General features: G+C 70.2%; 62 protein-coding genes (2 of these 62 only partly in view). 28 read left to right on the top strand and 34 right to left on the bottom strand.

What is annotated here, in order from left to right; translation table 11 throughout:
* The 6 genes in view from fabG to ACOCEP_RS29890 are tightly spaced (at most 54 nt apart) and all read right to left on the bottom strand, a layout consistent with a single transcriptional unit that may run on beyond the window.
* Positions 1-262, bottom strand: the beginning of a protein-coding gene (fabG, locus tag ACOCEP_RS29915) for a 3-oxoacyl-ACP reductase FabG (protein ID WP_482332426.1). 524 nt of this gene lie to the left of the window's left edge; the window shows 262 of its 786 coding nt (coding positions 1-262); its start codon is at positions 260-262; its stop codon lies beyond the left edge, outside the window.
* Between the two features lie 34 nt (positions 263-296).
* Positions 297-557: an acyl carrier protein gene (locus ACOCEP_RS29910; RefSeq protein WP_482332424.1), complete on the bottom strand. Its 261-nt coding sequence runs from the start codon at positions 555-557 to the stop codon at positions 297-299.
* A 54-nt stretch (positions 558-611) separates the two neighbouring features.
* A complete protein-coding gene (locus tag ACOCEP_RS29905; protein WP_482339846.1) occupies positions 612-1820 on the bottom strand; it encodes a ketosynthase chain-length factor in 1209 nt (402 codons plus the stop codon).
* 2 nt (positions 1821-1822) lie between these two features.
* On the bottom strand, positions 1823-3094 hold the full coding sequence (locus ACOCEP_RS29900) for a beta-ketoacyl-[acyl-carrier-protein] synthase family protein (RefSeq protein WP_482332423.1): 1272 nt from the start codon (positions 3092-3094) through the stop codon (positions 1823-1825).
* The gene (locus ACOCEP_RS29895; protein ID WP_482332422.1) at positions 3091-3414 is read right to left on the bottom strand and encodes a TcmI family type II polyketide cyclase; all 324 of its coding nucleotides are present in this window, start codon (positions 3412-3414) and stop codon (positions 3091-3093) included. Before ACOCEP_RS29895 ends, ACOCEP_RS29900 begins: the two co-directional genes overlap by 4 nt.
* 28 nt (positions 3415-3442) lie before the next feature.
* Positions 3443-4915, bottom strand: coding sequence for an FAD-dependent monooxygenase (locus ACOCEP_RS29890; RefSeq protein ID WP_482332421.1), 1473 nt, complete (start codon positions 4913-4915; stop codon positions 3443-3445).
* A gap of 382 nt (positions 4916-5297) precedes the next feature.
* Here ACOCEP_RS29890 and ACOCEP_RS29885 point away from each other — a divergent pair, with 382 nt between their 5' ends.
* Genes ACOCEP_RS29885 through ACOCEP_RS29855 form a run of 7 tightly spaced genes read left to right on the top strand, consistent with a single transcriptional unit; the run spans position 5298 to position 11466 of the window.
* Positions 5298-6080 carry an SDR family NAD(P)-dependent oxidoreductase gene (locus ACOCEP_RS29885; RefSeq protein ID WP_482332420.1) on the top strand — a complete coding sequence of 261 codons (783 nt, stop codon included), beginning with the start codon at positions 5298-5300 and terminating at the stop codon, positions 6078-6080.
* A 41-nt stretch (positions 6081-6121) separates the two neighbouring features.
* Positions 6122-7318: an MFS transporter gene (locus ACOCEP_RS29880; RefSeq protein WP_482332418.1), complete on the top strand. Its 1197-nt coding sequence runs from the start codon at positions 6122-6124 to the stop codon at positions 7316-7318.
* 37 nt (positions 7319-7355) lie between these two features.
* On the top strand, positions 7356-7946 hold the full coding sequence (locus tag ACOCEP_RS29875) for an NADPH-dependent FMN reductase (protein ID WP_482332417.1): 591 nt from the start codon (positions 7356-7358) through the stop codon (positions 7944-7946).
* 34 nt (positions 7947-7980) lie between these two features.
* On the top strand, positions 7981-8391 hold the full coding sequence (locus ACOCEP_RS29870; RefSeq protein ID WP_482332416.1) for an antibiotic biosynthesis monooxygenase family protein: 411 nt from the start codon (positions 7981-7983) through the stop codon (positions 8389-8391).
* A complete protein-coding gene (locus ACOCEP_RS29865; RefSeq protein ID WP_482332414.1) occupies positions 8388-8999 on the top strand; it encodes a hypothetical protein in 612 nt (203 codons plus the stop codon). Before ACOCEP_RS29870 ends, ACOCEP_RS29865 begins: the two co-directional genes overlap by 4 nt.
* Positions 9000-9045: 46 nt before the next feature.
* Complete coding sequence (locus ACOCEP_RS29860) at positions 9046-10236, top strand: cytochrome P450 (RefSeq protein WP_482332413.1); 1191 nt, start codon at positions 9046-9048, stop codon at positions 10234-10236.
* A gap of 36 nt (positions 10237-10272) precedes the next feature.
* Complete coding sequence (locus ACOCEP_RS29855; RefSeq protein WP_482332412.1) at positions 10273-11466, top strand: cytochrome P450; 1194 nt, start codon at positions 10273-10275, stop codon at positions 11464-11466.
* Between the two features lie 50 nt (positions 11467-11516).
* Here the strand turns inward: ACOCEP_RS29855 and ACOCEP_RS29850 are convergent, their stop codons facing one another.
* Positions 11517-12302, bottom strand: a complete 786-nt coding sequence (locus tag ACOCEP_RS29850; RefSeq protein WP_482332411.1) for an oxidoreductase — start codon at positions 12300-12302, stop codon at positions 11517-11519.
* Positions 12303-12412: 110 nt separating this feature from the next.
* Positions 12413-12877: a MarR family winged helix-turn-helix transcriptional regulator gene (locus ACOCEP_RS29845; RefSeq protein ID WP_482332409.1), complete on the bottom strand. Its 465-nt coding sequence runs from the start codon at positions 12875-12877 to the stop codon at positions 12413-12415.
* Between the two features lie 121 nt (positions 12878-12998).
* Between ACOCEP_RS29845 and ACOCEP_RS29840 the strand changes: the two genes are divergently transcribed.
* The 3 genes from ACOCEP_RS29840 (at position 12999) to ACOCEP_RS29830 (ending at position 16405) form a co-directional block, all read left to right on the top strand.
* Entirely contained in the window at positions 12999-13640 is a 642-nt protein-coding gene (locus tag ACOCEP_RS29840; RefSeq protein ID WP_482332408.1) for a DsbA family oxidoreductase, read from the top strand.
* Positions 13641-13707: 67 nt separating this feature from the next.
* On the top strand, positions 13708-15312 hold the full coding sequence (locus ACOCEP_RS29835; RefSeq protein WP_482332407.1) for an FAD-binding oxidoreductase: 1605 nt from the start codon (positions 13708-13710) through the stop codon (positions 15310-15312).
* A gap of 115 nt (positions 15313-15427) precedes the next feature.
* Positions 15428-16405: a hypothetical protein gene (locus tag ACOCEP_RS29830; RefSeq protein WP_482332406.1), complete on the top strand. Its 978-nt coding sequence runs from the start codon at positions 15428-15430 to the stop codon at positions 16403-16405.
* A 56-nt stretch (positions 16406-16461) separates the two neighbouring features.
* Here the strand turns inward: ACOCEP_RS29830 and ACOCEP_RS29825 are convergent, their stop codons facing one another.
* From ACOCEP_RS29825 to ACOCEP_RS29810, 4 genes are all read right to left on the bottom strand, one after another.
* On the bottom strand, positions 16462-17283 hold the full coding sequence (locus tag ACOCEP_RS29825; RefSeq protein ID WP_482332405.1) for a S1 family peptidase: 822 nt from the start codon (positions 17281-17283) through the stop codon (positions 16462-16464).
* A gap of 148 nt (positions 17284-17431) precedes the next feature.
* A complete protein-coding gene (locus tag ACOCEP_RS29820; protein WP_482332404.1) occupies positions 17432-18580 on the bottom strand; it encodes a family 43 glycosylhydrolase in 1149 nt (382 codons plus the stop codon).
* Positions 18577-19380: an endonuclease/exonuclease/phosphatase family protein gene (locus ACOCEP_RS29815; protein WP_482332402.1), complete on the bottom strand. Its 804-nt coding sequence runs from the start codon at positions 19378-19380 to the stop codon at positions 18577-18579. The genes ACOCEP_RS29820 and ACOCEP_RS29815 overlap by 4 nt, the downstream gene beginning before the upstream one ends.
* Before the next feature lie 95 nt (positions 19381-19475).
* Complete coding sequence (locus tag ACOCEP_RS29810; RefSeq protein ID WP_482332401.1) at positions 19476-19829, bottom strand: VOC family protein; 354 nt, start codon at positions 19827-19829, stop codon at positions 19476-19478.
* Positions 19830-19921: 92 nt separating this feature from the next.
* Here ACOCEP_RS29810 and ACOCEP_RS29805 point away from each other — a divergent pair, with 92 nt between their 5' ends.
* Genes ACOCEP_RS29805 through ACOCEP_RS29795 form a run of 3 tightly spaced genes read left to right on the top strand, consistent with a single transcriptional unit; the run spans position 19922 to position 21602 of the window.
* Positions 19922-20314, top strand: a complete 393-nt coding sequence (locus tag ACOCEP_RS29805; RefSeq protein WP_482332400.1) for a hypothetical protein — start codon at positions 19922-19924, stop codon at positions 20312-20314.
* 56 nt (positions 20315-20370) lie between these two features.
* Positions 20371-21039: a DsbA family protein gene (locus ACOCEP_RS29800; RefSeq protein WP_482332399.1), complete on the top strand. Its 669-nt coding sequence runs from the start codon at positions 20371-20373 to the stop codon at positions 21037-21039.
* Complete coding sequence (locus tag ACOCEP_RS29795) at positions 21036-21602, top strand: vitamin K epoxide reductase family protein (protein WP_482332398.1); 567 nt, start codon at positions 21036-21038, stop codon at positions 21600-21602. The genes ACOCEP_RS29800 and ACOCEP_RS29795 overlap by 4 nt, the downstream gene beginning before the upstream one ends.
* Here the strand turns inward: ACOCEP_RS29795 and ACOCEP_RS29790 are convergent.
* Together ACOCEP_RS29790 and ACOCEP_RS29785 are read right to left on the bottom strand one after the other, a co-directional pair.
* Complete coding sequence (locus ACOCEP_RS29790; RefSeq protein WP_482339845.1) at positions 21581-22813, bottom strand: MDR family MFS transporter; 1233 nt, start codon at positions 22811-22813, stop codon at positions 21581-21583. The two genes, ACOCEP_RS29795 and ACOCEP_RS29790, sit on opposite strands and share 22 nt — an antisense overlap.
* Positions 22810-23859, bottom strand: a complete 1050-nt coding sequence (locus ACOCEP_RS29785; RefSeq protein ID WP_482332397.1) for a PLP-dependent cysteine synthase family protein — start codon at positions 23857-23859, stop codon at positions 22810-22812. The genes ACOCEP_RS29790 and ACOCEP_RS29785 overlap by 4 nt, the downstream gene beginning before the upstream one ends.
* A 526-nt stretch (positions 23860-24385) precedes the next feature.
* On the opposite strand from ACOCEP_RS29785, the gene ACOCEP_RS29780 reads away from it, so the two are divergent.
* The 4 genes from ACOCEP_RS29780 (at position 24386) to ACOCEP_RS29765 (ending at position 28150) form a co-directional block, all read left to right on the top strand.
* Positions 24386-25432 carry a C40 family peptidase gene (locus tag ACOCEP_RS29780; RefSeq protein ID WP_482332395.1) on the top strand — a complete coding sequence of 349 codons (1047 nt, stop codon included), beginning with the start codon at positions 24386-24388 and terminating at the stop codon, positions 25430-25432.
* A gap of 37 nt (positions 25433-25469) precedes the next feature.
* Positions 25470-25832, top strand: coding sequence for a BlaI/MecI/CopY family transcriptional regulator (locus ACOCEP_RS29775; protein WP_465422089.1), 363 nt, complete (start codon positions 25470-25472; stop codon positions 25830-25832).
* Entirely contained in the window at positions 25829-26737 is a 909-nt protein-coding gene (locus ACOCEP_RS29770) for a M56 family metallopeptidase (RefSeq protein WP_482332394.1), read from the top strand. The genes ACOCEP_RS29775 and ACOCEP_RS29770 overlap by 4 nt, the downstream gene beginning before the upstream one ends.
* Before the next feature lie 318 nt (positions 26738-27055).
* Positions 27056-28150: a S1 family peptidase gene (locus ACOCEP_RS29765; RefSeq protein ID WP_482332393.1), complete on the top strand. Its 1095-nt coding sequence runs from the start codon at positions 27056-27058 to the stop codon at positions 28148-28150.
* Here ACOCEP_RS29765 and ACOCEP_RS29760 read toward each other — a convergent pair.
* The 5 genes from ACOCEP_RS29760 to ACOCEP_RS29740 form a co-directional block, all read right to left on the bottom strand.
* Positions 28123-28551: a hypothetical protein gene (locus ACOCEP_RS29760; RefSeq protein ID WP_482332392.1), complete on the bottom strand. Its 429-nt coding sequence runs from the start codon at positions 28549-28551 to the stop codon at positions 28123-28125. The genes ACOCEP_RS29765 and ACOCEP_RS29760 overlap by 28 nt on opposite strands.
* 255 nt (positions 28552-28806) lie before the next feature.
* A complete protein-coding gene (locus tag ACOCEP_RS29755; protein WP_482332391.1) occupies positions 28807-29913 on the bottom strand; it encodes a VanZ family protein in 1107 nt (368 codons plus the stop codon).
* On the bottom strand, positions 29906-30211 hold the full coding sequence (locus ACOCEP_RS29750) for a hypothetical protein (RefSeq protein ID WP_482332389.1): 306 nt from the start codon (positions 30209-30211) through the stop codon (positions 29906-29908). Before ACOCEP_RS29750 ends, ACOCEP_RS29755 begins: the two co-directional genes overlap by 8 nt.
* Before the next feature lie 95 nt (positions 30212-30306).
* Positions 30307-30471: a hypothetical protein gene (locus ACOCEP_RS29745; RefSeq protein WP_482332388.1), complete on the bottom strand. Its 165-nt coding sequence runs from the start codon at positions 30469-30471 to the stop codon at positions 30307-30309.
* Between the two features lie 80 nt (positions 30472-30551).
* Positions 30552-31478: a MurR/RpiR family transcriptional regulator gene (locus ACOCEP_RS29740; protein WP_482332387.1), complete on the bottom strand. Its 927-nt coding sequence runs from the start codon at positions 31476-31478 to the stop codon at positions 30552-30554.
* 144 nt (positions 31479-31622) lie between these two features.
* Between ACOCEP_RS29740 and ACOCEP_RS29735 the strand changes: the two genes are divergently transcribed.
* Genes ACOCEP_RS29735 through ACOCEP_RS29725 form a run of 3 tightly spaced genes read left to right on the top strand, consistent with a single transcriptional unit; the run spans position 31623 to position 34662 of the window.
* Entirely contained in the window at positions 31623-33014 is a 1392-nt protein-coding gene (locus tag ACOCEP_RS29735) for an MFS transporter (RefSeq protein ID WP_482332386.1), read from the top strand.
* Positions 33011-33451 carry a GAF domain-containing protein gene (locus ACOCEP_RS29730; RefSeq protein WP_482332384.1) on the top strand — a complete coding sequence of 147 codons (441 nt, stop codon included), beginning with the start codon at positions 33011-33013 and terminating at the stop codon, positions 33449-33451. Before ACOCEP_RS29735 ends, ACOCEP_RS29730 begins: the two co-directional genes overlap by 4 nt.
* Positions 33448-34662 (top strand): metal-dependent hydrolase family protein, encoded by a 1215-nt coding sequence (locus ACOCEP_RS29725; RefSeq protein ID WP_482332383.1) that lies wholly within the window; start codon positions 33448-33450, stop codon positions 34660-34662. Before ACOCEP_RS29730 ends, ACOCEP_RS29725 begins: the two co-directional genes overlap by 4 nt.
* 66 nt (positions 34663-34728) lie before the next feature.
* Here ACOCEP_RS29725 and ACOCEP_RS29720 read toward each other — a convergent pair whose 3' ends face one another.
* The 7 genes from ACOCEP_RS29720 to ACOCEP_RS29690 all read right to left on the bottom strand — a co-directional run bounded on the left by ACOCEP_RS29720 (position 34729) and on the right by ACOCEP_RS29690 (position 41525).
* A complete protein-coding gene (locus ACOCEP_RS29720; protein WP_482332382.1) occupies positions 34729-36099 on the bottom strand; it encodes an aldehyde dehydrogenase (NADP(+)) in 1371 nt (456 codons plus the stop codon).
* Positions 36100-36110: 11 nt separating this feature from the next.
* The gene (locus ACOCEP_RS29715) at positions 36111-37112 is read right to left on the bottom strand and encodes a proline racemase family protein (protein WP_482332381.1); all 1002 of its coding nucleotides are present in this window, start codon (positions 37110-37112) and stop codon (positions 36111-36113) included.
* Entirely contained in the window at positions 37113-38024 is a 912-nt protein-coding gene (locus ACOCEP_RS29710; protein ID WP_482332380.1) for a dihydrodipicolinate synthase family protein, read from the bottom strand.
* Positions 38021-39382, bottom strand: coding sequence for an FAD/NAD(P)-dependent oxidoreductase (locus ACOCEP_RS29705; RefSeq protein WP_482332378.1), 1362 nt, complete (start codon positions 39380-39382; stop codon positions 38021-38023). Before ACOCEP_RS29705 ends, ACOCEP_RS29710 begins: the two co-directional genes overlap by 4 nt.
* Entirely contained in the window at positions 39379-39687 is a 309-nt protein-coding gene (locus tag ACOCEP_RS29700) for a (2Fe-2S)-binding protein (RefSeq protein WP_482332377.1), read from the bottom strand. Before ACOCEP_RS29700 ends, ACOCEP_RS29705 begins: the two co-directional genes overlap by 4 nt.
* Positions 39684-40847 carry an NAD(P)/FAD-dependent oxidoreductase gene (locus tag ACOCEP_RS29695; protein ID WP_482332376.1) on the bottom strand — a complete coding sequence of 388 codons (1164 nt, stop codon included), beginning with the start codon at positions 40845-40847 and terminating at the stop codon, positions 39684-39686. Before ACOCEP_RS29695 ends, ACOCEP_RS29700 begins: the two co-directional genes overlap by 4 nt.
* Positions 40848-40925: 78 nt before the next feature.
* Positions 40926-41525: a helix-turn-helix domain-containing protein gene (locus ACOCEP_RS29690; protein WP_482332375.1), complete on the bottom strand. Its 600-nt coding sequence runs from the start codon at positions 41523-41525 to the stop codon at positions 40926-40928.
* Positions 41526-41750: 225 nt separating this feature from the next.
* Between ACOCEP_RS29690 and ACOCEP_RS29685 the strand changes: the two genes are divergently transcribed.
* Entirely contained in the window at positions 41751-42881 is a 1131-nt protein-coding gene (locus ACOCEP_RS29685; RefSeq protein ID WP_482332374.1) for a metalloprotease, read from the top strand.
* Between the two features lie 196 nt (positions 42882-43077).
* On the opposite strand, the gene ACOCEP_RS29680 is transcribed toward ACOCEP_RS29685, so the two are convergent.
* Positions 43078-44493: an aminopeptidase P family protein gene (locus ACOCEP_RS29680; RefSeq protein ID WP_482332373.1), complete on the bottom strand. Its 1416-nt coding sequence runs from the start codon at positions 44491-44493 to the stop codon at positions 43078-43080.
* A 90-nt stretch (positions 44494-44583) separates the two neighbouring features.
* Between ACOCEP_RS29680 and ACOCEP_RS29675 the strand changes: the two genes are divergently transcribed.
* Both ACOCEP_RS29675 and ACOCEP_RS29670 read left to right on the top strand, forming a co-directional pair.
* The gene (locus ACOCEP_RS29675; protein WP_482332372.1) at positions 44584-45570 is read left to right on the top strand and encodes a LysR family transcriptional regulator; all 987 of its coding nucleotides are present in this window, start codon (positions 44584-44586) and stop codon (positions 45568-45570) included.
* Between the two features lie 81 nt (positions 45571-45651).
* Positions 45652-45861: a hypothetical protein gene (locus ACOCEP_RS29670; RefSeq protein ID WP_482332371.1), complete on the top strand. Its 210-nt coding sequence runs from the start codon at positions 45652-45654 to the stop codon at positions 45859-45861.
* A gap of 212 nt (positions 45862-46073) precedes the next feature.
* On the opposite strand, the gene ACOCEP_RS29665 is transcribed toward ACOCEP_RS29670, so the two are convergent.
* Positions 46074-46415, bottom strand: a complete 342-nt coding sequence (locus ACOCEP_RS29665) for a carboxymuconolactone decarboxylase family protein (protein ID WP_482332370.1) — start codon at positions 46413-46415, stop codon at positions 46074-46076.
* 70 nt (positions 46416-46485) lie between these two features.
* On the opposite strand from ACOCEP_RS29665, the gene ACOCEP_RS29660 reads away from it, so the two are divergent.
* A complete protein-coding gene (locus ACOCEP_RS29660) occupies positions 46486-46824 on the top strand; it encodes a winged helix-turn-helix transcriptional regulator (protein ID WP_126732163.1) in 339 nt (112 codons plus the stop codon).
* 230 nt (positions 46825-47054) lie between these two features.
* Positions 47055-47495 carry an STAS domain-containing protein gene (locus tag ACOCEP_RS29655; protein WP_482332369.1) on the top strand — a complete coding sequence of 147 codons (441 nt, stop codon included), beginning with the start codon at positions 47055-47057 and terminating at the stop codon, positions 47493-47495.
* Between the two features lie 12 nt (positions 47496-47507).
* On the opposite strand, the gene ACOCEP_RS29650 is transcribed toward ACOCEP_RS29655, so the two are convergent.
* A complete protein-coding gene (locus ACOCEP_RS29650) occupies positions 47508-47858 on the bottom strand; it encodes an STAS domain-containing protein (protein WP_482332368.1) in 351 nt (116 codons plus the stop codon).
* Positions 47859-48012: 154 nt separating this feature from the next.
* Here ACOCEP_RS29650 and ACOCEP_RS29645 point away from each other — a divergent pair, with 154 nt between their 5' ends.
* Positions 48013-48426, top strand: a complete 414-nt coding sequence (locus tag ACOCEP_RS29645) for an ATP-binding protein (protein ID WP_482332367.1) — start codon at positions 48013-48015, stop codon at positions 48424-48426.
* 6 nt (positions 48427-48432) lie between these two features.
* Here the strand turns inward: ACOCEP_RS29645 and ACOCEP_RS29640 are convergent, their stop codons facing one another.
* The 5 genes from ACOCEP_RS29640 to ACOCEP_RS29620 all read right to left on the bottom strand — a co-directional run bounded on the left by ACOCEP_RS29640 (position 48433) and on the right by ACOCEP_RS29620 (position 52527).
* Positions 48433-48954, bottom strand: coding sequence for a DUF4232 domain-containing protein (locus ACOCEP_RS29640; protein WP_482332366.1), 522 nt, complete (start codon positions 48952-48954; stop codon positions 48433-48435).
* Between the two features lie 95 nt (positions 48955-49049).
* On the bottom strand, positions 49050-49880 hold the full coding sequence (locus ACOCEP_RS29635; protein WP_482332365.1) for an ABC transporter ATP-binding protein: 831 nt from the start codon (positions 49878-49880) through the stop codon (positions 49050-49052).
* A gap of 39 nt (positions 49881-49919) precedes the next feature.
* A complete protein-coding gene (locus tag ACOCEP_RS29630; protein WP_482332364.1) occupies positions 49920-50495 on the bottom strand; it encodes a dihydrofolate reductase family protein in 576 nt (191 codons plus the stop codon).
* A gap of 181 nt (positions 50496-50676) precedes the next feature.
* Entirely contained in the window at positions 50677-51348 is a 672-nt protein-coding gene (locus ACOCEP_RS29625) for a response regulator (RefSeq protein ID WP_482332363.1), read from the bottom strand.
* Positions 51349-52527, bottom strand: coding sequence for a sensor histidine kinase (locus tag ACOCEP_RS29620; RefSeq protein WP_482332362.1), 1179 nt, complete (start codon positions 52525-52527; stop codon positions 51349-51351).
* Positions 52528-52684: 157 nt separating this feature from the next.
* Here ACOCEP_RS29620 and ACOCEP_RS29615 point away from each other — a divergent pair, with 157 nt between their 5' ends.
* Together ACOCEP_RS29615 and ACOCEP_RS29610 are read left to right on the top strand one after the other, a co-directional pair.
* Positions 52685-52918, top strand: a complete 234-nt coding sequence (locus ACOCEP_RS29615) for a hypothetical protein (RefSeq protein ID WP_482332361.1) — start codon at positions 52685-52687, stop codon at positions 52916-52918.
* 88 nt (positions 52919-53006) lie between these two features.
* On the top strand, positions 53007-54341 hold the 5' portion of the coding sequence (locus ACOCEP_RS29610) for an ATP-binding protein (RefSeq protein ID WP_482332360.1). The gene runs 978 nt beyond the window's last position; the window shows 1335 of its 2313 coding nt (coding positions 1-1335); the start codon lies at positions 53007-53009; its stop codon lies off the right edge, out of view.

The raw sequence follows: 54341 nt of genomic DNA, 5'->3' as shown, positions 1-54341 counted from the left end.
CCAGGACGTCGACGGTCCCGTACCGGCCGACGGCCGCCTGGACGAAGCTCTCGACGTCCGTGCGCGAACGGACGTCGAGCGTGGTGCCGTCGACGTCGTATCCCTCTTCCTGCAAGGACTTCACCGTGGCCGTCACGTTCTCCGCGGTCCTGGCACCGAGGAACACCCGGTGCCCCTGCTCCCCGAGCCGCCGCGCGACGGCGAGTCCGATCCCGCTGGTGGCCCCGGTGACCAGGGCTGTCGGGCTGTCCGGTTGCGTCATCGTTCCTCCGTGGGTGGTTTCGGTCCGCGTCCGGTCAACCGGTCTTCGCGGCGAGCAGGCGATCGTTGACGGTCTTGATCAGTTCCCGCGGGGTGCCGACATCGGTCAGCACCGAGTCGTCGAGATCGACCCCGAACTGCTGTCCGATGAGGACGGTGGCTTCGAGCAGGGCGAGCGATTCGAGGCCGAGTTCGTCGAACGACATGTCCACAGTGGATTCATCGAGGCCGCCGTCCTCGCCCGCCCCCTCACGGAGGATGCGGGCCAGATCATCGACGGTGAAGGCTTGAGTCATGGCTTTCCCTTTCCGGTGGCGTCGTCGGGCGGTGCTTTGCTCGGAACGGTTCGCTCACCCGGCGCTGATCACGACCGCGGCGTTGAAACCGCCGTATCCCCGGCCGAGCACCACGGTGTGCCGGATCCGCGCCGGGCGGGGCTGCCCGACGACCAGATCGAGGTCGTATTCGGGAGCGCAGCGCACGTTGACGGTGGGTGGGACGACACCGTCCCGGATGGACAGCAACGCGGCGGCGACGTCCAGCGAGGCGGCGCCGGCGTTGAGCCGTCCGGTCATCGTTTTCGGCGCCGTCACGGGGATCTGGCCGGCACCGAAGACGTCTCCGATCGCTTCGGCCTCGATCCGGTCGAGTTCCGAGACCCCGGCGGCGTCGGCGAAGACCACGTCCACCTCGGTCGGCGAAACCCCCGCGTCGTCCAGCGCCAGCTCGATCGCCTTGCGCAGTCCCGGTTCCCGCCCGGATCCCGGCTTCGGATCCATGGCCGCCCCGTAGCCGGAGAACACGCCGTAGACCCGCGCCCCGCGTTCCCTGGCCACTTTCTCCTCTTCGAGGACCAGCAGCGCGCCGCCCTCGCCGGAGACGTGGCCGGTCGCGTCCGCGTCGAAGGGCAGGTATGCCCGGTCCACCGTGTCGGAACCGCTCATCCGGCCCGCGGTCATCTGCGCGACCCAGCCCCACGGGCAGACCGCGCCGTCGACGCCGCCGGCGAGGATCAGCCTGCTGCCCCGCCGGATCTGCCGTCGCGCCTGTGCGAGCGCGTCGAGGCCGCCCGCCTGGTCGCTGACCACCACCCCGGTGAACCCGCGCATCCCGTTCCTGATCGAGATCTGCCCGGTGTTCACCGCGTAGAACCAGGCGTAGGACTGGTACGCGCTGACGGCCTTGCTTCCGCGGCTCCACAGGTTCTCCAGCTCCCGCTGCCCGAACTCGAACCCACCGCCCGAACTGGCCGTGACGACGCCGGCGCTGAAGTCCGGGAGTTCCGCCGGACGGACCTCGGCGTCGGCGAAGGCCCAGTCCGCGGCCACGAGGGCCAGCTGCGTCATGTGGTCGGTCTGCGGCAGCAGCCGTCTCGGCAAGTGCTCGGCCGCGTCGAAACCCGACACCTCGCCGGCCAGCCGGACCGGATAGCCCGACGGATCGAACCGGGTGATCGGGCCGATCCCGCTCGCACCGGCCAAAGTGGACGCCCAGTAGTCGTCGACACCCATGCCGTTCGGCGCGATGACCCCGATCCCGGTCACCACCGTGTTCGTCACGCTCACGCCACCGCCCTTCCCGGCGCGGTCAGCACGATGGCGCTCTGGAACCCGCCGAATCCGCTGCCGACGCTGAGCACGACGTCCGTCTTCTGCTCACGGGCGACGAGCGGGACGTAGTCGAGGTCGAGCTCGGGGTCCTGGTCGTGCAGGTTCGCCGTCGGCGGCACCACGTCGTGCTCGATGGCGAGCGCCGAAGCCGCGATCTCGATCGAGCCGATCGCGCCGAGCGAATGACCGATCATCGACTTGATCGAGCTGACCGGCACCCGATGGGCGTGGTCGCCGAGGCTGCGCTTGAACGCCGCCGTCTCGTGCCGGTCGTTCTGTTTCGTGCCGGAGCCGTGCGCGTTCACGTAGTCGACGTCCGTCGGCGCGAGCCTGCCCTCGTCGAGCGCGATCTTGATCGCCTCGGCCATCTCCTCGCCGTCCGGGCGCAGACCGGTCATGTGGTAGGCGTTGGATCGCGACGCGTAGCCGACGATCTCGGCGTAGATGTGCGCGCCGCGCCGCCGGGCGTTCCCGTACTCCTCCAGCACGAGGCCGGCCGCGCCCTCGCCCAGCACGAACCCGTTGCGGGACCGGTCGTACGGCCGCGACGCGTGCTCGGGGTCGTCGTTGTGCACGGTGGTCGCCTTGATCGCGTCGAAGCAGGCCACGGTGATCGGGGAGATCGGCGCGTCGGTCGCCCCGGTGATCACCACGTCCGCCGTTCCTTCGCGGATGAGCTCGACGGCGTGGCCGACCGAGTCGATCCCCGAGGTGCACCCGGTGGACACCACGGTGCCCGGCCCCTGCGCCCCGGTCCGCCAGGCCACCTCGGTCGCGAACGAGCTGGGGACGAAGTAGTTGTAGAGCTGGCGCGGCGCGTAGCTGTGGTCCACCAGGTTCAATCTCCCGTCGTCGCTGACGACGCGGTACTCGTTCTCCAGCCCGATGGTCGACCCGACCGCGCTGCCGATGGTGACGGCGATCCGGTACGGATCCAGTTCGTCCAGGTCCAGTCCGCTGTCGGCGACCGCCTCAGCGGTGCTCACCACCGCGAACTGCGCGGCCCGGTCCATGCGGCGGATCTCCGCGGCCCGCAGCCCGTGCAGTTCGGGATGGAAGTCGGCCTCGGCCGCGACCCGCGACCGGAACGCCGAAGCGTCGAAGAGGGACAGCGTTCTCGTCGCGGTGCGCCCTTCGCTGATCAGGTTCCAGAACTCCTTGGTCCCGACCCCGCCCGGAGCCACCACTCCGATGCCGGTGATGACGACCCGTCGCCGTGTCATGCGCGCTCCCACGTGTAGAACCGGGTGGCCATCGCGTCGGACGGCGAACGCCAGTCCGGCGCGTACGGCTCGATGTAGGGCTTCAGATCCGCGCTGATCTGCTGGAAGAGGGGTTCGCTCTTCGCTTCTTCGATGTGCTCGCCGCTGTTCTCCCCGGCGAAGTCCTGAAGGTGGAAGTACAGGCCGCGGTAGCTGAACAGCTGGCGGCGCAGGGTGCCCATGCGGTGCGGCATGTCGGTGGTGTCGAACTCGGCGAACAGTTTCGCCACGTCCTCGCCCGACTCCGGCCGCATCCGGGCGACGATCAGATTGCTGTGCATGTTCCGCACTCCTCTTTCCTCGGGAAGCTCAGTGGGACCGTGGGCCGCCGAACCATCGGGTGAGCGCCGACGGGAGATCGTGGTGGGTGCCGGGAGCGGCCCACGCCACGTGGCCGTCCGGCCGGACGAGGACCGCGGCCGTACCCTCGGCGGCACGGACCGTGTCCCCCACCGGCGTGCCGGTGACGATGTCGATCCGATCGGACCAGTGCGCCGCGCGGGCGCGGAGGACCGGGTTGTCCCGGAGATCGAGCAGCACGCCACGGGCGTGGTGCAGCAGCGACGCCGTGTCGGTCCGGCCGTTCGCGGTCGACAGCACCCAGTGCGGGAGCCGCCTGCCCAGCAGCGGATGGCCGCCGCCACCGACGTCGTAGCGGATCTCCAGACCGCTCACCATCGCCGCGAGGTGCCGTCGCGCCTGCGGGAGTTCGGTGAGCTCGGCGAGGACCGCGCGCAGCGGCGCGGTTTCGGCGCCGGACAGGATCAGATGTCCCTGCGCCTGGGTGTTGAGCAGAACACGCTCGCCGACGGGATGCCGTTCGTCGTGGTAGGAGTCGAGCAATTCCCCGGTACCGGTGCCCCGGAGGACGGCGGCGAGCTTCCAGCCGAGGTTCACCGCGTCCTGGATACTGGTGTTCATCCCCTGCCCACCGGCGGCGAGGTGGACGTGGGCCGCGTCGCCCGCGAGCAGGATCCGGCCTTGCCGGTACCGGGTGACCTGCCTCGCCGCATTGCCGAAGGCGCTCGTCCACACGGGTTCGCCTCGCGAGACGTCGTCGCCGGTGAGCCGTCGCCAGGTGTCGGCGACTTCGGCGAAACCGAGCGGTTCGGATCGGGCGCGCGGCGGCTTCCCGTGCTCGCTCATGATGAGCCGCGTGTTCCCGTCGGGCATCCGGGCCGCCATCACCATGCCGCCGGGTACCTGCTCCCCGATCATGCGCGGGCGCACGTCGATCCCCGCGACGTCCGCCATGAGCAGCTCTCGCGTCGACGACGTGCCGGGGAAGTCGAAGCCGGCGAGCTTGCGCACGGTGCTCCTGCCGCCGTCACAACCGACCAGGTACCGGCTCCTCAGCCGCCGTGTCCCGCCGTCGCCGCGCGTGAGGACCTCGACGTGGTCGTCCCGCTGCCGCAGGCCGACGACCTCCGTTCCGCGGCGCACGTCCGCGCCGAGGTCGAAGGCCCACTTCTCGAGCACGTTCTCGGTCTGTGCCTGCGGCACGGTCTTCGCGGACTCGTGCACGCTGTCCAGCACGCCGAAGTCCAGGAACAGTCCCGCGAAATGCCCGAAGTTCCCGGTTTCCAGCGGACCGAACCTCGGCAGCAGCCCCCGCTGGTCGAACACCTCCATCGTCCGGATCGCGAGCCCCAGCCCTCGCGATTCGCCGCTGGGCTCGTCGAGCCGTTCGAGCACGGTCACCCCGATGCCCGCCAGCCGCAGTTCACCGGCGAGCATGAGACCCGCCGGGCCGGCGCCGACCACGATCACCTCAGCATCCACTGCAGTCTCCTTACGCGGACGTCAACGCCATGGAAACGCGAAACGCCGGAAACGGCGCACGCGATTGATCCCCAGAACACGAAAAGCAGAGAACGTCGGCCCGTTCCCGCCGAACGATGTCACCATCTGACCGGGAGATCGGCGCCCCGGTCAACCCGCCGAGTCGTTTACTGCGGACCGACCACTACGGGCGGCCGAACTCACCTGCGGACCGACCACTATCACCGAGTGAGCCGGATCACAGAGGATTGAGTGATTCTCACGCAGCCTGGATAAAGGAACCTGTCGTCAATATCCCGGCCGGTCTCGCCGGGAAATCGAGGGCGGCCGGCCGGTCGCCGCCGCACGGATCCTCTCCTGCCACCGCTGTCACCCAACACAGATGGGAACCGCACAAATGGGCAACCTCACGGGCAAGGTCGCGCTCGTCACCGGATCGAGCCGAGGCATCGGGCGCGCCATCGCGGTGCGACTCGGACAGGCCGGGGCATTGGTCGCCGTCCATTTCGGTGAAAACGAGGCGGCCGCCAAGGAAACAGTGGACGCCATCGAATCCGATGGCGGTAAAGCGTTCAGTGTCCGCGCCGTTCTCGGTGTTCCCGGAGACGCGCACGAACTCATTCAGGCATTCGAAAGCGGGGCCAAAGAACGGACCGGGGAAAACGGTCTCGACATTCTCGTCAACAATGCGGGAGCGACCACGCTCGGAACGCCGCCGGAGGAGATCACCCCCGAGGAGTTCGACCGGGTCGTCGCGGTCAACGCGCGTGCGCCGTTCTTCATCGTGCAGCGCGCACTTCCCTTGTTCCGTACCGGCGGGCGGATCATCAACATCTCGTCCGGTCTCACCCGGTTCGCGAACCCCGATCAGATCGCCTACGCGATGACGAAGGGCGCCATCGAACAGCTCTCGCTCCATTTCGCCCGGTATCTCGCGCCGCGGGGTATCACGGTCAACAGTGTCGCCCCCGGCATCACCCGCAACGGGCAGCCGATCTTCGACGTTCCGGAGGCCGTCGAGCAGATGGCACAGCTGTCCGCCTTCAAGCAGGTCGGTGAAGCGGAGGACGTCGCGAGCGTGGTGGCGTTCCTGGCCTCCGAAGACGCCCGCTGGGTCACCGGGGCGTTCCTCGACGCCACCGGCGGCACCCTGCTCGGCGGCTGACGGCCCGGTACCCGGCGATCGAACGGTGGTGAAAGGCATCCATGGCCACGCTGTCCTCGCCCGCGCGCGTTCGCCGGTGGGCACTGCTGTCGGTGCTCGCCGGGACGATGCTGGTCGACTCGCTCGAAATCGTCCTGATGGGCGTCGCGCTGCCGTCGCTCCGCCAGGAACTGGGACTTTCCGCATGGGGTGCCTGTGCGATCCTCGCGGGCTTCCCGCTCGGGTTCGGCTCGGCGCTGGCCCCGGGAAGGTTCCTGACGTGGCGGTTCGGGCGGCGTCCGGTCTATCTCGGCGCGCTGGCCGTTTTCGGTCTCGCCGCCGGCGTCGGCGGGATCGCGACCGAACCGGTGGTCCTGGCCTGTGCCGAGATCGTCAAGGGCTGGTGTGCCGCGCTGACGGCTCCCGTCGGGATCGCCGTCATCGCCACGACCTTCACCCAGGGGCCCGCCCAGCGGCGCGCGATGCTGGTGTATTCCCTGTTCGGCACCACCGGGGCGACCGCGGGAATGCTGATCTCCGGCGCGCTCAGCGCGGCGAGCTGGCGTTGGGCGCTCCTGGTACCGCTTCCGGTGATCGTCGTACTGATCACGTTGGGGCTCCGGCACCTTCCGCCGGAACCCGCCGGAGCGCCCCGTCCGCTTCGGCTCACCCGCGCGCTGCTCGGAACCGGCGGGATACGACGGTCCGCCCTCGGCGCCGCCTGCCTCAACGGCACGTCGGTCGGGCTCTTCGTGATCGTGAACCTCCAGCTGCAGAACGACTTCGGCTGGTCCGCCTGGCACGCGGCCCTCGTCTGCACCCCCCTCTACCTGACCTTGCTGCTCTCGGCGCTGCTGGCGGGCCGCCTGATCCCCCGCTGGGGCACCGCGAAGCCGGTGGCCGCCGGCGCGGTCCTCGCCGCCGCGGGCTGCGCCCTGTACCTGGCCGATCCCTTCCCCGGCCCGCACGGCGGCGGTGTGCTCGTCACCACCGGACTGTTCGGGCTCGCCTACCTGTGCTCGTTCGCCGCGCTCAACGCCGGAGCGTCGGCGGGGCTGGCACCGGACGACCGTCCCTTGGCGGGAACGGTCCTTCAGACGTCCGTGCAACTGGGTGCCGTGCTCACCGTGCTGCCCGCAGGTCTCCTGCTGACCGCGTACGGCGATGTCCGGACCGCGCTCGTCCCGGTGGCCGTCGCCGCCGCGGCCGGGCTCGCGGTCGCGCTCACCGGGCTCCGCCGCCGAGAACCCGCTCCCTGATCGCCCTGTCCGAGAACCACCGCAGAAGAGGAGTTCCATGACCGACCGCGCCATCCGCGTCGCCCTGATCATCGGGAGCGCGCGCAAGAGCCGCTTCACCACGACCGTCGCGACCTGGTTCGGCGCCCGGCTGCGCGAACGCCAGGACATCGAAGTCGACGTCGTCGATCTCGCCGACGTCTCACTCAGCGCCGGCGGCCCGAGCCACCAGCCCGACGAGGCGGACGTCGCCGCACTCGCCGAGACCGCGCCGCGGATCGCCGCGGCCGACGCGTTCGTCGTGGTGACCCCGGAGTACAACCACAGCTTTCCCGCTGTGCTGAAGAACTTCGTCGACTGGCATCTGACCGAGTGGAGCGCGAAACCGGTCGGTTTCGTCTCCCACGGGGGAATGTCGGGCGGGCTGCGCGCGGTCGAGCACCTGCGCCAGGTCTTCGCCGAACTGCACGCCGTCAGTGTCCGCGAGACCGTCAGCTTCCACGGTGGTCAGGCCACTTTCGGGCCCGGCGGCGAACCGGTGGACGCCGAAGGTGCCACCGGCGCGGCCAAGCTGCTGGTCGATCAGCTGCTGTGGTGGGCGCTGGCGCTCCGTGACGCGAAAACCGTCCGCCCCTACCGCGCGGGATGACTCCGCGACACACGGCCCAGAACGAGGAGAGCTCATGAGCGAAACCGTCCGGCTGACCCGCACCACCGTCGGCGAGCGGGCCGAGGAGGCCGTCGGACTGACCGACGCGATCGTCACCGACGCGGTCACGATGATCAACGCGTTCACCGTCCCGGCGGGCGAGGCGGAGCTGTTCCTGACCCGCTGGAAGGACAACGTCACCGTGATGGCCGCCCAGCCCGGGTTCGTCCAGGCGAAGATGTACCGGGCGCTGGACGAGAACGCGGACCTCGGCTTCGTCAACGTCGTCCACTGGGACAGCGGCGAAGCACTCGCCAAGGCGCGGACGAATCCCGCGTGGCGGGCCGCGGTCCAGCGCATGATGGACGACGACGGGCTGCACATCACCGCCCGGCCGATGGTCTACGGGACCGCCTTGGTGGTCGGCCCGGGAGACCGGCCGTGACCCCGTCCCGCCCGCCGTCGATGGACAGGCCGGAGGCGGCCTGGTCGCTGCTCGAAATCAGTCCGGTCGGCGAAGGAGGCTCCCCGGACGAACTGGCCGAGAAGATCCTGGCCCGATGGAGCGCGGAGCGGTCCGTCGATCTGCTGTCCGTCGCGTGTTTCACGAGTCTGGACGGAGAAGTCGTCACCACGATCAGCCAATGGCGCTCGGAGGGTGACTGGGAAGCGATCGGCCCGGTGTCCCCCGATGGTCCGGCACGGCTGGGTTTCCGGCTGTACCGGAGCGCCCCGGCCGACCCGGGCCGGACCGCCGGCTGTTTCAACATCGTGCTCCGGCCGAGTACGGGATCCGAGCGGGCCAAGGAGTTCGTCGACTCCCTGCTGGCTCGATCGTCCTCGCTCGCGGAGCTGAACCAGCCGATCACCGGCAGCTTCCACATCGGACTCGACGGGCGGTCCACGCTCCTCTACTCCGAGTGGGAGACGAAGGAAGAGCACGACGCCCATATGAACACCATGCGGCACACCATGGCCGACCTGTACGCGGGCCTGCCCGCTCCGCTGAGCGTCCACCAGTACCGGCACCACCGGAGCCTGCACCTCGCCTGACGCTCGCCCGTCCCCGCGCCGCTCACAGTGAGGAGTCCGCCAGGCCATGACCACTACGGCCCCCCAACCCATCACCTTCCCGTTCGGCGAGGAAGAGGGTCTCGCGCTGAGCGAGGCCTACGCCGCCGCCAGGGACACCCCCGGCCTCGTCCGGGTCCAGATGCCCTACGGACGGCCCGCGTGGCTGGTGACCCGGTACGCCGACGCCCGGTTCGTCCTCGGCGACCCGCGATTCGTACCGGCCACGGCGAACGTCGAGGACGAGCCGCGGATGGCCGAGTACCACCGCAGCGGCGGCATTCTGATGACCTCGCCCGCCGATCACGCGCGGCTGCGCACCCTGGTGGCGAAGGCGTTCACCATGCGCCGCGTCGAAAAACTCCGGCCAAGGGTGGCCGAGCTCTCCACCGGGCTGATCGCCGCGATGAAACGGGCCGCCGCGCCGGCGGACCTGGTCGCCGACTACGCGATGCCCATCCCGGTCGCGGTGATCTGCGAGTTCCTCGGTGTCCCCGTCGAAGACCGGGAACGGTTCCGCGCGTGGACCGAGGCGATCACGGCACTCGGCGGACTCACCACCGAAGAGTACGAACGCAACTTCGCCGAGTTGCGCGCGTACATGGCGAGCCTCATCGAGGACCACCGCGCGGCACCGCGTGACGACCTGATGACCGCGCTCATCGAAGCCCGCGACGTCGGGGACAAACTGAACGAACACGAGCTCGTCGAACTCTGTATCAGCATCCTGGTCGCCGGGCACGACACCAGCGTCAGCCAGATCGCCAACTTCGTCTACGTGCTGCTGACCCGGCCCGGCGCGTGGACCCGGCTGCGCGAGAACCCGGACCTGCTCCCCGCCGCCGTCGAGGAGCTGATGCGGTTCGTTCCGCTCATCGCCACCGCGAGCTTCCCGCGATATCCGACCGAGGACGTCGCGATCGGCGACGTCCTGGTGCGGGCGTGGGAACCGGTCCTCGTGGCGGTGGGTGCGGCGAACCGGGACGGACTGCGGTTCGCCGACCCCGACGACCTCGTCCTCGACCGGGTGGGCAACAGCCACCTCGGTTTCGGCCACGGAGCGCACCACTGTCTCGGCGCGGCGCTGGCCAGGCTCGAGTTGCAAGAGGCACTCGGCGCGCTGGTGCGCGAGATGCCGGGGCTCCATCTGGCGGGTGACGTCCGATGGAAGTCCGAGATGTTGATCCGTGGCCCGGACACCCTGCCGATCGGCTGGTGACCCGTGAGCTTTCCAAGTGGCGAAGGAGAAAACACCGTGAGCGCTGACCGCGCCGAGCAGACCACCGCCTATCCGTTCAACCATTCCTGCGGGCTGGCGCTGGACGATGGCTACCGGGAGGCGCAGCGCGCGTCCGGGCTGACCAAGGTCCGGATGCCGTTCGGCGATTCCGCCTGGCTCATCACCCGGTACGCCGACGCTCGTGCCGTCCTGGCCGACCCGCGCTTCTCCCGCGCGATGTCGCTCGACCGGGACGTTCCGCGGATGGCCGAGGGCCGGAACTTCACCGGCATCCTGACCACCGATCCCCCGGACCACACGCGGCTGCGGACCCTGGTCGCGAAGGCGTTCACCATGCGGCGCGTGGAGGCGCTCCGCACCCGGGTACGGACGCTGGCCGAACGGCTCATCGACGAGATGGTGGCCACGGGCGCCCCCGGCGACCTGATGCGGAACTACGCGCTGGCGATCCCCGAAGAAGTGATCTACGAGTTGCTGGGCGTCCCGCTCGCCGACCGCGACCAGTTCCGCGTCTGGAGCGACAAGGTGCTGGCGGGCAACGAGCTTTCGGTCGAGGAAGCCGCACGCACGCTCAAGGAACTGCGCGAGTACATGCTCGCCCTGATCGCCGAACTGCGCGTCGCGCCCCGCGACGACCTCCTCAGTGCCTTGGTCGAGGCCCGTGACGCCGAAGACCGGCTCGACGAGGACGAACTGGTCGACCTGTGTGTCGCGATCCTCATCGCCGGACACGAGACCACCGCCAACCAGATCGCCAACTTCGCCTACGTGCTGCTCGGCATGCCGGAACAGTGGGCCCGGCTGAAGGACGACCTCGATCTTCTTCCGAAGGCCGTCGAGGAACTGGTGCGCTACGTCCCGCTCGGGTTGACCGCGCTCTTCGCGCACTACGCCAGTGAGGACGTCGAGGTCAGCGGGACGCTGGTGCGGGCGGGCGAACCCGTGCTCGTGTCGCACGGTGCGGCCAACCGCGATCAGCGGGAGTTCGACGCCCCCGACGAGCTGCGGCTGGACCGCGAGATCAAGTCGCACCTCGGGTTCGGCCACGGTATCCACCGCTGTCTGGGTGCCCCGCTGGCGCGTTTGCAGCTCCAGGAGGCGCTGCGCGCGCTGGTGCTGAAACTGCCCGGCCTGCACCTCGCCGGGGAACCCGAATGGAAGAAGCACAGCCTCCTGCGAGCCCCGGAAGCGATGCCGGTCGGCTGGTGAAGCCGGTGCCCGGTGCGGTCCGCGACGTGGCGGGCCGCACCGGGCACCACTCACAGCGCGTCCAGCCTTCCGCCGTCGACCACGAACACCCCGCCGGTGATCCACGAGGTGCGCTCGGAGACGAGGAACGCGACCATTTCGGCGACGTCCTCCGGCTTGCCCGGCGCACCCAGCGGGGTGGGCCCGCCCAAGCCGGCGTACGTGGTGTCGAAGTCCGTTCCGTTCTCACGCGCGACGATCCGGGCCAGTTTGCGGGCGGCCGGGGTGTCGATGAAGCCGGGCAGGATGGTGTTGACCCGCACCCCCTGCGGCCCGACAGCGTGCGAAAGCCCCTTCGCGTAAGCCGACAGCGCGGCCTTCGACGCGGCGAAATCGAGCATCACCGGCTGCGGCGCCCGGACCGCGAGCGCGGATATCTCGACGATCGAACCGCGCGCCTCGGTCAGCGCCGGAAGCAATGCCCGATCCATCCGGACCGCGGAAAGGAAATTGACATCGAGGCACCGCACCCATTCCTCGTCCGGAATGCTCAGCGGCCCGTCCGGATAGATACTGGACTCACCGACATTGTTCACCAGGATATCGGCGCCGCCCAGCAGATCGAGTGCCGCGGTGGCGAGCTCGGCGACGCCTTCGCGGGTTCCGACGTCGGCCATGACCAGGTGAACCCCTTGGGGCATATCGGATGCCTCGGCACGCGCCGAGGTGACGACCTTGGCGCCCGCCCCAGCGAGACGGCTGACTATGGCGGCACCGATACCCCGGGTACCACCCGTGACGACGGCTCGTTTTCCGGCGAATTCATCGGACAGGGGAACAGGAGGATTATTCGACATACCACCGATGATTCAGCCGCACCGGCGACCGTGTCAAGAAATTCCGCGCACCGACGGAAACAATGCCGAAAGATATCTCAGGCGCGGTTTCGTCACCTGAAATTCACCGTTCAGCCGTCATTTTCCGCCGCGTCGGCGGCCAGCAGATTGTGCGCGACCACCGTGCGCAGCATCTCCCGGAACCGCTCCTGGTCCTCCGGAGCGAGCGGGGCCAGCACCGCGGCCTCCGCCGCCATGATCGCGGCACGGGTCTCCTCCAGCCGGACACGGCCGGCCTCGGTGCCACGGATCAGCTTGTTCCGCCGGTCGGCCGGATCGACCTCGCGTTCCACCAGGCCCGCCGCCACCAGGTCGTCGATCAGGTACACCATCACCGTGCGGTCGATGTCCAGCTGCCTGCCCAGCTGTGCCTGGTTCCTGGCACTCTCGTGCACCGCGCCGCACAACGCCTGGAAGCCGCGAAGCCCGTGTGGGATACCCGAAACAGCTCGCTCCAGCACGGATCCGTGCGCCCGGCACACCTGCGCGAGCAGCCAGCCGAGGTTGTCTTCCAGCCCCACCGGGAGCGTACTCATCGTCGAACCTGTCACCCGGCCATACTAGCGCACCGCCGGGATCGTCAGATAATCTAGAACGAAGACAATCTCGTTAACAGATCAATGCGAGAGTTTCGTTCTCGCGGCCGGGAGGCCCAGCGTGCGCGTCGAAGTATGGTCCGATGTCGGTTGTCCTTGGTGCTACCTGGGCAAACGCCGGCTGGACAAAGCGATCGACCGGTTCGAGCACGGCGACGAGGTCGAGGTCGTGTGGCGCAGTTTCCAGCTCGCCCCGCACTACCCCCGAGGTGCCGCCAGACCGCTCTACGAAGCCCTCATGGAGCAGACCGGCGGCTCGCTGTCCGACGTGCGATCCATGGTCGGCAGGGTCGACGCCCCCGCGGCGACCGAGGGCCTGAAGTACGACTTCGAGAGCGCCTTCATGTGCAACACCTTCGACGCCCACCGTGTCGCCCAGTTCGCCGGAGAGCGTGGTCTCGGCGGCCGCGCACACGAGCGGCTGCTCCACGCCCTGCTCGTGGACGGTGAGGTACTCGACGACATCGAGACGCTCGTCCGCCTCGCCACCGAGATCGGCCTGCCCGCCGAGGAGACCCGCCGGGTGCTCGCCGGGGACGACTACGCGGAGGCGGTACGGGAGGACGCCCGCGAGGCACGGCGGCTGGGCGCGGGAGGCGCGCCGTTCTTCGTCTTCGACCGCGCTCTGGGCGTCTCGGGCGCGGAGTCCGTCGACGTCTTCGTCAGCGTTCTCCGCGAGGCTCGCGAGCGGTCGACGACGTAGGGGCCGTCACTCCCGGCTGCCGGAGTGACCGAAACCGCATCAGAACATTTCTGGGGAGGATGGACGGATGTCAGGATCGAGTCGGAGGACGATACTGCGGAGAGCCGGGTTGGCGGCGGCCGGATTGGCCACCGCCCAAGGGATCGCCGCACCCTCGGCGGTGGCGGCCGAATCCGGGGGTGACTGTGTACCCCCGCTGGGACCGGTGGTGGTCGGCCCGGACGATCCGCGTTACCAGGATCTGGTCCAGCGCGGCCACAAACGCCATGTCGCGAGCCCGGACCATGTCTGCGTGGTGGGCTCGACCGCCCAGGTCGAAAAGGCACTCCGGGACGCGGTCCGGGCGGGAAAGCAGGTGGCGGTGCGCGGTGGCGGGCACTGCCTGTCGGATTTCGTGGACAATCCCGGGGTCCGCGTGATCATCGATCTGTCCGGGATGCGCCAGGTCTATTTCGACCGCCACCGCGGCGCCTTCGCGGTCGAGGGCGGAGCGCTGCTCGGCGAGGACGTGTACCGGCGGCTGTTCCTCGGCTGGGGCGTGACCCTCCCCGCCGGCTGGTGTCCCCGGGTCGGTGTCGGCGGGCACATCTGCGGCGGGGGCTACGGCGTGCTTTCCCGCATCCACGGGCTCACCGTCGACCACCTCGACGCGGTCGAGGTGGTGGTCGTCGACAGGTCCGGCGAGGTCCGCACCGTGGTCGCGACCCGCGACGAGAACGACCCCCACCACGACCTGTGGTGGGCACACACCGGCGGCGGCGGTGGCAACTTCGGCATCGTCACCAAGTACTGGCTGAAGACACCGGGAGCCGTCGGCCAGGATCCCACCCGGCTGCTGCCGAAGGCCCCGGAGTCCACATTGGACTTCAGCTGCGAGTGGCCGTGGGAGGGCATGGACGAGCGGGCGTTCCTCCGACTTGCGGACAATCACAGCCGATGGGTCGAGGCGAACAGCGCACCCGGCGCCCCGGGCACCCAGCTGTACTGCGAGCTGATCCTGCACACCCGCGCCAACGGACGGCACCTCACCATGGGCCAGGCCTTCGGCCCGAACGCCGAGCGGCTTCTCGACGGCTACCTCGCCCAGCTCAGTGAAGGCGTCGGCACGCCGACGAATCTCGTCAGGGCGCGCAAGCCGTACCTGGCGACGGCACTGGCCGGGTCCCCGGACTCGAAACCGTTCCGCCTTCGCGCCAAGTCCGGCTATCTGCGCGCCGGGTTCACCGCGGACCAGCTGCGGGCGATCCACCGCCTGCTCAGCGCGCCACACGACGACAGCCTGCTCAACGGTTCGGTCGGCCTGGCGAGCTACGGCGGCAGGATCAACGCGGTCGCCCCGGCCGCCACCGCTTTCGCCACCAGGGACGCGGTGATCAAGCTGACCTACATCGCGGCCTGGCACGATCCGGCGAAGGACGCGGTCCACGACGCGTGGGTCCGGCATTTCTACCGGACCGTGTACGAGGCGACAGGCGGGGTTCCCGACCCGAAGGACGGGGCCTACATCAACTATCCGGACAACGACCTGGCCGACCCGGCCTTCAACACCTCCGGGATCCCGTGGTCCACCTTGTACTACAAGGGAAACTACCCCCGGCTTCAGCGGGTCAAAGCGCGCTGGGATCCCCGCGACGTGTTCAACCACGCGCTGGCGATCCGGCCGCCGTCGTGACGGAAGGGCGCCCCCTGGTCAGCCCGAAACCGGAAGTGGTCGTCGCCCCGGAACCGGTGTCGCTTCCGGTGAGTCCCAGTTGAGAACTGGACGCACAACGACTACAAGGGGATGAATGAAGACCCTACTCAAGAAGGCGACGATCACTGCCGCGGCGAGCATGGTGATGTTCGGGCTCACCACGGTGGGCACCGCCTCCGCCGAGGCGGCGGCCATCACCTGCGACTCGAAGTCCAGCGGCAAGGACGGCCCCTTCTACCATGGGGAATCGGCCTCCTACGCCTACGACGACCGGTTCGGCAAGAGTCACCCCGTCCCCGCGCTGGCGACCAACATCCCCCAGGGCACGGCGACCTGGTCGAACTGGGACGGCTCGAACGACCTGATCCTGGTCACCTCGTACGAGTCGGGCCACCGCAGCGCGATCATCATCGGGATCGACGCCAAGACCGGCAAGCAGGTCGGGCAGGCGCTGCTCGCGTACTCGCACGTCGGCGGGATCGCCGTCTTCGAGAAGCAGGGCTGGGCGTTCGTGTCCGGCAAGGGTGACACGATCCGCAAGTACTCGCTGGCGAAGCTCAAGAACGCGATCAAGAAGTCGCTTCCCATCGAGCAGGAAGGAAAGGCGCAGACCGTCTACGCCTCGTCGTTCCTCACCAGCCACGGCCCGAGCGACACGCTGTGGGCGGGCAAGTTCGAAGACGCCAAGCGCGGATCGATGCACTCGTACACCGTCGGCGCGGACGGCAAGCTGGGCTACCGGCCGGGCTCGTGGGAGGTGCCGACGAAGACGCAGGGCCTCATCGTCACCAAGGATCTGTTCATCTACAGCACTTCCCACGGCAGGAACAACCGCAGCAACATCTACGTGGTCCGGCGCGGCGCCGGCGACAAGGACCTGGACACGGCCAAGAAGCACTGCTTCCGCGCGCCGAGCATGTCCGAGGGGCTGACGGTGTACGGCAGCAACGTCTACCTGGCGTACGAGTCCGGCGCGCACTACTACAGCAAGGCCGCGGACAAGCCGAGGAACATCATCTCGAACCTGCACAAGGCGTCACTGTCCTCTTTGGAGGCACTCGCACCACGATGAGACGCCGGTGACGGGCGAGGGTAGCCGCCCTCGCCCGTCACCGGAGCACTGGAGCGTCAGCGGTTCCGGTGGATGGTGCGGTGAATCCAGTCGTCGTAAGCGGGCACGCTGGTGTAGAGGCCTGGCCCGTTGGCGCACGGCACGTCGTCGTCACCCGGGCCGGAGGTGACGCCGATCAGCTCCCACTTGCCCCCTCTTCCGCGCTGGATCTGCGGCCCGCCCGAATCCCCCATGCACGCCATCGCACCCTGTTTGGGGCTCACCGTGCAGAGCCGGGTCCGGTCCGCGTAGCCGGGTGAGCACTCCGACACCGCCGCGCGGCGGGTGTCGAGCTGCTGGAGCCGTTCGGGGAACACCACTTTGGTGATGTCGGCGGTGTCGACCGTGGTGCCGAAGCCCAGCAAGCGGGTCGGCGTGCCGGGGCGGCCGGGACGCTCGGCGATGCGGATGGGCCGTTCGGGGACGGGGCGGTCCAGGCGCACCAGCGCGATGTCGTTCTTGTTCGGCTCTCCCGGCTGGTAGCCGGGGTGGCGCACCCAGCGATCGATCGTGCGCACGGTGCCACCGGAGGTCCGGTGCTCGCTGCCGACGCGCACCGTCCCTTCCGGCACGGCCGGATTGCGTCCCGGGTCGACACAATGCGCCGCGGTCACCACCCACCGCGGGTGGACCAGCACGGCCCCGCAGACCCCCTTGGCGTTGTTCAGCTCGGGCACGACCTCCGGGATCGAGGCCATGAACTCGTAGCGCTCGGTGGAGTTCTCCCCGTTCACCACGGCATGGGCGCTGCCAGGAAGGGCGATCGCGCAGACAGCACCTACCAGCGCGACACCGGCGGCGCGAACCAGGCGGCCACGCACGGAACCCGCTCTCGTCATACTTTTCCTTCGTTCGAGTGCTTCGAATCGGTCGGATTCAGCATCTCGGCCCGCCTCGTCCCTGGCCATCGGGCCAGCCGCCGACTCGTCGTGGCGGCTGCTCGACGCCGCGGGGTGGGGTTCTCCCTACCTCGCGGCGTCGAAGCCGTCACCAGCTCACGCTGAACTCGGCCGTCGCCCCGCTCCCCGTTTTCGTGAGTTTCCCGATCCGGCTCCGTCGTTCCGGAGACGGATCCTCGTGCGGGAGCAAGCTCGCGTCGGTGATGTAGTTCCACGAAGCCCACCACGAACCATCAGGCGCCGGGAACGCGTTGAACGCGCCGGGTCCCCGTTTGTTTCCGGGCAGGTTCTTCTTGCGGTACTCGGCGGGCAGACCGGGCCGGAAACGCGGCTCGCCGTCCGGGTCCGGCCGGTAGGAGAAGTACGCCCGCTGCCCGGACATCGGGGCGCACCGGTTGTCGGTGAGCGCGGGACCGCAGTAGGCGACGCCGGTCGAGTAGCGGTTCGCGTACCAGTTGTTGCCCGAGTAGAAGAGATACCAGTCACCGTCGATGCGGACGGCGTTGGGATTCTCGATCGTGAGGACGTCGTCGGCCGGGCTGTTGTGGTGCGTCCACCCGAGATTCGCGTTGTCGATGAGCTTCTTCGCGTCGGCTTCGGCTATCCGCCGCACGTGGCGAGGCCGGTCGAACTCCAGTTTCGCCGCCCCCAGGGCGGTGACTCGGTCCTGTGTCCACGCACCGTTGCGCAGGGTCAGCCAGACCTCGCCCTGTCCCCTGCTCACGTCGGCGTCGATCGCCCACCCGCGATCCGGGCAGAACAGCGGATCCGCGTTGGCGACGAAGCCTCCCGTGGCCCGCAGCGAGGTGGCGTAACCGATGCAGTGCTTCGCCTGGCCGGCGGGCTCGGGGCCGGGAAGAGCCGCGCTGTAGAAGACGTAGTAGACGACGCGGCCGTCCTCCTGACGCGCGAACAGCGCTGGCGTCCACAGTGGAGAGTCCGGTCTCGCCCAGTAGCCCGCGGGGAATGTGACACCGTCCCAGGCGTCGCCGTCGACGGCGCCCCGGCGCTGGAACGTTCCCCCGCTGAACTCGACCTTGGTGTACGGCAGTTTCCTGCCGGGGATGCTCGCGCCGACGGCGACGTAGGTGTTCGTCTCCGGCACCCGCATCAGATCCGCCGCCGGGAACCGGAAGTCCAGCGACTCGTCGCGAGGCCCGGTTTCGGCCGTCGCGGCCGGCACACCGGTCATCAGGCTGATGCCGCATACGAAGGCGATCAGGGCGCGTCGCATCATCGGGTCACCGTCACCCGGGCGCGCACCGGACGGTGGTCGCTCCCGTAGCCGCCGAGGGCGTCCACCGCGGACCCTGTCGAGTCCTTCTCCGCCCACACGTGGTCGATGGACCTGGTTCCATGGCTCGGAGCGCTGTAGGAATCGGCCACCCGCCGCAGGCCCGTCATCAGATCCGAACCCGGCTCGGCGTTGAAGTCACCCATGACGATCGGCTCGGCCGCGCGCGAGGAGAACCACTCGGCGGTCTCGCGGACCTGCAGGTTGTGCAGCTCACGGTTGAGGGCGAACCGCTGCGCGGACGGGGTCAGGTGCACGACGCCCACGACCCACTCGAAGCCCGCGCCTCCCACCCGTACCCAGTTGACGTACTTCGGCGGCACCCAGCAGCCGCAGTCACCGGGCTCCGCGGGGCCGGTGCCGGGTGTGGACGGGTCCACTTTGGACGCGGGCGAGATCTCCCGCGCGCCGTGCCCGGTGACGGTCAGGTCGCCGCGGACGAGGAGGGCGTTGTGCTTGACGGCGCGGCGGTCCGATTCGTAGATGGCGACGTAGCCCGTCGCGGCCGCGGCCTCCTTCACCACGTCCTCGCGGTCGGCGACCTCCTGCAGCCCGATGACGGCGGGGCGCTCGGTCTCGGCGAGCCGGACGAGATCGGCCCGGAGCCCGCCAGCGTCGCCCACGTTGTAGGTGACGACCTTGATCGTGCGTTCGGTCGCCGCCTCGGCGCCGGGTGCCGTGACTAGCGTCGCGAACGGCACCAGCAGCGCCAGCGCGAGGGTCTTGCGCCTCGAATGCTTCATGGGATTCCCTCCAGTGTCGATGACGGAGGGAATCGGACCATCGGGGGCGCGGCACGGGCAACGCTCCACGCGATCCCGTCATCTTCCGGAAAGAACTACTCCGGCGAAGGGTTCTCCCAGACGAAGGTGACCTTGTTGCCGGCCGGATCCACGATCTCGGTCAGCTTGACGAAGCCGAAGTCCTGGATCGGGCCGCATTCCACGCCACGCTCCGCGAGATCGCCGACGGTCTCGTCGATGTCTTCGACGACGATGACCACGGTGCTCTTGCCCGCGGGTTCCGGGTCGTGGGCGACCTGGATGCCCGCGCTCCCCGCGATCCGCCACTCCGCGACACCTTCCATGGGTTCGGTGTCGGGCCGCCGCCCGATCCACCGTTCGTACCAGGCGACCGCGGCGGCGTGGTCTGAGACCGGCAGCACGGCGTAGACATCCTTGAACCTCGGCACAGCGCGTCCTTCCGCTCGGGAACGCCGACCACTGTAGGCCGGTTTGTCCGAGTTCGCCTCGGCTTTACAAGGTCACCTTTACCCTGCTCCGCGTGACCGGGAGACGGACGATCAGGACGACCGCGCGGCTTTTCGCCATGCTGGCCGTGCTCACCGCCGTCGCCCTCTTGCAGGGGGCCCTGTGCAGTGACGGAGCGGCTGCGGCCGGCTCGCCCTGCGCTCCCCTGTTCGCCGCCGAAGCCACTCACACCACGAACCCCGCCGACGAATGCGCACCCGCGGGGCCCAGGCTGAGCCCTGCGGAACAGCCCGTTCCGGACGGTCACCTCGACGACGTCGCGGGGATCGGCATGGCACTGCTGGCCGCGCTCGTCCTGCTCGTCCGGCGTCATCGCCCCGGTGTGACGGGGATACCGCCGTCCTCCCCGGCAAAGCGTTCGACGGCCACACCACCGCTCGTCCGGCTCTGCGTTTCCCGCACCTGATCCGGCAGGCCCATGCCGCTTTCAGTTGCCCGGAACCGAGCCAAGGACACAATAGAATGAGCAAGAACACCAAGGTTTCCCTGACGGTCGTGGCCGTCGTCGTCGCGGTAGTGGCCGCGTTGCTGGTCGTCACCAATCTGGGTGAGGACACGCCGACCGCGCAGGTGGAGGCACCCCCGGTGGTGCCCGCGTCGATCCTCGTCCGGCCGGACAGCCATCGGCTCTCCGCCCCGGCGGGCGGCAAGGTGACCGTCGTGGAGTTCCTCGACCTCGAATGCGAGGCGTGCGGGGCCGCGTACCCCGGCGTCGAGCGTCTCCGCGCCGAGTACGGCGACCGGGTCACCTTCGTGATGCGCTACTTCCCCATCCCGAGTCACCAGAACGCCGAGCTCGCCGCGCGAGCCGTCGAGGCGGCGGGTAAACAGGGCAAGCTCGAACCGATGTACCGCTTGATGTTCGAGAAGCAGCCGGAGTGGGGCGACCAGCAGGTCTCCCACCGCGAAACCTTCCTCCGGTTCGCGCGCGAACTGGGCCTCGACCTGCCGGCCTTCGAAACCGCGCTGGACGACCCGGTCACGCTCGGGCGGGTGCTGGCCGACCGCACCGACGGCGCGAACATCGGCGTCGAGGGCACGCCGACGTTCTTCGTCAACGGCGTCAAGTTCCCGGGGTCACCGTCCTATCAGGGCCTCAAGGCCGTCATCGACCGGGAGCTCGCGAAATGACGCCGTTCGCCGTCCGGGTGACACCGTGGGTGCTGCTGATCGGCGGCGCGCTCGGCCTGCTGGCTTCGTTCGTGCTCACCGTCGAGAAGATCGCACTCCTCAAGGACTTCTCCTACATCCCGACCTGCAGCGTCAACCCGGTGCTCAGCTGCGGGTCGATCATGAAGACGCCGCAGGCCGAGCTGTTCGGCTTCCCCAATCCGCTGCTGGGGATCGCCGGGTTCAGCGTGGTCGTCACCACGGGCGCGGCCCTGCTCGGCGGAGCACGGCTCCCTCGCTGGTATTGGCTGGGCCTCCAGGTCGGCTCGGCGCTCGGTGTCGTCTTCGTGCACTGGCTGATGCTGCAGAGCCTGTACGTCATCGGCGCGCTGTGCCCGTACTGCATGGTCGTCTGGGCGGTCACCATCGCCGTCTTCTGGTACACGACGCTGTCCAACCTCCACAAAGGACCCGAGGTGAAGGCGGTGATCCGGTACCACAGCGTGGTCCTCGTGGTCTGGTACGCCGCCATCACCGTCGCGGTCCTGCAGGCCTTCTGGAGTTACTGGACGACGCTCGGCTGAAGGCGGCTCCGGTCGAGAGCGCGCAATCCCCAGGCGCAGACGGCGCCGATCACCGTCAGGGCGAGCCAGGGGAATTCCGGGAAGCCCGCCCGGCGCGCGAGGTCGAAGACGGTGCCGGTGAAGAGGTTGCCGAGGAGGATGCCGACGCCGACGATCGTGTTGTAGAAGCCGTAGTGCGTGGCGACCAGCCGGTCGCCCGAAAGCCGCACGACGGTGTCCATTTCGAAGGGGAAGACGACGACCGTGCCGACGGCCAGCAGCGCGGCGGACAGCAGCAGCCCGCCGCCGGCCGCGGCCGGCGCCGCCCGGGCGACCGTCAGCGGCGCGACGAAAGCCACGGCCATGAACAGCATCCCGACGGCGAGGCACGTGCCGGGCGGCCACCGGTCCTTGAACCAGGCCGTGATCTTGAGCTGTCCGGCGATCGCGAGGCCGCCCGAGATCACGAACAGCCCGGCGATGAGCACGGTCGCCGACGTCTCCGATCCGGCGATCCGGCGTGCCTCCATCGGCAGGGCGAGGTAGGTCTGGAAGGACAGCACGTACGAGCCGATCATGACCAGCGCGAAGAGCAGAAAAGACCGGTTCGCCGCGACGATCCGCCAGTCCGACCAGATCGACGACGTGCCCCTTTCGCTTTCGTGCGCGGGCAGCGCCCGGATCTGCACCACGGTCAGGACGCCGAAGACCGCGGCGGCGGCCAGGCAGGTCAGCCGGAAGTCGACGGCCGTCAGCGCCAGCCCGATCACCGGGCCGGCGAGGATCCCGCCCTGGTAGAACACGTTGAACACGGAGAAGGCCTCCAGCCGCCGCTCCCCCGCGTCCACCGCCAGATAGGCGCGGACCGCCGGGTTGAACAGCGCCCCGGCGAACCCGGTCGCCGCAGACGCGACGATCAGCGACGGCACCGACGACGTCACGCTCAACAGCGCGAATCCCGCGGTCCGGAGCACACATCCGGCGACGATGAGCGGTTTGTAGCCGAACCGGTCGGCGAGCGTGCCACCGACCAGGAACATGCCCTGCTGCGAGAAGTTGCGGATCCCCAGCACCAGGCCGACCGCCCAGCCCGCCAGCCCCAACGGCCCCGACAGGTAGCCGGCGAGGTAAGGCATCAGCATGTAGAAGCCGACGTTGATGGTGAACTGGTTGACCATCAACACCTTGCTGGGCCGGTCGAAGGAGCGGAACCGCTCGGCGAACCCGGTCACCGCGCGGGGTCCACGACCGTGCGGCACCGGGTCCAGCGTTCCACCACACGCTCGCCGGGATGCGCGATGAGATCCGGCTCGCGTTCCGGGACGACGTCGAGGAGGCCGTGTCCCGCGCAGTACTCGTCGTTGTAGACGGTGTCGAAATAGCGCTGGGGACCGTCCGGGAAGATCGCCGCGATCCGGACGTCCGGGTCGTGCGTGCGGGCCAGCCAGGCGGCCACCAGCGCGACCGCGCCGACACTCCAGCCACCGGTCGCGTACTGGGCGGCGGCGAGACGGCGGCAGGTCCACACCGCTTCCGCGGGTGCGACCCAGTGGACCTCCTCGAACGCGTCGTAGTCGACGTTGCGCGGATGGATGCTCGACCCGAGCCCGCGCATCAGCCGCGAGGTGGCAGGCTGCCCGAAGATCGTCGACCCGACGGTGTCCACGCCCACCAGGCGCAACCACGGGAAGTACCGTTGCAGCGCGCGGAAGGTCCCGGCCGAATGCCCTCCGGTGCCGACCGAGCACACCAGCACGTCGATCCGGCCCAGCTGCGCGGCGAGTTCGTCGGCCAAGGTCTCGTACGCGGCGACGTTGTCCGGGTTGTGGTACTGGTCAGGGCACCAGGAGCCGGGCTGTTCCCCCAGCACCCGCTGGACCCTGTCCCGGCGCGCCTGCTGCCATCCGCCCACCGGATGCGGCTCGGTGACGAGGTCGACGCGGGTGCCGTGCGCGGTCAGCATCCGCCGGACGATGGGCTCCATTCCGGGGTCGGTGACCAGGGTGACCGGATGACCGTGGACGATCCCGGCCAGCGCGAGGCCGAGCCCGAGTGTCCCGCTGGTCGATTCGACGATCATCGCTCCGTCGGCGAGCTCACCGCGCGCCTTGGCCGTTTTCACCATGTGCAGCGCGGGGCGGTCCTTCATGCCACCGGGGTTGAAACCCTCCAATTTGGCCCAGAAACCCTTGCCGGAGCCGGTGAGACGTTCGTCGATCCAGAGCACGGGCGTGTTGCCGACGGCAGGTGCCCGGTGCCGGGGCAGGACTGCGTTCATGGGGGGAGTCGTCTTTCTGTGCTGTGCGGACAGGACGGGACGGCGCGAGGCCGGTCACGTCCGTGAAACGCACAGCTCGACGAGCAGCCGGGGCCCGCTTCGGACGATCGGGAGCAGCCGGGTTTTCCCTTGTGTCACAGGAGAAACATCGGATACCGAGTGAGGCCGGACGAGGGGGACGGGCGGAACTTCCTCGCTTCGGACCGCGACGGCGGCGAGCGGGCGGGCGTGGACGTGTCCCTCGCGCGGCGGACATGACGAGTCGTGAGCGGCCGCCACGGCGAGGACCTCGCCGTGGCCGTCGTCCAGGCAGCCGACGGTGCCGGATCCCGCCACGACCAGCATCAGCAAAGCCGCGACGAGTCGACGAAGAGTAGCCGGGAAGACACTCACGGTTCCCACCGTAGCAAAGACTCCCATGAGCCGTAGTACTAGCCGTCTTAGTAGGACTTCACCGGGCGCTCACACCCGGACCCGTACTACTAAGCGCGATAGTTGACCCTGTGCGACAGGAGATTCGGCACCCGTGACCCCACACCGGCGCTCACTGCGGCATCCCCTCGCCGCCACCGCCGCCCTCATGATCCTCGGCTTCGGTACGCTCCCCGCGAACGCGCAGCCGGCACCCGACGGCCAGGATCCGATGCGGCGCTACCAGGAACTCGGCGCCCAGGCGGCCAAGGCGGACGAGGATCTGCAGGAATCCCAGGACCGGTTGAAGCTCCGCGAAAGCGAACGCGACCAGGCGACGGCCGCCGTCGGCCGCGCCGACGGCGAGCTCACGCGAGCGCGGTCGGCGATCGATCGCTTCCGGCCTCAGGTCGAGGCGATCGCGCGGTCCGCGATGAGCGGCGAGCGGCTCGGCAACGCCGTCCTGCTGCTCGACAGCGGCAGCAGGCAGGAGTTCCTCGACCGGTCCTCCGCCCTGTCGGTCCTCGCCGAGGAGAAGGCCAAGGCGTTGAACGGCCTGCGTGATGCGCTCGCGAAGGCGCAGACCGCGCGCACGACGGCGGAGGACGCACGGGAGATGGCCCAGCTCGCCGCCAACGACGCGACCTTGGCGCTGGACCAGGTCCGTACGCGCAAGAACGACCTCGACGAGCAGATCGCCAAGGTGCGGCAGGCGCTCGGGCAGCTACCCGCCGCCGACAAGGCGAAACTCGGCAAGGTCCAGGACAAGGGCTCGTACCTCGGCCCGCCCGGCGCCGCGAACGACGCGTTGCAGGCGGCGCTGTCCAAACGGGGCTCGCAGTACGAATGGGGCGCCACCGGGCCGAGCGAATTCGACTGCTCGGGCCTGACGTCGTGGGCGTACAGGCAGGCGGGGATCTCGCTCCCGCGCACCAGCCGCCAGCAGTACACCGCAGGAAAGGCCGTCCCGTTGGACGCGCTCGTCCCGGGTGATCTCGTCCTCTACGACGACGGCACCGGGAATCCCGGAGCCATCCACCACGTCGGCATGTACGTCGGCGGCGGCAAGATGGTCGACGCGCCCACCGAAGGCCAGCTGGTCGACGTCCGTTCGGTGAAGGGCGACGGGCATCTGATGGGCGCGCGGCGCGTCGTCGGCTGAGCCGGAGCGGCACAGTATCCTGGCCGGCGGAGGTGTCATGCAACGGCTGGGCGAGCTCGAAGCGTCGGTGATGGACGTGCTCTGGGAGGCGGCGGAACCCTTGCGGGTGCGCCAGGTCCTCGAGGCGATCAACCGGGATCGCGACCTCGCCTACACCACGGTGATGACGGTGCTGGACAACCTGCACCGCAAGGAATGGGTCGAGCGCGAAATGGAGAATCGCGCGTACCGCTACCGCGCCGTGGCGACCCGCGAGGAGGCCACCGCGCAAAGCCTGCGGGAAATCCTCGACGCCTCCGACGACCGGGAATCGGTGTTGCTGCATTTCGCGCGCTCGGTCACCGAAGAGGAGTCGGACATCCTGCGGCGGGCGCTGCGACGGAAGCCCGGCAAGCGATGATCCTGGCGGCGGTGCTCCTGCTCGGCGTGGTGGTGATCGGCTGGTACTCACCCCGGCTGCTCGGCAGGCTGACCGCCGGCGGGATCAGTCCCGGCACCGCGCTCGCGTGGTGGTTGCTGACCGCGCTCGGCGTCCTCGTCGGTACCCTCGGCGCGGTCCTGCTCCTCGTCCTGCCGGATCATGGGCCCGCCGGGGCCATCACCCGGATCCTTCACGAGTGCTGGGCCGCCGTCGGGCACAGCGGTCTTCCCGGCCTCGATCCGCTCGCCGGCACTCTCGCGGGCACTGCCGTGGCGATCGCGGTGGCCCGTCTCGCCGTGACCACCGCCCGGCGCCGGAAACGCAGCACGCTCCTGCACCGGCGCCATCTCGCCGTGCTCCGGTTGTCGGGCGCCCGGCCGGGGCCGACGCTGTGGCTGCCCGACGACCGGCCGATCGCCTACAGCCTCGGCGGCCGCGACGGCCTGATCGTCGCCAGCCAAGGCCTGGCGGGCAGGCTCTCCCCCCGCGAACTCGACGCGGTGCTGGCCCACGAACGCGCTCATCTGCGCGGCAGGCACCACTTTCTGGCCGGATGCGCCGAAACGCTCGGCCGCGTGCTGCGGTTCGTCCCGCTGATGCGCGAACTCCCCGGCGCGGTCCGGCTGCTCGTCGAACTGGCCGCCGACCGGGCGGCCGCGGCCGGGTACGGGCCGGAGACCGTGCGTTCGGCGCTGTTGTCGATCCACGCGGCCGGCGGCGGCGACACGGCGCTCCGGTTGCGCTGGCTGGCCCGGCACGCCAGCGGCCCGGCGCGATTCCCGGAACGGGTGCGGGCCATCATGGGCGGAGCGCTGGCGTTGTTCGCCGCGCCCGTGCTCACCGTCGGCCTGATGTTCACGGCGGGTCTCGTTTCCTGCTGGTGAAAGAAACGCGTTCGTCACCGATGCGGACGAACGGGTTCAGCGCGGACACCATCAGGTGATCCGCCGTTTTCGGTCATGCCAGTCCTTTTCCCGAACGGGCGTACGCACGTCGCTGACCGTCGTTCGCCGGTCGGCGAATCGGGGACGGTAAATCGCGCAGCCTCCACTCACACGAGTGAGGGCCCGCAATTTCATTGAGCCGGAAAGGCGAATTCCCAGCGCTACTCAAATGGCGGCATTCGGCCGGTGCCGCGTGTGCGTAACGTCGATCAACGTACTCACCTCGCACCGAATTCCGTGCACCCCATGGAGGTTTTCGTGATCCGACGTCCTCTGCGCACCCTGACCGTCCTGATCGGCGCCGCTACAGCCGTCACCGCCTTCGCGGCACCTGTCTCGGCAGCGCCCTCGGTGCTGACCGAAGCCGCGGGCCCCGCCGCGGTGGCCGCCGCCCAGCAGAATCTCGGCACCTCGCTCGGCGCCGCGTTCGCCGGCTCCTGGCTGGACACCACGACCGGCGAACTGGTCGTCGGTACCACCGACGCGAGCCGGTCTTCCCGGATCCGCGCGGCGGGCGCGATCCCGAAGGTACTCCGGCACAGTGCCGCCGAACTGAGCCGGATCCAGTCCACATTGGACAACAGACCCACGGGCCTGCCCGCGTCGGTCGCCGGCTGGTACGTGGACGTGCCGTCGAACGACGTCGTGGTCAGCGTGGTGGGCGGCGATCCCGCCGGCCTGGCGTGGGCCGCCTCCGCCGGGGTCCCGGTCCGGGTGGAACACGTGAAGAGCGCGCCGCGTCCGTTGTGGAGCGTGGTCGGCGGGCAGGGCCTGTACTTCGACGGTGGTGCTTGTTCGGTCGGGTTCAACGCCTACGACGACGATGATCGTTACGTGATCACCGCCGGCCACTGCACCGAACTCGGCGGCACCGTGCGCGGGACCGGTGGCACGATCGGCAAGGTCGCGAGGTCCTCCTTCCCCGGCAACGACTACGGGACGGTCAAGGTGACGCACTCCGACGTCTCGACCCCGCCCCGGGTCGACCGGTACGAGGACGGGTCCGACGTGCGGATCGAGGGTGCCGACGTGGTCGGCGTCGGCGGCCGGATCTGCCGGTCCGGGATCACCACCCACTGGCACTGCGGGCGGGTCGAGGCGCTGGACCAGACGGTGAACTACGGCAACGGGAACGTCGTACGAGGCCTCACCCAGACCGACGCGTGCGCCGAACCCGGCGACTCCGGCGGCTCGTTCGTCAGCCGCCCGTCGTCGGGCTCCGGCACGAAACTCGTGCAGGCGCAGGGCATGACCTCGGGCGGTTCCGGTGACTGCGACTCGGGCGGCACCACGTTCTTCCAGCCCGTCAAGGAGGTGCTCGACCGCTACGACCTGACGCTGGAAAAGGACTGATCTCCCGCGGTGAGGGGCGGCCGGCCCACCGGCCGCCCCTTGATCAGGCCGAGGAGTTCGACCGCCTCCACGGCCAGCGTCTCGATCTCGGCCCAGCGGCGGCGGACCCGCTCGTGATCGGCCACCAGCGTGCCGGAAACCATGCCCAGCAACAGATTCGCGTCCGTTCCGACCTCCGCCAGGCGCAGGAAGGGACGGCGGTCGTCTTCGGTTCCCGCGCCGTGCTCCGCGGCCCGCTCACGGGCTCGCATCCCGGCGTCGTGGCAGGCGTCGACGAGGAGGGTCCGGATCTCCTCCGGCCGGTTCCCCGGCCTCGCGGGAGGTTTCCCCATCAACGGGAAGATGTTCCAGGCCACCGACAGCAGGCAGTCGGCCACTTCGTCCATCGACTCCACGTCCACCGGGCGAGTGTTGCGGCCCGCGCGTCCTGCCAGGCGGAATGACGCGCGGGTCCCGCAGGGTCGACCCGATCGGGTGGCGTTCCCAGACCGGTTCTCGTGAGTGGACGGACGAAGCGTGACCCGGGACCGCACTCGCGTGATCAGAGACGTAACTCGCGTGCTTGGAGGCGTAACTCGCGTGATCAGAGGCCGAACAACGAGTTACGGCTCTGATCACGCGAGTTACGTCCCTAGTCACGCGAGTTACGTCTCTGATCACGCGTCCGTGCCGCTCAAGGGGCTCGGCACCGCCTGGTCGTCGGGGGTCCGCGCGTCGGCAATTCGCAGGCCGGCGATCAGTCCGGACAGACCCTGGTGACCTTCGGGCCGGAAGGCGAGGATCCCGCTGGCGAAGAACAACAGGTTCGCCAGCGGTTCGAATCCGCTGTTGGCCACCGACGCCAGGGTGAGCAGCGTGAAATAGCCGCCGGAGCCGGCCAGGAACCGCACGGCCATCCGCCACGGGGCGGGTTTCCCGCCATCCGGCCCGGCGGGACGCAACAACACGACCCGCTGGCCGAAGCTGGCGCCGTTGCCCGCGATGGGAACGACGAACAACAGGAGCAGGGCCGGCAGGAAAGTACCGATGAGCGCGGTCACCACGGTGTTCGGTTCGCCGGCGAGCAGGGTCGTCACGATCCCGACGGTGGTGCCGAGCAGGACGACCGAAACGACGTCGACGGCCATCCCGAGCAGACGGCGGCGCGCGGTGACCGGCCGAGGTGTTCCCGGCGGCGCGGACGGCTCGTTCCCCGGCAGCAGCCGCAACAACGGAGCGAGGCCGAAACCGATGGCGGCGCCGAGGGTGTTGGTCAGCAGATCGTCGACGTCGGCCAGCCGGTACGGACATTCGAACAGGAACCAGACCCCGGTCAGCTGCGTACCTTCGATGAACAGCGAGACCGCGAAACCGATCGCGACGGTGGCCGCGAAACCGCGCCGGAAGAGGTGCCGCACGAACATCCCCAGCGGCACGAACAAGGCGAGGTTGAACACCGCCTGCTGGGCGGCCGGATTGCGCAGGAACGCCCGCAGGCCCGCGCCGGTCTGTTCGCGGCGGATGTCGGCGACGAACTGGAACGGCCGCAGCTGCAGGTGACCGGAGGCGTGCCCGGCGCACGCGGTCGTCTCCGGAATGGGGAGCAACGTGTACGTCCACAGCGACATGGCGTAGACCAGGAACCCGAACACCAGCAGGACCCGCCAGAGCCCGAGCTCCCCACGGCGCCGGTAACTCGCGGCGATGTACGGGACGGCCAGGAGGCCCGCGAGCACGAAACCCGCGAACACCGCGATGACCGCGGAGATGGTCGGATCAGTCACTCGCGGAAGTTAACAACGCGCGCTCCGGCGCACCTGTCACACCACCTGGGCGGGTGATGGCGTCGGCCGGGGCGAGGGTGCGCTGATGCGCGAGCGCGGCGATGGCGAAGGTCAGATGGACGACGACCCAGTTGCGGTCTTCGCGATGGACCCGCTGCAGCAGGTCGAGAGAAGCGTCGCCCGGCGTACGGCCCTGACGGCAGGCGTCGATGAACGCCTGGGTCAGTTCGTCGACGTTCCTCCGGAACTCCGCGAAGGTGTCGGAGGGCTGGGCGTTGGTGCAGAAATCCACGGTCACGTCACAGAGCGTTCCATAGCGCGACACAAAGTTACGAATTGGCGGAGCCTGAATCACTCACGTGAGGTAGGCCTCGCGCGAATCTGTGCTCTGCGTCACGCCGAAGCGAGCCCGGCGGGCATCCGGCGTTCCCGTTCGGCCGCCTTCGCCCGGCGGGTGACCGGGAAACGCTCGTCGAGTTCCACCAGCAGCGGGGTCGCCGCCATCAGTGCCAGCAGAGCGAGCCCGGCGTATGCGCCCACGGTCGCGATGATCGTCATTCCGTCCTCCTCGGTCCCCGTGCCGCCTGTTCCGGCGGCCTGGAACCAGGATCGCCTCCCGGCCGGGGGTGGCGGATCGGTCATCCGGCGGAGACGCCTCGACCGGTCGGCCTTTTCGGCACTGTCCGATCGGCCGATCCCGGGCGGCGGTGCAGCAGGTCGAACCGCGACCACATGGCCTCGGCCGCCTCGATGGACTCGCCGGTGCGGACGGGGTCGACGGCGGCGAGTTGCGCGACGATCGCCTGCACCAGGCTCATTCCCGCGGTCAGCGAGGGGAAGAAGGTCACGCCCTCGGCGGGCACCATCAGCACCTGCTCGACCGCGGCCGCCAGCGCGGGGCTGGCCGCGTCCGTGATGGCGAAGGCACGCGCTCCCCTGGCCTTGGCCTCGTTCGCGGCGAGCACCGTGCTCTCGTACAGCCGCCAGAAGCTGATCGCGATGAGCACGTCTTCGGAAGTCAGTTTCGCCGTGGCGTTCGCGAGTTCGGCGTCGCCGGCCGTGATCGCGTGGACGTCGTAGCCGGCGAGCCGGGCGTTGTGCGCGAACGCGATCCCGACCGCGGCGTAGCTGCCATCGGCGATCACGACCGTGCGGCGCGCGCCCGTGACGGCTTCGGCGACCTGCCGGATCTCGTCCTCCGTGACCCGCCGATTCAGCAGAGCGAGGCTGTCGAGGTCGCGGCGCAGCGACGCCGAACCCGGCGAATCGACATCCCGGTGCTCCTCGGCCACCTGCGGGGCGCTCAGCGACGACATGTACCGCGCCCGCAGCTCCTGTTGCAGCGCCGGCCAGCCGGCGAACCCCAGTGCCTGCGCCGTACGGGTGACCGTGGCGACGTTGACCCCGGCGAGCTGGGCGAGCTCGGCCGTCGAGCCGAACGACGCCCGGCGCGGTTGTGAGACCAGCACTTCGAGCACCGCGGCCGCCTTCGGCCGCAGGCCGCGCTCCGGCGCGCGATCCCGAAGCCACGCCTCGAAACCGTCGTCGGTTCCCGTCCCTGTCACGCGCACCCTCCCTCGACGGCGTCACGGTAACGCATCGTGCCCGGCGGACCACTTGCAACACCCATTGCAGTTTTGACGAAACGCAGTATACGTTGTCCGCACTCTCGTGACTCCTCGTCGCCCGAACCACGGAAGGCGTTCCCCATGACGCTTCTGGCACGACTGGACCGGCTCCCGCTGAGCCGTCCCCATTACAAACTCCTGCTGATCGGCGGGCTCGGCTACACCTTCGACGGGATGGACTCCGCCGTCGTCGCCTTCCTGCTGCCGAGCGCGAAAGCCGCCTGGGGCCTCGACAACGGCCAGCTGGGACTCATCGGTTCGGCGACGCCGTTCGGCTTCCTCTTCGGCGCGATCGCCGCCGGGCTGCTGGGCGACCGCATCGGCCGCAAGAAGGTCATGATGTACGCGCTGGCCTTCTACGCGGTGTTCTCGGTGGTCGCCGCCTTCTCCCCCAACTACGAGGTCTTCCTCGGCGCGCGGGTGCTGGCCGGTGCCGGCGCGGGCGCCGAAAGCGCCATCATCGCGCCGTTCCTGTCGGAGTTCGTCCCCGCCAAACGCCGTGGCTGGTTCGTCGGCGCGCTGGCCGGGTTCTTCTCGTTCGGGTTCGTCATGGCCGCGCTGATCGGGCGGTTCGTCGTCCCGACCGTGCCGGAGGGCTGGCGGGTCGCGCAGCTGATCACCGCGCTGCCGATCGTCATGCTGCTGTGGTGGCGCCGGTCGCTCCCGGAATCACCGAGGTTCCTGGTCGCGAACGGACGTCACGCCGAGGCGGAAAAGATCGTCTCGAAGCTGGAGCGGGACGTCGAAAAGGCGACGGGGCAACCACTTCCCGCGGTCGCGGCGGCCGACGCCCAGCCCGCGACGGAGACCCCCAAGGTCAATCTCCTCAGCGCGCTGAAGTTCCTGTGGAGCCCGGCGATGGCGCGCCGCACCGCGGTGATCTGGACCGTGTGGTTCGTGATCACGTTCTCCTACTACGGCTTCTTCTCCTGGATCCCGACGCTGCTCGTCGAGCGCGGCATCACGGTGACCAAGAGTTTCGAGTTCTCCATCATCATCTACCTGGCGCAGATCCCCGGGTACTTCTCGGCCGCGTGGCTGTCGGAGCGGCTCGACCGCAAGCACACCATCGCGTTGTACCTCGCGGGCTCCGCGGTGAGCGCGTTCTGGCTGAGCCAGATGGACGCGCCGTGGTCGATCACCCTCGCCGGGGCGGTGCTGTCGTTCTTCCTCAACGGCACCTACGCCGGTGTGTACTCCTACACCCCCGAGGTGTTCCCGACCTGGATCCGGGCGAGCGGCACCGGGCTGTCCAGCGCGTTCGGCCGGGTCGGCAGCATCCTCGCCCCGACGATCATCGGCTTGTCCGCGGCGAGCCTCGGCTTCGCCGGTGTCTTCGGCATGACGACCGCCGTCCTGGTGGCCGGGGTGGTGGTCGTGGTCGTGTTCGGCCTGTCCACCGCCGGCCGCTCCCTCGAAGAACTGACCGAACACGGCGCGCCCGTGAAGACCGCGAAGGAGATGACGAAGTGACCGTGTCGCTGTCCACTGTGGAGGACAAGACCCGAGCCACGATCGGCGTACGGCTGTTCACCGTCCTGGCGTGGGTGCCCGAACGGCGGGCCCTGCGGCGCGTGTACAGCAGCCACCCCGTCGAGTACCCGGTCGGCGGCGAGAAGACCGTCGAGGTGGCCGCGGGGTGGCTGGAGCGGTGCATCACCGGCCAGGAGCCCTACTTCGGCCCGGACCGTGCGGCGGTGCGGGAGATCTTCGCCGACCACGAGCTCATCGACAGCCTCGGCTGCGGCGCGGTGATCAACGTGCCGGTCGTGGACGACGGCCGCACGCTCGGCGTCCTCAACCTCCTCGACGCGGAGGGCAACTACGACGACGAGTCCGTCGCGACGGCCCGATCCCTGGCACCGTTGGCGGTCCCGGCCCTGCGCGAGCTCCTGGAGGAGAACCGATGAACGGATCGCTGCTGCTGCGAAACGCCCGCCTGCTCGACCCGGTCACCGGCGAGTACACCGAGGGAGACCTCCGGTGCGCCGACGGCCGGATCGTCGAGGTCGGCGACGGGCTCACCGCGGACGACGCGCGGACCGAGGACCTGCGCGGCGCGTTCGTGCTGCCGGGGCTCGTCGACGCCCACGTGCACGTCACCGCGTCGACCGCGGATCTCGGGTCGCTGCCCGCGTCGTCACCGTCCTACGTGGCGGCGCACAGCGCCCGGACCATGAGCCGCATGCTGGACCGGGGCTTCACGACGGTCCGTGACGCTTCCGGCGCCGACTACGGCCTCGCCGACGCGCAGGCCGAGGGCCTCTTCCGCGGCCCACGCCTGCTGTTCTGCGGACGCGCGCTGAGCCAGACCGGCGGGCACGGCGACAGCCGGACCAGGGGCGCCAACACCAGCGAAGACCACCCGTGCTGCGCCGGCCTCGGCCGGGTCGCCGACGGGGTGGACGCGGTCCGCGCGGCGGCGCGCGACGAACTGCGCAAGGGAGCGCACCACATCAAGGTGATGGCCTCCGGCGGCGTCGCCTCCCCCACCGACCGGATCGACTCGACGCAGTACTCCGCCGAGGAGTTGCGCGCCATCGTCGAGGAGGCGGAGTCGGCCAACCGCTACGTCGCCGCGCACGCCTACACCGCCCGCGCGGTGAACCGCGCCCTGGAACTGGGCGTGCGGTCGATCGAGCACGGCAACCTGATCGACGACCTCAGCGTCGAACTGTTCCTGCGGCACGACGCGTATCTCGTGCCCACCCTGGTCACGTACTGGGCGCTGAAGGAGGAAGGGCGCGAGCACGGGCTGCCGGAATCCAGCTGGCGCAAGGTCGACGAGGTGCTCGGCGCGGGCATGGCCGCCCTCGAAAAGGCCGCCAGGGGCGGCGTGAAGATCGTGTATGGCAGCGATCTCCTCGGCGGGATGCACCGGCACCAGAACCACGAGTTCCGGCTGCGCGGCGAGGTCCAGTCCGCGCTGGAGGTGATCCGCTCCGCGACCTCGACGGCGGCCGACCTGCTGAACCTGACCGGCGAGATCGGCACGCTCGCGCCCGGCGCGCACGCGGACCTGGTGGTCGTCGACCGGGATCCGCTGGAGGACATCGGTGTCCTGGCCGAGCCGGAGAAGTTCCGGCACGTGGTGCAGGGCGGGACCGTGGTCTCCCCCTGACGCGTTTCGTCCTCTGCTTGCGGTACTTGCGCGTGCAAGTACCGCATCCAGAGGACGAAACGCGGGTCAGGAGATCCGCTGCGGGACGCCCCACGGGTTGTCGTCCCGCAGCGGCTCCGGCAGCAGGCGCGACGGCCAGTCCTGATAGGACACCGGCCGCAGGAAACGTTCCACCGCCGCGGTTCCGACCGAGGTCGACGCCGGGGACGTCGTCGCCGGGAACGGTCCGCCGTGCTGCATCGCCGCGGTCACCGCGACCCCGGTCGGCCAGCCGCCCCACAGGATCCGCCCGCTACGGCCGGCCAGCACCGGGCGGAGCGCCTCGACCTCGGACGTCTCTTCGGGTAACGCGTGCACCGTCGTCGTGAGCTGACCGGGCAGGGACGCCAGCACTGGCAGGACGTCGGAAAGGCGCGAGTATCGCACCACGACGCCCAGCGGACCGAAGCACTCTTCGGCCGCTTCCGGCACGAAATCCTCCAGAGCGATTTCGAGCAGCTGGGCACCGAGACCCCGGACGACTTCACGCATCCCCGGGATCGCGGCCAACCGTGCCGCGCCGGTCTGGAACCCCGCCGCGATGCGGTCGTTCAAGAACGGCGCGGCGGGCGCCTCACGCACCCGCTCGGCGGCGAGATCCACGAACGGGCTTTCCGAAGGCACGAACACCAGACCGGGATTCGTGCAGAACTGGCCGTTGCCCAGCGTCAGCGAACCGGCGTAGCCCGCCGCCAGTTCCTCCGCCCGCGACCGTGCCGCACCGGGCAGGACGATCACCGGGTTGACGCTGCCGAGCTCGCCGTGGAACGGGATCGGGACGGCCCGCTCGGCCGCGATACGTGCCAGCGCGAGCCCGCCCGCCACGGACCCGGTGAACGCGGCGGCCGCGATCGCCGGATGACGCAGCGCCTCCACGCCCGCGGCTTCTCCTTCGACGAGGCCCAGGAGCGCGCCCCACCGCCCGAGGGCTTCCACCACGACCGAAGCCGTCCTGCGGGACAACTCCGGATGGCCCGGGTGAGCCTTGACCACCACCGGGCAGCCGGCCACCCACGCCGACGCGGTGTCCCCGCCCGCCACGCTGAACGCGAACGGGAAGTTGCTCGCGGCGAACACCAGGACCGGGCCGACCGCGGTGCGATACCGGCGTAACTCCGGCCGGGGGCCGGACGGCCACGACGGATCGGCCCGGTCTATCCGGACGTCGTAGTACGAGCCGCTTTCCGCCGCGAGCAGCCTCAGCTGGAACGTCGTGCGGGCCAGCTCGCCGATCAGCCGCTTCGTCCCCAGCCGGGTCTCGGCGTCGGCGGTCTCGATCAGCGACGGCCCGGCCGCGTCCAGCGCGTCGGCCACGCCGGTGAGCACGGCCGTGCGCGTCTTCGGGTCGGTCGCGGCCCATTCGCCGGCGATCCCCGCCGCCGTCTCGATTTGCTCCATGCTTCCTCTCCTCAGAGCACGAAGCCCGCGGGGAACGGGTCGTCCGGGTCGAGCAGATAGGTGGCGTTGCCGGTGATCCAGGCGCGTCCGGAGAATTCCGGCACCACGGCGGGAACGCCGCCGACGGCGGTCTCGGCGACGAGCTCGCCGGTGAAGGTGGTGCCGATGAAGGAGCTGTTCTCGAACGGCGTGTGCAGCGGCAGCTCGCCGCGGGCGTGGAGCTGGGCCATCCGCGCCGAAGTGCCGGTGCCGCACGGCGACCGGTCGAACCAGCCGGGATGGATCGCCATCGCGTTCCGCGACGACCGCGCGTCCGACCCCGGCGCGAGGAACTGGACGTGCTTGCAGCCACCGATCAGCGGGTCGGCGGGATGCTTCGGCGGACGCTGTTCGTTGATCGCCGCCATGATGTCCAGCCCCGCGGCGAGGATCCGGTCCTTCTCCGCCCGGTCGAACGGGATGTCCACTTGGGACAGTTCGAGGATGGCGTAGAAGTTGCCGCCGTAGGCCAGGTCGTACCGCACCTCGCCGAGGCCGGGCACCTCGACGACGGCGTCTCGCTCGGCGAGGAACGACGCGACGTTGCGGAGCCGGACCCGGACCGCGCGGCCGTCCCGGACCTCGACCTCGGCGTGCACGAGCCCGGCCGGGGTGTCCAGCCGCACGACGGTCTTCGGTTCGGTCACCTCGACCATGCCGGTCTCCACCAGCACGGTCGCCACACCGATCGTGCCGTGCCCGCACATCGGCAGGCAGCCGGACACCTCGATGTACACCACGCCCCAGTCGGCGTCCGGCCTGGCGGGCGGCTGCAGGATCGCGCCGCTCATCGCCGAATGGCCGCGCGGCTCGTTCATCAGGAACTGCCGCAGATGGTCCATGTTCGCCATGAAGTACCGGCGGCGTTCGGCCATCGTGTCGCCGGGGATGACGCCGACCCCGCCGGTCACCACCCGGGTCGGCATGCCCTCGGTATGCGAATCGACGGCGGTGATCGACCGGATCGACCGCACCTACGCCACCCCCAGCGAGGCGAGCGCGCGGCGCATGTCCGCGGTGACCTGCTCGCGGTGTTCCTCGGTCAACGCGCCCCGCGGCGGCCGGCACGGCCCGCCGTACCGGCCGACCAGGTCCATCCCGAGTTTGATCGCCTGGACGAACTCGGTGCGCGAGTCCCAGCGGAACGCCGCCACCAGCGGTTCGTAGAGCGCCCTGGCCTCTTCGAGCTTGCCGGAGCGCGCCAGGTCGAACAGGCGCACCGACTCGGCGGGGAACACGTTGGGGAATCCGGCGAACCAGCCGGTCGCGCCCATCAGCAGGCTTTCCAGCACGACGTCGTCGGCGCCGCTGATCACGTCCAGGGCCGGTGCCTGCTCGCGGATCTCCAGCACTCGCCGGACGTCACCGGAGAACTCCTTGACCGCGACCACGTTGTCGATCCGCGCGATCTCGGCGAGCAGCGCGGGCGTGAGGTCGACCTTGGTGTCGATGGGGTTGTTGTAGACCATCACCGGCAGCCCGACCGACGCCACCGCTTCGAAATGCGCGAGCACCTCGCCCCGGTTCGCGCGGTACATCGTGGGCGGCAGGCACAGCAGGCCGTCGGCACCGTCCTCGGCGGCCACCTCGGCCCAGTACCTGGCCTGATGCGAGCCGGGGCCGTGCACGCCGACGACGACGATCCCGTCGTCGCCGACGGTTTCGATCGCGGTGCGGGCGACGCGGCGGCGTTCCTCGTCGGTCAGCGACGAGTATTCGCCGAGCGAGCCGTTCGGGCCGACGCCCCGGCAGCCGTTGTCGACCAGCCACCGGCAGTGCTCGGCGTAGGCGTCGTAGTCCACGGCCAGCCCGGCGGGGGCCGAGGCGTCCGCCCGGTACGGGAGGGCGGTCGCGACGACGACGCCACCGAGGTCGGGGGTGCTCATCCAGGTTCTCCTTCGGTTCGGGCGGCGAGTTCGCCCAGCCGGATCGGCTGGACGATCGGGCGGTGATGCCGTTCGGTGCCACCGCAGAGTTCGGACACGGTCGGACCGCACATGCGGCCCTGGCACGGGCCGAGGCCTGCCCGGGTGCCGAGTTTCAGCGCGTGCGGGCCGGGACGGGCCGGGTCCTCGGCCGCGCGCGTCAGTTCGCCGTACGTCGTTTCCTCGCAGCGGCAGACGATCGTGTCGTCGCGCAGCCAGCTTCGCCAGGCCGCGCCGATGGGGTGGGCCGCGGCGAGGCGTTCGGCGAAGCGCCGGGCCCGGTCGCGAGCCCGGATCAGCCCCGGCGACGGCTCAGCCCCGGCGGCGGCGCGGCCGGCCACCGCTCCCTCGGCCGCGGCGGTGACCGCGCCGCCGATCCCGGTGATCTCCCCCGCGGCGAAGACACCGTCCACTGTGGTCCGTTGGGCGGCGTCGACCCGCACGAATCCCTCGTCCAGGACGCATCCGGCCGCGACGGCGAGATCCGGCTGCGGGACGAAACCGTGCCCGACACAGACCGCGTCGACCTCGCAGGTGCGCTCGGTGCCGTGGACGACGGACCAGTCCGCGCGGACGTCCGCGGTCACGACCTCGCGGACGCGATCCGTCCCGCGTGCCTCGATCACCGCGCGGCCCATCCGGTACGGGACCCGATGCCTGGCCAGCGTCGCGGCGTACCGGGCCAGTTCACCCGCCTTCCCCGCTTGCGCGGCGAGGGGCCACGGGCGGGACGACCATCCTTTTCGGACGGTCGAGAACGGATTCGCCTCCAGCACCGCGACCACCTCGGCCCCGACGCCCAGCAGCGATTCCGCGACCGGCAGCAGGAACGGCCCGGCCCCGGCGACGAGGACCCGCTCACCGATCGCGACCCGCTCCCCTTTCGCCAGTGCCTGCGCCGCGCCCGCGGTGTACACGCCGGGCAGTTCCCAGCCGGGGAACGGAAGGGTGCGGTCGTGGGCCCCGGTCGCCAGGATCAGCGCGTCCGGGACGACGGTCACCCGGCGCCGTCCAGCGCCGTCGGACTGTCCCCGCAGCACATGCAGCGCCTTCTCCGCGCGATCGAACGCCCAGACGGTGGAGCCCGGCCACCACCGGCATCGCGGATGCGAAAGCACCCGGCGCCGCCGGTCGAACTCCCGCCATCCGTGCTGGACCCGCTCGGGACGCCGCGCCGCGTAGGCCTCGGGGAGCATCCGGTGGTACTGCCCGCCGGCCTCGTCCGCCTGATCCAGCACGGTGACCCGGGCACCGCCCCGCAGCGCGTGTTCGGCCGCCGCGAGCCCGGCGGGCCCGGCGCCGACGATCACCACGTTCACGCGGTCTCCTCCCGGGACTGGGTGCGGATCTCGTCCCCGTCGGCGGCCGGGCGGCGGCACGCGCGGACGTCGGGCACGTCGTTCACCGTGAGCAGGCAGTCGAAACACGCGCCGATCCCGCAGAACACGCCGCGTGGGGCGCCCGAGCGGGTGGTGCGCCAGGAGATCCGGCCGGCGGCGAGCACCACGCCCGCCACGCTCTGGCCCGCGATCCCGGTCACGGGTTCGCCGTCGACGGTGATCCGGATCGGCCGGTCGGTCCGGCCCACCGGATCGCGATCGCGCGGCACGAGCCACCCGCTCATGCCGCCACCACCGCCGGACGGTCCACGGTGAACTCGTCGACCGGCATCGCGGGCTCCGCCCCGGTGAGCAGTTCACGCAGCAACCGCGCGGTGCCGACGCTCAGCCCGATCCCGGCGCCCTCGTGCCCGGTGGCGTGCCAGAGATTCCCCAGCCGCGGATCCTCGCCGAGCACCGGGAGGTGATCAGCGACGTAAGGCCGGAAGCCGCCGTACGCGCGCATGATCGCGACGTCGGCGAGCGCCGGGAACAGACGCAGTGCCTTGGCCGCGATGGCACCGAGCACGTCCGCGCGGATCGTGTCGTCGAACTCCACCCGGCGGCGTGACGACCCGATCAGCACGGTGCCGCCCCAGGTCGACTCGACGACAGCGGAGGTCTGCAACTCACCAGAACCGGCCCCGACCGCGCCGACGTAATCGGCGTCGTACACCTTGTGCCGGACGACGCCGGGCATCGGGGTGGTCACCAGCACCTCGCCCCGGCGCGGCCGGATCGCGATCGCGGCGCCGAGACGCGCCGACACCTGGCCCGCCCACGGGCCCGCGGCGTTCACGACGACGTCGGCCCCGATGACCTCGCCGGGCACCCGGACGCCGGTGATTCGTCCGTTGTGGACAGTGGCGCCGACGGCTTCGGTGCCGGAGCGCAGCCGCGCGCCGTGGCGCAGCGCGGAGCCCAGCAGGGCCAGCGCCGCGCCCGCGGGCTGGACTTGCGCGTCCTCCGGGTAGTGGAACGCGGCGGTCACCTCGCGGGTCAGCGCGGGTTCGGCGTCGGCGAGTTCCTTGCGGGACAACGGTTCCGCACGAACACCGGCCTGCGAAGCGGCGAACGCGGCGAGCGTGCGGGCTCCGTCGTCCGTGGTGGCGACGACGATGCCGCCCTTGGGGTCGTATTCGATCGCCGAGGCGGCGCGCGCGTCCTCGTCGGCGATCTCGGCGACCACCTGGGGCCACAACGCTGCCGAAAGCTTGGCGAGTTCGAGTTCGGCGCCGGGCCCCTTGTCGGAGACGAGGATGTTGCCCTCGCCGTGCGAAGTGGTTCCCCCGGCGGGACGGCCGCGATCCACGACCACGACGTCGAGGCCCGCCCGGCTCAGCTCACGGGCACAGGCGGCGCCGACGATACCCGCGCCCAGGACGACCACGCGCGTTCGGTTCATCGACCCTCCAGCGTTCGGTAAAGCGAACGATCGGAGCGTAGGTTCCACCCCGGAAGGGTGTCAACACCCGGCGAGCGGTCAGTCCTTCAGCACCGGATGCGGCCTGCCGTCGAGCCGTTCGTCGGCGCGGTACTGCAGCAGCAGGACCGAGTGCACCGGGCCGTCCGTAGCGGTGTAGCAATGCGGCTCACGGGCGTCGAAGGCGACGTAATCCCCAGGGCCGACCTCGACGGTCTTCCCCGCCACCTCGACCAGCAGCGATCCGGTCTGCACGATGGTGTGCTCGACTCCGACGTGCCCCTGCGAGCGCTGTGGCGCGTCTCCGCGCACCACCTGGTCGTACACCTCGAAAACACCGTCGCCCGCCTCGATCCGGCGCAGCGGCCGGAGATCCACTCCCTCGCCGCTGAGCACCTCGACGTCGGCCCCGCGCACCACGGTGAGCGCACCGCCCGCCCGGTGGTCGAGCAGGTCCGAGATCGCCACCTCCAGCACCCTGGAGAGGCTGAAGACGGTCTCGATGGTCGGATTGCCGCCGCCGGACTCCAGCTGGGACAGCGTGGCCTTGCCGATACCCGACCGCCGGGAGAGCTCCGACAGCGAAAGGCCCCTCGCCGCCCTGGCGGCACGCAGGTTGACCGCCAGCATGTCGCGGATCGAGGGGTTCTCGTCCTGCACCACTTCTCCCCTGTCGTTCGTCAAACCGTACGAGCTCGTTCGCTTTGCCGATCGAGTTCGCGGACATCATGACACGCCTTCCGACGCCGGGGGCATAGCCGCGGCCGATGGGGCGGCGCGATGGTGGACCGCGCGGACCACGCGGAAACTCCATCACCAACCGGTGTGTCACCGTCGACACAGGGTCACGGGCGCACCGTCGTTCCCTCCAGCGAGGAGATTCCCGTGCAGCTGATCCGCAGATCCGCGGGCCGACGACTTCGGGCGTTCGGCGCGGTGCTCATCACGACCCTCGGCCTGACCGCGGCCGCCGCCGCACCGGCGACGGCGGCCGCGAACGCCTGTCTCACCGGCACACTCGCCTTCGACCACTACGACGCCGAAGCCGGGACGAGCAAACCCCTGCGCACGCAGGTGGCCCGGAACGCGAACTGGGAACTGTGGGGCCGCACCGGTTCCGGCACGGCCACCAGGCTCGCCGCCGGCCTCACCGGCGCGTCCGACGGCCGGTTCACCGCCTGCCACACCTCGTCGCTCGCCGAGGCTTTCGTGCGGTTCCGGTCGAGCAGCACCTCGATGTGGCGGGTCGTGAAGGCCGCGAACGACACGACCGACTACACGTTCGACTCGGCCCGCCGCACGAACGTGTCCGGCAGCCAGGACCTCGGCACGGTGAAGGTGCCGTCCACGCTCCAGCGCGCGTGGAAGGTGGTGGACACGCTCAACGTCCTCTACTGGAAGCGCGCCAATCCGGTTTCGTCGTGCTGGACCGCCCGGCAGGCCGATGGACGCTGCGACCGGATCACCTTCGTCTGGGATCCGAAGGTCGCCGACGGCGGCTACTGGGACTATCCGAACACGAACTATGTCTTCCTCGGCAACACGATGCCCGACTCGAAGCACCTCATCCTCCACGAGGCCGGGCACTGGCTGCAGTGGCAGCTGTACGGCCGCGGCTTCCCCGTCGTCACCGGCTGCAATCCGCACTACATCGAGAAGCACAGTTCGGAATCCTGCGCCTGGACCGAAGGCTTCGCCGACGCCGTCGCCGCCTACGCCCTCGGCGACTACCGCTATGTCTACGACGACGGCAGGTCCTACAGCTTCGAGAACGACGCTTCGACCCCCGGCTGGGACGACGGCGACACCGTGCAGGGGCGCGTCGGCTCGTCGCTGCTCGACCTGTGGGCCGCGGACGGACCGGACGGCGGGAACTGGAACCGGACGATCGCGCTGATGACCCGCCACTTCAGCCAGGACTTCCGCGAGTACTTCACCGAGGACCGGCCCGCCGCGGGCCTGTCCACGACCGGTGCCGCCGAGCGGATCCTCGCCGGGCACACCATCCGGTACTGACGCGGGCCGAAGGGCCGGACCGCGCTGGGGGTGTCGCGAAAGCCACTTCCGGGACATCAGACGTCTCGAAAGTGGCTTTCGCGACATGCTCGCCAGCGCGGTACCGGGCCCGGCCGTAACTCCCTTGTGGACGGTCAAGAGCGTGCCGGACTCCTTGGCGGCCTACGCCACCTTTGCCTTACCTCTCACCCGTCCTTCAGCTCCTGGCCGCCTGGACCCAGGCGCTGATCTCGTCGGCGGTCGAAGGGAAGCCGTCGGAGAGCAGGTCGTACCCCGATCCGGTGACCACGACGTCGTCCTCGATCCGGACGCCGAGGCCGCGCAGCTCCGGCGGGACGGTGCGGTCGCCGGCGTGGAAGTAGAGACCGGGTTCCACAGCGAGCGCCATCCCCTCGGCGAGCGTGCCCTCGCGGTACGTGGACGGATGGGCGGCGGCGCAGTCGTGGACGTCCAGCCCGAGGAAATGGCCGGTCCCGCAGACGATGTACCGGCGGTGCTGCTGCCCGTCCGGCGACAGCGCTTCGTCCACCGACACCGGGAGCAGCCCCCAATCGTGCAATCCCTCCGCGAGCACGCGCAGCGCCGTCGCCTGGAACGCGCCGTAGTCCTGGCCGGGACGGACCTCGCCGAGTGCCGCGACATGCGCCTTGTGCACGAGGTCGTAGACGTCGCGCTGCGCCTTCGTGAACTCACCGCCGACCGGGAAGGTTCGGGTGATGTCGGCCGTGTACAAGGAATCCACCTCGACACCGGCGTCGAGCAGCAGGAGGCTGTCCTCGGTCACCCGCCCGTCGCAGCGCGTCCAGTGCAGGATCGGCGCGTGCGGCCCGGCCGCCACGATGGAGGTGTAGCCGGGCCCGGTTCCCTCGGTGCGGGCACGGCGGTCGAAGGTGCCCTGGAGCCAGCGCTCCCCGCCACCGCGGACCGCCTCCGGAAGCGCGGCCAGCACGTCGGCGAACCCGAGGGCCGTGGCGTCGACGGCGGCGCGCAACTGGCCGATCTCCCAGTCGTCCTTGATCCGGCGGAGCTCCGCGAGGACGGTCCGGAGCCGTTCACTGTGGCCGAAGCGGTACGCGTCGAGCGCGGGATCGACCCCGGCGCCGACCAGGAAGCCCGGATTCCGCCCGCGCAACCCGTGCGGGAGATCCTCCAGCGGACGGCATTCGATGCCGAGCGCGTCCCCGTACGCGGCCGGTCCGGCGGCGGAGCCGACCCACAGCGGACTGGTGTCGGCGTCGCCGACGAAGTCGGGCTCGTGCGCCTCGGCGGGCCGCGGGACATACAGCGTGGCGTGGTGGCCGTCCCCCGCCGGGGTCATCACGAGGATCGCGCCCTCACGCTGGCAGCCGGTGAGCCAGACGAAGTCGCTGTCGGCGCGGAAGCCGTGGAACGTGTCGTTGGACCGCACCACGGCCCGGCCCGCGGCGAGCGCGATCCGCTGACCGGGCAGTTCCGCCGACAACCTGCCTCGATGGGCGGCGGCCGCCTCGGCGGTGCCCGGCGGCACCTCCACCAAGTCGTCCGCGGGCTCCCAGCCCTCGCTGATCCAGTTCCGGAACCCCTTTGCGGCCAGCAGCGCGCGCAGATCCGGCCGGGTTCGGTCGCCGGTCATCGGCTCCCCTTTCAGATAGTCACGGTTCTGGCCGCACCTTCGCACCGCGAACGGCCGGGCCGTAATGACCGGCGGCGATAGACTCCGCCTATGGCCCTGGAGATCCGGCACCTGCGGGCGATCTGCGCCATCGCCGAAGCGGGCAGCCTCTCGCAGGCGGCCGCCGCGCTGGGCATGTCCCAGCCCTCGCTGACCTCGCTGCTCCAGCGGCTCGAACGGCAGATCGGCGCGCCGCTGTTCGTCCGCAGCCACACCGGTGTCACCCCGACCCCGGTCGGCGAACAGACGTTGCGCCGCGCGCTGACCCTGCTCGTGGAGTTCGACCGGTTCGAAAGCGACCTCCTCGGCGCGCTCGGCGACGGCCCGGTCCGGCTCGGATCGTCCCAAATGGACTGTCTGCCCACCTTCGTCGAGCGGCTGGACGACGCGCTGCCGGGGCTGGACGTGACCGTCCACGTGGAACCCTCCAGCGCGGTCCTGGCGCAGGCACTGGCCCGCGCGACCCTCGACATCGCCGTCATCGCCATGTCCGACGACCAGGAAGTGCCGCTGGCGAAGCATCTCGGGCACCGGGTGCTGTTCTCGTGGGTGCCCGTGTTCATCGGTCTCCCCGCGAAGCACCGGCTCGCGGGCGGGTTCGAAGTCGACCTGGCCGATCTGGCCGACGAAGCGTGGATCGGGCCGCCCGGCCCCGAGGACGGTTCGCTGGCGTCGCTGCGCGCGGCGACGCACCGCGCCGGGTTCACGCCTCGGATCCGGTTCGAATGCCCCAATGGCGGCGGACGGCATCTGATCGCCGCCGGGCAGGCGGTGCAGCTCGTCGAACCCACCGCCCCCGAACTGCCCGGCATGGTCGTCCGGCCGCTGAAGGGCGACCCCATGCGGATGCGGCTCGTGCTGGCCTGGCGCAAGGAACGGCTGACCTGGGACCAGGCGGAGAACGTGTACCGCGCGGTGATGACGTCGTACACGCGGCACGCGATGGCGTCGACCCCGTTCCGGACGTGGTGGGAGCGGCGGCGGAGTGCCCAGTCGTGGGACGGGCTGGTGGACTTCTTCCGCGTGGCCGGTCCGTGAGCGACCGTTTTCGAACTGCCTGTAACCCGATCCCGCTTCCCCGCGATTGACCCCGTACCGGGCGAACGGAGACGGGAGAAGATGACGCAACGGCTGTGGCTGGGATTGGCGGTCGTCTACACGTGCACCGCCGTGGTCCAGCTCTACCTGCTCGCCAGCACCGGCGCCGTCTGGGCCGGGACACTCACCGCGGTCGGCTTCGTGGCGGCGCTCCTGTGCGTTCTCGCCGCCTGGAAGTCAGCTGACCGAAAGCGGGGCGATACCAGGGAAATCGACTCGCGCCGGTCCTAGCCGGCGGGATACGGGGCGGCCCACGGCTCCTCCTCCAGCGCGACCGCGTTGGCGACGAGGGCGATCGTCCGGTACCAGCCGGCCAGCACGAGGATCTCCAAAAGCGACGGCGCCGGAAAGTGCTCGGCGAGCGCGGTCCAGGTCTCGCCGGAAACCGTTGCGGTGTCGTGGAGTTCGTCGACGGCGCGGATCAGCGCACGGTGCCGCTCCGATCAGCTCGGATGCCCGGCGTCGCCGGACACGGTCGCTTCGAGCCGCTCCGGCGTCAAGCCGACGACGGGTGCGAAAACCGCGGCGTGGACACCCCATTCGTAACGGCATCCGGCGCGGGCGGTCACCCGCGCGATGACGATTTCCCTGTCCAGCGCGGGTAATTCGCCGTGTGCGAGCAGACCGGCGCCCAGGACGCGCATCCGCGACGCCAGCCCGGGATGGAGCTGCAGCAGGCGGAAGAGCGCCAGTGGCTCCCGTGCCACGCCGGGCGGCATCCACTTGCGGAGAGCTTGTTCGACGTCCGCCTCGTACGGCGGGGCGAGTGGCGCGATCCGGGCCATGAGCACCTCCAGCGCTTCGATTTCAGAACCACTATGCTGCTTCGAAAGGAGAAGCACAAGGGGGGTTGCCATGCCCGGCGAACCGATCCCGCGGCCCGGACGGCCGGTCCGCGGCTCCGAAACCGGCCGTCCGCTCATGGCCGCGCTCGATCTGCTGGGACGCCGGTGGACGCTGCGGGTGATCTGGGAACTGCGCCAGGGTGACGTCGGCTTCCGCGAGCTGCGGCGCCGCTGCGAACTCATGTCTTCGAGCGTGCTCGCCACCCGCCTCGCCGAGCTCACCGAAGCCCGCATCGTCGAGACCGGCGGTGAAGGTTACCGCCTGACACCTTTGGGCGAACGGCTCCTCGACGCGTTGCATCCGCTCGAAAAATGGGGACTCGCCTGGGAAAAGGCGCTACGCGAGTGACCATGCACGACCGTGGATCCCATCCCTTTCCCCCTACGGTCTTGCCAGGCGCGGTGAGCGGCGTACGGTGGGAAGTACGTGAGGTTGAGTCCACCAGCCCGCGCGAACGACCCGCATGTCCGCGGCCCAGTACCTTTCACCGGGCGACGCGGCGGCGAGTTGACTTGCGCAGCCGTTGTGCAGGCTTACCCGTTGTCCGTCTCGTCCCCGGCTATCCGGGAGACAGCACCATGACCGAACGCATCCCTTTCACGCGGAGCAGCCGCGACGGCCCCGACCTCCGCGCCGGCCTGAACCTGACCATCCCGCGCCCGCGTCCGGCGGCGGAGAACCTGTTGCGGGTTCAGCGGATCCACTGGAACGAGGATCTGCTCGTCGTCGCCGCGGCCGGTGAGATCGACCTCGCCACCGCGGGACGGCTGGAACGCGCCCTGTCGGGCCGTCTGCCCGCCGCCACGGTGCTCGATCTCAGCGAGGTCGGCTTCCTCGGTGTCGCCGGGCTGCGGGTCATCGAATCCGCCGCGACCCGCGCCCGCTCCGAACACCGCACGACCGGAGTGGTCGCGGACGCCCGGCCGGTGCTGCGCCTGCTGCACCTGTTCGGCGTCGACGGCCACATCCCCGTGTACCGGCACCTCGACCACGCGATCCTCGAAATGCCGAACCGCTGAACCGCCGTCCGCTCAGGATCCGGCGAGCGGCAGGAGCGTGGACAACCCCGTCTTCGAAGCCAGCCGCCGAATCGTGGGCGACGGCAGGAAACTCAGGTCGACCCCCTGCGTGCTGCACCGGTCGTTGATCCTGACCAGGGTCGCCAGCCCCGTGGAATCGCAGAACTCCACGGCTTCGAGGTCGACGACGAGCCTGCCCGGCACGGGCTCCAGCGCGTGCTCGAACGTCTCCTTGAGATCCTCGGACGTCGTCAGATCGATCTCCCCCGCCACCGCGATGACGACCTCGGCGCCATCGGGCCTGGCGACGGTCACCGAGAACGGGACTTCCCGGTCTTCGCCGTCTCCGCTCGTCACCGTCATCCACCCCTCACGATCGGTACCCGACAGTCCCGAACATATCCGATGGAGGCGCCCGCTCGCGCGGCACTCGTGCCCCGATCCCCGGCGGTGCCTTAGCCTTGTCGTTGGATCCGGCGGTCGTGGACCGCGGCGGACGGCGAGGAGAAGCTTCGTGATGCCGATCGACGAGCCAGTACGCACCGGCACCGACGAGCTGGTCCTCGAGGTCGCCGCGGTGGCCGCACAGGCGGCCGCGTTGCGGGACGTCCTGGCGAAATGGGCCCTCGGACGGGGCCTTCCCCGGGAACTCGCCGAGGATCTCAAGCTCACCGCCTACGAAGCGATGACGAACGTCGTCAAGCACGCGTACCCCGACGGCACCGAAGACAACGTCATGAAGGTGACCGCCGCCCACGGCGACGGTCACCTCAGGATCAGCGTCGCCGACGAGGGCCGCTGGCGCGACGGACGACGCCCGGACGGCGGACGCGGCCTGCCGATCATCCGCGCCTTCGCCCCCGAGGCGACGGTGACGAGCACGCCGACCGGGACCGTCGTCCAGCTCGGCTGGCCCTGCCCTTCCGCCTGACCGCGCTCAGCCAAGGCCGGGGAGGATTCCGTTGACCCAGCTACCCGGACGGGTGGCTGCGTCCTGGCGGAGTACCGGCAGACCGGACCACCAGCCGGTGCTCACCGTCTCGCCCTGCCCCGGCGGGGTGACCACCACCTTCGAGGGTGTCCACGACAGGGGGCCCGGCGCCTGGGACAGCACGGTGACGGACGCCGTCGCCGTCGAACCGGGTGGGACCTCGTTGACGCGCACCCCGTCGTCCCCCCGTGCCAGGTGGTAGACGGGCCCGTTCGGATCGTCGGGGCCGACCAGGTCGACGCCGGGAACCCCGTGCAGATCGCAGGTGCGCGGTGACGTGTTCTCGAATACCAGCGGAACCTCGTACTGGCCTGTCGCTTCTTCGAGCCGCATCGGCTCGCCCAAGGACACCGCCAGATCCGCCGTCGCGCACCGCGGTGTGGCCGCCTCGGCCTGCCCGGCCGGCGCGAGTGTGCCGGTCAGCACGGCGATCCCCAGCAGAGCGCGCGTGAACTGCTTGCCGGACATGGGTTTCCTCCTTCGGCCTCACGGGATGGATGCCCACGGGAACCGGGAAGATGCTGGGATCCCTCGAAAACCACTCCGGTGAGTGACGAGGGTCGTCACGAACGCCGCACCGCGTGCGCGGCCCAGCGCCCGTTGATGCGGTGGACTTCGACATCCCGTTCGTAACAGGCGGAAAGCCCCGCGCCGGTGAGGACCTCGTCGATCGGGCCCGCGCCGGTGACCTTGCCTCGGCGCACCATGAGCGCGTGCGTGGCCGTCGCCGGGATCTCCTCCAGGTGATGCGTGACGGTGACCGTCGCCAGCTCCGGCTGGGCCAGCGTCAGGTTCTCCAGCGCCATCAGGAGATCTTCGCGGCCGGGCAGATCGAGCCCGGCGAACGGCTCGTCCAGCAGGAGCAGCAGGGGGTCGGCCATGAGCGCCCTGGCGAGCCGGACCCGGGCGCGCTCGCCCTGCGAGCAGACGCGCACCGGCCGGTCACCCAGTCCGGCGCAGCCGACCAGCTCCAGCAGTTTCGACGCCCTGTCCCGGACCGCGTCGTCGTAGCGGTCCCACAGCGGCAGCACACTTCCGCTGAACCCGGTGAGCACCACGGTGTGCGCGTCGTGGTTCTCCGCGTCCGGCAGCCGCTGCTTCGCCCCGACGAAACCGATGTGCGTCCGGACGTCACGCAGGTCGACCGCGCCCATGCGGTGGCCGAGCACGACGGCCGTCCCCGCACTGGGGAACCGTTGCGTCGAGGCCACCGAGAGGATCGTGGACTTCCCGGCCCCGTTGCGGCCGAGGACGACCCAGCGCTGGCCGTACTCCACCCGCCAGTCGACGTCCGACACGAGCGGCGTGCGGCCGACGTGGACCTCGACGCCGGACAGCTCCAGCGCCGGTCCGTCGAGGTTCGGCTGCACGAAGACGGGCTTCACGCGATTCATGATCGCAGGACGCGTGCCCGGGGCCCGCCTGGGGTCCGATCATCGGATGACGTCGTAGACCAGCTTCTGGATCCCGTTGCCGTAGGCCTCGCTCTCGACGAGCTCGAGGTTCTGCTTGTCCTTGTCGGTGTCGCCGAACAGCTTCTTGCCCGCGCCGAGCAGGACCGGGAACAGCAGCAGGTGGTAGCGGTCGATCAGCCCGGCGTCGGCGAGGTTCCGGTTCAGTTCCGCGCTGCCGTGGACGATGATCGGCCCGCCCTCGGTCTCCTTGAGCTTCGCGACGTCGTCGAGCGAACGCAGGATCGTGGTCTCGCCCCAGTTGCCGACGAGGTCCTCGTCCCGCAGCGTGGTCGAGACGACGTACTTCGGCATCGCGTTGTACTCGGCGAACTCCTCGGTCATGCCGGGCCACACCGGCGAGAACGCCTCGTAGCTGACCCGGCCCATCATCATCGCGGTGGCCTCGCCCTGCTCACGCCCTTTGAGCTCGTAGGCCGCTTCGTCGAACTCGATACCGTCGAAGGTCCAGCCGGAGTTGCGGTAGCCCGGCTCCCCGCCGGGGCCCTCGACGACGCCGTCGAGCGAGACGAACGCGGTGGTGATCAGGGTGCGCATCTGGTTTCTCCTTGGTGGTTCCGAACTGCTTTCGACACTACGTCGACCGGGGAACCACGGATTCGACACCGCGCCGGAAAAAAGTTCCAAGCCGGTTCTCGAGGAAGCCGCGGGTGTCAGGAAAGGGCCGTTCAGGACGGAAAATGTCCTGAACGGCCCTTTCATGACACCCCGAGGGACCTCAGCCCTCGGCGTCGCGGACGAGCAAGGCGATCTGCACCCGGTTCTCGACGCCGAGTTTCGTGAGCATGCTGCTCGTGTGCGCCTTCACCGTCGCGACGGTGATGGCGAGCCTCCGCGCGACGTCGGTGTTGGACAAACCCTCCGCGATGGCGTTCGCGGTCTCGCGTTCGCGATCGGTCAGGGTGGCCAGCAGCCCGCGGGCGGTCTCCCGGGCACCCCGGCGCGCGTCGGACGAGTGCGGCCCGGTCGCCGCGGCGACCAGCCGGGACGTCGCGGCGGGCGAGAGCGTGTGTTCACCGGTCGCGACCGTCCGGATCGCCGCGAGGATCCGGGGCGGCGGCGTGTCCTTGAGGAGGAACCCGAGGGCCCCGACACGCAGGGCACCCAGCACCATCTCGTCCGAGTCGAACGTCGTGAGCACCAGGATCCGGGGCGGCTCCGGGAGGCGGAGGATCTCCTCGGTCGCGCTCAGTCCGTCGCGGCCCGGCATCCGGACGTCCATCAGGACGACGTCGGGCCGCTGCTCCTCCACCACGGTCACCGCCGCGTCGCCGTCGGCGGCCTCACCGACCACGACGAGATCCGGTTCGCCGTCGACGATGAGCCGCAGCGCCATCCGCACCAGGTGCTCGTCGTCGACGAGGACGACCCGCACCCGCTCGTTGTCCATTCACTCGCTCCCTTCGCGGACCGGCCACGGCAACCGCGCGGCGAGGACGAACCCGCCGTCCGGCTCCGTGTGGTGGTCCAGTTCGCCGCCGGCCAGTCCGACCCGCTCGGCGAGGCCGAGCAGCCCGAAACCCGAGGCGGGCGGGCCCGCGACCGCCCGTGCCGCACCGGAATCCCGGATCGTCGCCCGCACCCCGTCCCCCGCTTCCCCTTCGACGGTGACGGCCACTCGCGCGCCCGGCGCGTGCTTGCCCGCGTTCGTCAGGCCTTCCTGAACGACCCGGTAGACGGTCCTCGCGATCGCGTCGGGTGGCTCGCCCGGGATCGTGGCCGTCAAGGTGACATCCAGCCCCAGTGCCCGCGCGTCCGCGACCAGCGCCGGCAGGTCGGCGAGCGAAGGCTGCGGTGGTTCCAGCTCCTCCGGGCTCGCCCGCAGCACGCCGAGGACGTCCCTCAGCTCTTCCAGCGCCTGATGGGAGCCGTCGGCGATCCCGCGGGCCAGCTCCGCGACCTGGTCGGCGGGCAGATCCGGACGGTGCCCCAGCACTCCGGCCTGCATCGCGACCAGCGAGACCCGGTGCGCGAGGACGTCGTGCATCTCGCGAGCGATCCGGTGCCGCTCCATGATCCGGGCCTCGGCCGCCCGCGCGGCCTGCTCCCGTTCCGCGCTTTCGACCTGGTGCCGCAATGAACGCACCTCCTCCCGGCGCGCCCCGATCGCGGCGCCGACCGCCACCACGATGCCCACCAGCAGGAGGGGGAGGCTGATCACCAGCCACAGCGGGCCCGGCGCCTCGCGCTGCGGGTAGAGGCCGGCGGTCAGCACGGCGGTGAGCACCGACAACGCCGCCACGACCGCGGTTTCGGCGGGCCGGCGGCGGGTGGCGAGCGAACAGAGCGCCAGCAAGGCCGCACCGGCGGACAGCACCGAGGCCATCGAGGCGAGGGTGACCGCGGTCGTGATCACGACCGGGAAGCGACGGCGCCACGGCAGGGCGATCAGGCAGGCGAGCGCGATCAGCGGATCACCGGTGATCAGCCAGTCGACCCTCGGCCCCGCCGCGCCCACCGGCAGCTGCGACGCAGTGACGAGCCAGAGCAGCATGCCGAGCGCGGCGGCGGCGAGCAGGCGCCAGGCCTCTCCCCAGGCGCGAGCGGGCGGCCGGGCGTCGGTGATCACCGGCCCATCATGGTCGACCCGCTCGCGGCGGCGCAGCCGGACACAGGCCGATCCGGGGCTCGACTTTGGTCTAGTGCGACACGCGACGCGCTGCCGATGTACTCCGGGATCACGCGGGCGAAGCTGGGATCCGACCGTGAACCAGGAGGTGGGAAGCATGACCAAGGGCGGCTATCTGGGGCTGCAGATCGTCGGGATGGTGGCCATCGCCGTCTTCGCACAGGCCGCCATCCGCAGCCTTTTCGATCATTCCGCGACCCAGTTGTGGGGCGCGTTCGACTGGGTACCCGGTGAGTGGGGCGGCAGGTTGCTCGTGTTCCTGCTGCTCGTGGCCGCGGGAACGGTACTGGCGGGCTGGGCGCACGATCGCGGGAAGCGAGCGCCCCGCTAGGGAGGCGCCGGTCCGCTAGTATCCGCAGCCGGGCGTTTTCCGTCTACATCGGACGGAACGCGGGGTCTGGTCGATGGCGGGAGAATGCATGGCGGACGGAGTTGGCTCGCTTGCGGGGTGGTCCGCCGATCCCACCGAAGTGACCAGCTACGTGGGCCGCGACGCCGAGACCGGTGAAGCGCGCCGTCTGCTGAACGCGTCTTCGCTGGTCACGCTGACCGGGCCGGGCGGTGTGGGCAAGACGCGGCTGGCGTGGCGGGTCGCCGCCGCCCACCACGAGGCGACCGGCGACGAGGTCGCGTTCGTGTCGCTGGCCGAGCTGCGGGAACCGGCGTTGCTCGTGCCGACCGTGGCGAACGTCCTCGGCTTCGGCGACCGCTCCGCGAAACCGGCCATCGAGGTGGTCGTCGAGGCGCTTCAGGCGAGCCGGCTGCTGCTGGTGCTGGACAACTGTGAGCATCTGGTCGACAGCTGCGCCTGGTTCGCCGACACCGTCGTGCGAGCCTGCCCCCAGGTGACCGTGCTGGCCACGAGCAGGCAGTCGCTCGGGGTGGCAGGGGAACGCGTCCTGCCGGTGCCGCCGCTGGCGATCCCGGAGCAGGGTGACTCCTTCGAACGCGTGGCGAACGACGAATCCGTGCGGCTGTTCGTGGATCGCGCGACCGCGGTCGCGCCGTCGTTCCGGCTCACCGAAGAGGACACCGAGCCGCTGATCCGGCTGTGCCGCAGGCTGGACGGGTTACCGCTGGCCATCGAGCTGGCGGCCGTCCGCGCGCGGGCGTTGTCCCTGCGCCAGCTGGCCGACCGCCTCGACCGGCAGTTCTCCGTGCTCGCGAAGGACCGGCGGGGCCGGCCGGAGCGGCACGAGACCATGCGGGCCCTGATCGACTGGAGCCACGACCTGTGCACGGGGCCCGAACGGCTGCTGTGGGCGCGCGCGTCGGTGTTCTCCGGCAGCTTCGACCTCGACGCCGCCGAACAGGTCTGTTCCGGCGGGGAACTGCCGCGCGAACGGGTCCTCGAAGTCGTCGACGGGCTGCTCGACAAGTCCATCCTGCTGCGCGAGGAGTACCCCGGCGGCGTGCGGTACCGCATGCTGGAATCGGTACGCGAGTACGGCGTCGACAGGCTCACCGAAACGGGCGGGACGGCGGAGTTCCGGAAACGGCACCGGGACTGGTTCGCCGAGCTCGCCGGCCGGTACGCCGCCGAATGGCTGGAAACCGATCAGCTCGGCTGGATCGGACGGCTGCGCCGCGAACACGCGAACCTCCGGGTCGCCCTCGACCACTGCACCGGCACTCCCGAAGACGCGGTCATCGGGTTGCGGATGCTGCGTGACGTCAAGGAGTTCTGGATCGTCCGCGGGCTGAACACCGAGGGCCGGATGTGGGTCCGCCGTCTCGACGAGGCCGCCGCGCCG

The sequence above is a fragment of the Amycolatopsis sp. CA-211722 genome (assembly GCF_056828465.1).
The sequence above is the reverse complement of the archived record's forward strand: the minus strand, read 5'-3'. Positions and strand labels throughout refer to the sequence as shown.

What these genes read in the sequence shown, in the direction of transcription:
- ACOCEP_RS29910 (WP_482332424.1), bottom strand. Translation starts at nt 557, where the DNA reads ATGACTCAAGCCTTCACCGTCGATGATCTGGCCCGCATCCTCCGTGAG.
- ACOCEP_RS29900 (WP_482332423.1), bottom strand. Translation starts at nt 3,094, where the DNA reads ATGACACGGCGACGGGTCGTCATCACCGGCATCGGAGTGGTGGCTCCG.
- ACOCEP_RS29895 (WP_482332422.1), bottom strand. Translation starts at nt 3,414, where the DNA reads ATGCACAGCAATCTGATCGTCGCCCGGATGCGGCCGGAGTCGGGCGAG.
- ACOCEP_RS29885 (WP_482332420.1), top strand. Translation starts at nt 5,298, where the DNA reads ATGGGAACCGCACAAATGGGCAACCTCACGGGCAAGGTCGCGCTCGTC.
- ACOCEP_RS29880 (WP_482332418.1), top strand. Translation starts at nt 6,122, where the DNA reads ATGGCCACGCTGTCCTCGCCCGCGCGCGTTCGCCGGTGGGCACTGCTG.
- ACOCEP_RS29875 (WP_482332417.1), top strand. Translation starts at nt 7,356, where the DNA reads ATGACCGACCGCGCCATCCGCGTCGCCCTGATCATCGGGAGCGCGCGC.
- ACOCEP_RS29870 (WP_482332416.1), top strand. Translation starts at nt 7,981, where the DNA reads ATGAGCGAAACCGTCCGGCTGACCCGCACCACCGTCGGCGAGCGGGCC.
- ACOCEP_RS29860 (WP_482332413.1), top strand. Translation starts at nt 9,046, where the DNA reads ATGACCACTACGGCCCCCCAACCCATCACCTTCCCGTTCGGCGAGGAA.
- ACOCEP_RS29850 (WP_482332411.1), bottom strand. Translation starts at nt 12,302, where the DNA reads ATGTCGAATAATCCTCCTGTTCCCCTGTCCGATGAATTCGCCGGAAAA.
- ACOCEP_RS29845 (WP_482332409.1), bottom strand. Translation starts at nt 12,877, where the DNA reads ATGAGTACGCTCCCGGTGGGGCTGGAAGACAACCTCGGCTGGCTGCTC.
- ACOCEP_RS29835 (WP_482332407.1), top strand. Translation starts at nt 13,708, where the DNA reads ATGTCAGGATCGAGTCGGAGGACGATACTGCGGAGAGCCGGGTTGGCG.
- ACOCEP_RS29830 (WP_482332406.1), top strand. Translation starts at nt 15,428, where the DNA reads ATGAAGACCCTACTCAAGAAGGCGACGATCACTGCCGCGGCGAGCATG.
- ACOCEP_RS29825 (WP_482332405.1), bottom strand. Translation starts at nt 17,283, where the DNA reads ATGACGAGAGCGGGTTCCGTGCGTGGCCGCCTGGTTCGCGCCGCCGGT.
- ACOCEP_RS29820 (WP_482332404.1), bottom strand. Translation starts at nt 18,580, where the DNA reads ATGATGCGACGCGCCCTGATCGCCTTCGTATGCGGCATCAGCCTGATG.
- ACOCEP_RS29815 (WP_482332402.1), bottom strand. Translation starts at nt 19,380, where the DNA reads ATGAAGCATTCGAGGCGCAAGACCCTCGCGCTGGCGCTGCTGGTGCCG.
- ACOCEP_RS29800 (WP_482332399.1), top strand. Translation starts at nt 20,371, where the DNA reads ATGAGCAAGAACACCAAGGTTTCCCTGACGGTCGTGGCCGTCGTCGTC.
- ACOCEP_RS29795 (WP_482332398.1), top strand. Translation starts at nt 21,036, where the DNA reads ATGACGCCGTTCGCCGTCCGGGTGACACCGTGGGTGCTGCTGATCGGC.
- ACOCEP_RS29785 (WP_482332397.1), bottom strand. Translation starts at nt 23,859, where the DNA reads ATGAACGCAGTCCTGCCCCGGCACCGGGCACCTGCCGTCGGCAACACG.
- ACOCEP_RS29775 (WP_465422089.1), top strand. Translation starts at nt 25,470, where the DNA reads ATGCAACGGCTGGGCGAGCTCGAAGCGTCGGTGATGGACGTGCTCTGG.
- ACOCEP_RS29770 (WP_482332394.1), top strand. Translation starts at nt 25,829, where the DNA reads ATGATCCTGGCGGCGGTGCTCCTGCTCGGCGTGGTGGTGATCGGCTGG.
- ACOCEP_RS29745 (WP_482332388.1), bottom strand. Translation starts at nt 30,471, where the DNA reads ATGACGATCATCGCGACCGTGGGCGCATACGCCGGGCTCGCTCTGCTG.
- ACOCEP_RS29735 (WP_482332386.1), top strand. Translation starts at nt 31,623, where the DNA reads ATGACGCTTCTGGCACGACTGGACCGGCTCCCGCTGAGCCGTCCCCAT.
- ACOCEP_RS29725 (WP_482332383.1), top strand. Translation starts at nt 33,448, where the DNA reads ATGAACGGATCGCTGCTGCTGCGAAACGCCCGCCTGCTCGACCCGGTC.
- ACOCEP_RS29720 (WP_482332382.1), bottom strand. Translation starts at nt 36,099, where the DNA reads ATGGAGCAAATCGAGACGGCGGCGGGGATCGCCGGCGAATGGGCCGCG.
- ACOCEP_RS29710 (WP_482332380.1), bottom strand. Translation starts at nt 38,024, where the DNA reads ATGAGCACCCCCGACCTCGGTGGCGTCGTCGTCGCGACCGCCCTCCCG.
- ACOCEP_RS29700 (WP_482332377.1), bottom strand. Translation starts at nt 39,687, where the DNA reads ATGAGCGGGTGGCTCGTGCCGCGCGATCGCGATCCGGTGGGCCGGACC.
- ACOCEP_RS29695 (WP_482332376.1), bottom strand. Translation starts at nt 40,847, where the DNA reads ATGAACCGAACGCGCGTGGTCGTCCTGGGCGCGGGTATCGTCGGCGCC.
- ACOCEP_RS29680 (WP_482332373.1), bottom strand. Translation starts at nt 44,493, where the DNA reads ATGACCGGCGACCGAACCCGGCCGGATCTGCGCGCGCTGCTGGCCGCA.
- ACOCEP_RS29675 (WP_482332372.1), top strand. Translation starts at nt 44,584, where the DNA reads ATGGCCCTGGAGATCCGGCACCTGCGGGCGATCTGCGCCATCGCCGAA.
- ACOCEP_RS29670 (WP_482332371.1), top strand. Translation starts at nt 45,652, where the DNA reads ATGACGCAACGGCTGTGGCTGGGATTGGCGGTCGTCTACACGTGCACC.
- ACOCEP_RS29665 (WP_482332370.1), bottom strand. Translation starts at nt 46,415, where the DNA reads ATGGCCCGGATCGCGCCACTCGCCCCGCCGTACGAGGCGGACGTCGAA.
- ACOCEP_RS29660 (WP_126732163.1), top strand. Translation starts at nt 46,486, where the DNA reads ATGCCCGGCGAACCGATCCCGCGGCCCGGACGGCCGGTCCGCGGCTCC.
- ACOCEP_RS29655 (WP_482332369.1), top strand. Translation starts at nt 47,055, where the DNA reads ATGACCGAACGCATCCCTTTCACGCGGAGCAGCCGCGACGGCCCCGAC.
- ACOCEP_RS29650 (WP_482332368.1), bottom strand. Translation starts at nt 47,858, where the DNA reads ATGACGGTGACGAGCGGAGACGGCGAAGACCGGGAAGTCCCGTTCTCG.
- ACOCEP_RS29645 (WP_482332367.1), top strand. Translation starts at nt 48,013, where the DNA reads ATGCCGATCGACGAGCCAGTACGCACCGGCACCGACGAGCTGGTCCTC.
- ACOCEP_RS29640 (WP_482332366.1), bottom strand. Translation starts at nt 48,954, where the DNA reads ATGTCCGGCAAGCAGTTCACGCGCGCTCTGCTGGGGATCGCCGTGCTG.
- ACOCEP_RS29635 (WP_482332365.1), bottom strand. Translation starts at nt 49,880, where the DNA reads ATGAATCGCGTGAAGCCCGTCTTCGTGCAGCCGAACCTCGACGGACCG.
- ACOCEP_RS29630 (WP_482332364.1), bottom strand. Translation starts at nt 50,495, where the DNA reads ATGCGCACCCTGATCACCACCGCGTTCGTCTCGCTCGACGGCGTCGTC.
- ACOCEP_RS29625 (WP_482332363.1), bottom strand. Translation starts at nt 51,348, where the DNA reads ATGGACAACGAGCGGGTGCGGGTCGTCCTCGTCGACGACGAGCACCTG.
- ACOCEP_RS29615 (WP_482332361.1), top strand. Translation starts at nt 52,685, where the DNA reads ATGACCAAGGGCGGCTATCTGGGGCTGCAGATCGTCGGGATGGTGGCC.